Source organism: Paenibacillus sp. FW126-R14 (assembly GCF_058789495.1).
Map to the genome: position 1 here is coordinate 57,672 of NZ_JBYTBS010000020.1, position 50,204 is coordinate 107,875.

Annotated in this window: 48 protein-coding genes, 1 pseudogene and 1 riboswitch (1 of these 50 only partly in view); of the genes and pseudogenes, 27 read left to right on the forward strand and 22 right to left on the reverse strand. The window is 51.3% G+C overall.

The genetic code is table 11. From position 1 onward, the window contains the following. On the forward strand, window positions 1-175 hold the end of the coding sequence (locus tag AC3WRW_RS14795; protein WP_492547075.1) for an Npt1/Npt2 family nucleotide transporter. Its footprint begins 3,371 nt before the window's first position; only the last 175 of its 3,546 coding nucleotides appear in the window; its start codon lies beyond the left edge, outside the window; the stop codon is at window positions 173-175. Window positions 176-271: 96 nt separating this feature from the next. Here AC3WRW_RS14795 and AC3WRW_RS14800 read toward each other — a convergent pair whose 3' ends face one another. The 6 genes from AC3WRW_RS14800 to AC3WRW_RS14825 form a co-directional block, all read right to left on the reverse strand. Next, window positions 272-1,210, reverse strand: coding sequence for a FecCD family ABC transporter permease (locus AC3WRW_RS14800; protein WP_492547122.1), 939 nt, complete (start codon window positions 1,208-1,210; stop codon window positions 272-274). Between the two features lie 50 nt (window positions 1,211-1,260). Continuing rightward, window positions 1,261-2,274, reverse strand: a complete 1,014-nt coding sequence (locus tag AC3WRW_RS14805; protein ID WP_492547076.1) for a FecCD family ABC transporter permease — start codon at window positions 2,272-2,274, stop codon at window positions 1,261-1,263. Between the two features lie 4 nt (window positions 2,275-2,278). After that, on the reverse strand, window positions 2,279-3,256 hold the full coding sequence (locus AC3WRW_RS14810) for an ABC transporter substrate-binding protein (RefSeq protein ID WP_492547077.1): 978 nt from the start codon (window positions 3,254-3,256) through the stop codon (window positions 2,279-2,281). Window positions 3,257-3,365: 109 nt separating this feature from the next. After that, window positions 3,366-4,163, reverse strand: coding sequence for a helix-turn-helix transcriptional regulator (locus tag AC3WRW_RS14815; protein ID WP_492547078.1), 798 nt, complete (start codon window positions 4,161-4,163; stop codon window positions 3,366-3,368). 202 nt (window positions 4,164-4,365) lie between these two features. After that, the gene (locus tag AC3WRW_RS14820; RefSeq protein ID WP_492547079.1) at window positions 4,366-4,644 is read right to left on the reverse strand and encodes a hypothetical protein; all 279 of its coding nucleotides are present in this window, start codon (window positions 4,642-4,644) and stop codon (window positions 4,366-4,368) included. 218 nt (window positions 4,645-4,862) lie between these two features. Further along, entirely contained in the window at window positions 4,863-5,504 is a 642-nt protein-coding gene (locus AC3WRW_RS14825) for a response regulator (RefSeq protein ID WP_492547080.1), read from the reverse strand. 157 nt (window positions 5,505-5,661) lie between these two features. Between AC3WRW_RS14825 and AC3WRW_RS14830 the strand changes: the two genes are divergently transcribed. Together AC3WRW_RS14830 and pdaA are read left to right on the forward strand one after the other, a co-directional pair. Then, the gene (locus tag AC3WRW_RS14830; RefSeq protein WP_492547081.1) at window positions 5,662-6,612 is read left to right on the forward strand and encodes a hypothetical protein; all 951 of its coding nucleotides are present in this window, start codon (window positions 5,662-5,664) and stop codon (window positions 6,610-6,612) included. Between the two features lie 247 nt (window positions 6,613-6,859). Next, entirely contained in the window at window positions 6,860-7,594 is a 735-nt protein-coding gene (gene pdaA, locus AC3WRW_RS14835; protein ID WP_492547123.1) for a delta-lactam-biosynthetic de-N-acetylase, read from the forward strand. A gap of 71 nt (window positions 7,595-7,665) precedes the next feature. Here pdaA and AC3WRW_RS14840 read toward each other — a convergent pair whose 3' ends face one another. Further along, window positions 7,666-8,580, reverse strand: a complete 915-nt coding sequence (locus tag AC3WRW_RS14840) for a peptidyl-prolyl cis-trans isomerase (RefSeq protein WP_492547082.1) — start codon at window positions 8,578-8,580, stop codon at window positions 7,666-7,668. A gap of 294 nt (window positions 8,581-8,874) precedes the next feature. Between AC3WRW_RS14840 and trxB the strand changes: the two genes are divergently transcribed. The 3 genes from trxB (at window position 8,875) to tpx (ending at window position 10,766) form a co-directional block, all read left to right on the forward strand. Next, window positions 8,875-9,804, forward strand: coding sequence for a thioredoxin-disulfide reductase (gene trxB, locus AC3WRW_RS14845; RefSeq protein WP_492547083.1), 930 nt, complete (start codon window positions 8,875-8,877; stop codon window positions 9,802-9,804). 46 nt (window positions 9,805-9,850) lie between these two features. Next, window positions 9,851-10,162, forward strand: a complete 312-nt coding sequence (gene trxA / locus AC3WRW_RS14850; RefSeq protein ID WP_171684665.1) for a thioredoxin — start codon at window positions 9,851-9,853, stop codon at window positions 10,160-10,162. Between the two features lie 79 nt (window positions 10,163-10,241). Then, the gene (gene tpx / locus AC3WRW_RS14855; protein ID WP_492547084.1) at window positions 10,242-10,766 is read left to right on the forward strand and encodes a thiol peroxidase; all 525 of its coding nucleotides are present in this window, start codon (window positions 10,242-10,244) and stop codon (window positions 10,764-10,766) included. Window positions 10,767-10,889: 123 nt separating this feature from the next. On the opposite strand, the gene AC3WRW_RS14860 is transcribed toward tpx, so the two are convergent. Next, on the reverse strand, window positions 10,890-13,097 hold the full coding sequence (locus AC3WRW_RS14860) for a UvrD-helicase domain-containing protein (RefSeq protein WP_492547085.1): 2,208 nt from the start codon (window positions 13,095-13,097) through the stop codon (window positions 10,890-10,892). A gap of 183 nt (window positions 13,098-13,280) precedes the next feature. Here AC3WRW_RS14860 and AC3WRW_RS14865 point away from each other — a divergent pair, with 183 nt between their 5' ends. Then, the gene (locus tag AC3WRW_RS14865) at window positions 13,281-14,138 is read left to right on the forward strand and encodes a YihY/virulence factor BrkB family protein (protein WP_492547086.1); all 858 of its coding nucleotides are present in this window, start codon (window positions 13,281-13,283) and stop codon (window positions 14,136-14,138) included. 248 nt (window positions 14,139-14,386) lie between these two features. Here AC3WRW_RS14865 and uvsE read toward each other — a convergent pair whose 3' ends face one another. Beyond that, window positions 14,387-15,343, reverse strand: coding sequence for a UV DNA damage repair endonuclease UvsE (gene uvsE, locus AC3WRW_RS14870; RefSeq protein ID WP_492547087.1), 957 nt, complete (start codon window positions 15,341-15,343; stop codon window positions 14,387-14,389). A 201-nt stretch (window positions 15,344-15,544) separates the two neighbouring features. Continuing rightward, the gene (pyk, locus tag AC3WRW_RS14875) at window positions 15,545-16,957 is read right to left on the reverse strand and encodes a pyruvate kinase (RefSeq protein WP_492547088.1); all 1,413 of its coding nucleotides are present in this window, start codon (window positions 16,955-16,957) and stop codon (window positions 15,545-15,547) included. Window positions 16,958-17,076: 119 nt separating this feature from the next. Between pyk and AC3WRW_RS14880 the strand changes: the two genes are divergently transcribed. Continuing rightward, window positions 17,077-17,859 carry a helix-turn-helix domain-containing protein gene (locus AC3WRW_RS14880; RefSeq protein ID WP_492547089.1) on the forward strand — a complete coding sequence of 261 codons (783 nt, stop codon included), beginning with the start codon at window positions 17,077-17,079 and terminating at the stop codon, window positions 17,857-17,859. A 28-nt stretch (window positions 17,860-17,887) separates the two neighbouring features. Here AC3WRW_RS14880 and AC3WRW_RS14885 read toward each other — a convergent pair whose 3' ends face one another. Then, a complete protein-coding gene (locus AC3WRW_RS14885) occupies window positions 17,888-18,619 on the reverse strand; it encodes a DUF3105 domain-containing protein (protein ID WP_492547090.1) in 732 nt (243 codons plus the stop codon). Between the two features lie 181 nt (window positions 18,620-18,800). On the opposite strand from AC3WRW_RS14885, the gene AC3WRW_RS14890 reads away from it, so the two are divergent. The 4 genes from AC3WRW_RS14890 to AC3WRW_RS14905 all read left to right on the forward strand — a co-directional run bounded on the left by AC3WRW_RS14890 (window position 18,801) and on the right by AC3WRW_RS14905 (window position 23,392). Then, the gene (locus AC3WRW_RS14890; protein ID WP_492547091.1) at window positions 18,801-20,246 is read left to right on the forward strand and encodes a methyl-accepting chemotaxis protein; all 1,446 of its coding nucleotides are present in this window, start codon (window positions 18,801-18,803) and stop codon (window positions 20,244-20,246) included. Window positions 20,247-20,300: 54 nt separating this feature from the next. Beyond that, window positions 20,301-20,410: riboswitch (TPP riboswitch) on the forward strand. Between the two features lie 100 nt (window positions 20,411-20,510). Continuing rightward, a complete protein-coding gene (locus AC3WRW_RS14895; RefSeq protein WP_492547092.1) occupies window positions 20,511-21,107 on the forward strand; it encodes an ECF transporter S component in 597 nt (198 codons plus the stop codon). A 5-nt stretch (window positions 21,108-21,112) separates the two neighbouring features. Next, window positions 21,113-22,591 (forward strand): ABC transporter ATP-binding protein, encoded by a 1,479-nt coding sequence (locus AC3WRW_RS14900; RefSeq protein WP_492547093.1) that lies wholly within the window; start codon window positions 21,113-21,115, stop codon window positions 22,589-22,591. 6 nt (window positions 22,592-22,597) lie between these two features. Continuing rightward, on the forward strand, window positions 22,598-23,392 hold the full coding sequence (locus AC3WRW_RS14905) for an energy-coupling factor transporter transmembrane component T family protein (RefSeq protein ID WP_492547094.1): 795 nt from the start codon (window positions 22,598-22,600) through the stop codon (window positions 23,390-23,392). A 16-nt stretch (window positions 23,393-23,408) separates the two neighbouring features. Here AC3WRW_RS14905 and AC3WRW_RS14910 read toward each other — a convergent pair whose 3' ends face one another. Together AC3WRW_RS14910 and AC3WRW_RS14915 are read right to left on the reverse strand one after the other, a co-directional pair. Then, entirely contained in the window at window positions 23,409-23,849 is a 441-nt protein-coding gene (locus AC3WRW_RS14910) for a YuzC family spore coat inner layer protein (RefSeq protein WP_492547095.1), read from the reverse strand. A gap of 145 nt (window positions 23,850-23,994) precedes the next feature. Then, window positions 23,995-25,614, reverse strand: a complete 1,620-nt coding sequence (locus AC3WRW_RS14915; RefSeq protein WP_492547096.1) for an S-layer homology domain-containing protein — start codon at window positions 25,612-25,614, stop codon at window positions 23,995-23,997. Between the two features lie 928 nt (window positions 25,615-26,542). Here AC3WRW_RS14915 and AC3WRW_RS14920 point away from each other — a divergent pair. Further along, window positions 26,543-27,118, forward strand: coding sequence for a nitroreductase family protein (locus AC3WRW_RS14920; RefSeq protein ID WP_492547097.1), 576 nt, complete (start codon window positions 26,543-26,545; stop codon window positions 27,116-27,118). Between the two features lie 103 nt (window positions 27,119-27,221). Here AC3WRW_RS14920 and AC3WRW_RS14925 read toward each other — a convergent pair whose 3' ends face one another. From AC3WRW_RS14925 to AC3WRW_RS14940, 4 genes are all read right to left on the reverse strand, one after another. After that, the gene (locus tag AC3WRW_RS14925; RefSeq protein ID WP_492547098.1) at window positions 27,222-28,133 is read right to left on the reverse strand and encodes a pseudouridine-5'-phosphate glycosidase; all 912 of its coding nucleotides are present in this window, start codon (window positions 28,131-28,133) and stop codon (window positions 27,222-27,224) included. Next, window positions 28,130-29,242, reverse strand: a complete 1,113-nt coding sequence (locus AC3WRW_RS14930) for a carbohydrate kinase (protein ID WP_492547099.1) — start codon at window positions 29,240-29,242, stop codon at window positions 28,130-28,132. Before AC3WRW_RS14930 ends, AC3WRW_RS14925 begins: the two co-directional genes overlap by 4 nt. Before the next feature lie 144 nt (window positions 29,243-29,386). Further along, window positions 29,387-29,776: a hypothetical protein gene (locus AC3WRW_RS14935; RefSeq protein ID WP_492547100.1), complete on the reverse strand. Its 390-nt coding sequence runs from the start codon at window positions 29,774-29,776 to the stop codon at window positions 29,387-29,389. A 195-nt stretch (window positions 29,777-29,971) separates the two neighbouring features. After that, window positions 29,972-32,563, reverse strand: coding sequence for an Ig-like domain-containing protein (locus AC3WRW_RS14940; protein ID WP_492547101.1), 2,592 nt, complete (start codon window positions 32,561-32,563; stop codon window positions 29,972-29,974). Between the two features lie 284 nt (window positions 32,564-32,847). On the opposite strand from AC3WRW_RS14940, the gene AC3WRW_RS14945 reads away from it, so the two are divergent. Continuing rightward, window positions 32,848-34,569: a methyl-accepting chemotaxis protein gene (locus AC3WRW_RS14945; RefSeq protein ID WP_492547102.1), complete on the forward strand. Its 1,722-nt coding sequence runs from the start codon at window positions 32,848-32,850 to the stop codon at window positions 34,567-34,569. Between the two features lie 11 nt (window positions 34,570-34,580). On the opposite strand, the gene AC3WRW_RS14950 is transcribed toward AC3WRW_RS14945, so the two are convergent. Continuing rightward, a complete protein-coding gene (locus tag AC3WRW_RS14950) occupies window positions 34,581-35,870 on the reverse strand; it encodes a LysM peptidoglycan-binding domain-containing protein (protein ID WP_492547103.1) in 1,290 nt (429 codons plus the stop codon). A 189-nt stretch (window positions 35,871-36,059) separates the two neighbouring features. On the opposite strand from AC3WRW_RS14950, the gene AC3WRW_RS14955 reads away from it, so the two are divergent. The 6 genes and pseudogenes from AC3WRW_RS14955 to AC3WRW_RS14980 all read left to right on the forward strand — a co-directional run bounded on the left by AC3WRW_RS14955 (window position 36,060) and on the right by AC3WRW_RS14980 (window position 38,987). Next, the gene (locus tag AC3WRW_RS14955) at window positions 36,060-36,833 is read left to right on the forward strand and encodes a hypothetical protein (RefSeq protein WP_492547104.1); all 774 of its coding nucleotides are present in this window, start codon (window positions 36,060-36,062) and stop codon (window positions 36,831-36,833) included. Between the two features lie 10 nt (window positions 36,834-36,843). Next, the gene (locus AC3WRW_RS14960) at window positions 36,844-37,299 is read left to right on the forward strand and encodes a hypothetical protein (protein ID WP_492547105.1); all 456 of its coding nucleotides are present in this window, start codon (window positions 36,844-36,846) and stop codon (window positions 37,297-37,299) included. Between the two features lie 124 nt (window positions 37,300-37,423). Next, a pseudogene (locus AC3WRW_RS14965) lies at window positions 37,424-37,630 on the forward strand (YiaA/YiaB family inner membrane protein); the annotation flags it as partial. A 42-nt stretch (window positions 37,631-37,672) separates the two neighbouring features. After that, window positions 37,673-37,876, forward strand: coding sequence for a YiaA/YiaB family inner membrane protein (locus AC3WRW_RS14970; protein WP_492547124.1), 204 nt, complete (start codon window positions 37,673-37,675; stop codon window positions 37,874-37,876). A gap of 92 nt (window positions 37,877-37,968) precedes the next feature. Beyond that, window positions 37,969-38,475, forward strand: coding sequence for a CBO0543 family protein (locus tag AC3WRW_RS14975; RefSeq protein ID WP_492547106.1), 507 nt, complete (start codon window positions 37,969-37,971; stop codon window positions 38,473-38,475). Window positions 38,476-38,492: 17 nt separating this feature from the next. Continuing rightward, entirely contained in the window at window positions 38,493-38,987 is a 495-nt protein-coding gene (locus AC3WRW_RS14980) for a CBO0543 family protein (RefSeq protein WP_492547107.1), read from the forward strand. Window positions 38,988-39,038: 51 nt separating this feature from the next. Here AC3WRW_RS14980 and xylA read toward each other — a convergent pair whose 3' ends face one another. Continuing rightward, window positions 39,039-40,358 carry a xylose isomerase gene (xylA, locus tag AC3WRW_RS14985; protein ID WP_492547108.1) on the reverse strand — a complete coding sequence of 440 codons (1,320 nt, stop codon included), beginning with the start codon at window positions 40,356-40,358 and terminating at the stop codon, window positions 39,039-39,041. Window positions 40,359-40,543: 185 nt separating this feature from the next. Here xylA and AC3WRW_RS14990 point away from each other — a divergent pair, with 185 nt between their 5' ends. The 3 genes from AC3WRW_RS14990 to AC3WRW_RS15000 all read left to right on the forward strand — a co-directional run bounded on the left by AC3WRW_RS14990 (window position 40,544) and on the right by AC3WRW_RS15000 (window position 42,951). Next, on the forward strand, window positions 40,544-41,719 hold the full coding sequence (locus tag AC3WRW_RS14990; protein ID WP_492547109.1) for an ROK family protein: 1,176 nt from the start codon (window positions 40,544-40,546) through the stop codon (window positions 41,717-41,719). 132 nt (window positions 41,720-41,851) lie between these two features. Further along, on the forward strand, window positions 41,852-42,352 hold the full coding sequence (locus AC3WRW_RS14995; RefSeq protein ID WP_492547110.1) for a hypothetical protein: 501 nt from the start codon (window positions 41,852-41,854) through the stop codon (window positions 42,350-42,352). A gap of 56 nt (window positions 42,353-42,408) precedes the next feature. Continuing rightward, window positions 42,409-42,951, forward strand: a complete 543-nt coding sequence (locus AC3WRW_RS15000) for a Crp/Fnr family transcriptional regulator (RefSeq protein ID WP_492547111.1) — start codon at window positions 42,409-42,411, stop codon at window positions 42,949-42,951. Here AC3WRW_RS15000 and hmpA read toward each other — a convergent pair. Then, a complete protein-coding gene (hmpA, locus tag AC3WRW_RS15005; protein ID WP_492547112.1) occupies window positions 42,918-44,132 on the reverse strand; it encodes an NO-inducible flavohemoprotein in 1,215 nt (404 codons plus the stop codon). The genes AC3WRW_RS15000 and hmpA overlap by 34 nt on opposite strands. A gap of 281 nt (window positions 44,133-44,413) precedes the next feature. Then, window positions 44,414-44,752 (reverse strand): hypothetical protein, encoded by a 339-nt coding sequence (locus tag AC3WRW_RS15010; RefSeq protein WP_492547113.1) that lies wholly within the window; start codon window positions 44,750-44,752, stop codon window positions 44,414-44,416. A gap of 3 nt (window positions 44,753-44,755) precedes the next feature. Here AC3WRW_RS15010 and AC3WRW_RS15015 point away from each other — a divergent pair, with 3 nt between their 5' ends. Both AC3WRW_RS15015 and AC3WRW_RS15020 read left to right on the forward strand, forming a co-directional pair. Beyond that, a complete protein-coding gene (locus AC3WRW_RS15015; RefSeq protein ID WP_492547114.1) occupies window positions 44,756-46,282 on the forward strand; it encodes a dihydroorotate dehydrogenase in 1,527 nt (508 codons plus the stop codon). A 21-nt stretch (window positions 46,283-46,303) separates the two neighbouring features. Continuing rightward, window positions 46,304-47,047 carry a metallophosphoesterase family protein gene (locus AC3WRW_RS15020; protein ID WP_492547115.1) on the forward strand — a complete coding sequence of 248 codons (744 nt, stop codon included), beginning with the start codon at window positions 46,304-46,306 and terminating at the stop codon, window positions 47,045-47,047. A 62-nt stretch (window positions 47,048-47,109) separates the two neighbouring features. Here AC3WRW_RS15020 and AC3WRW_RS15025 read toward each other — a convergent pair whose 3' ends face one another. Next, a complete protein-coding gene (locus AC3WRW_RS15025; RefSeq protein ID WP_492547116.1) occupies window positions 47,110-47,745 on the reverse strand; it encodes an FMN-dependent NADH-azoreductase in 636 nt (211 codons plus the stop codon). Between the two features lie 268 nt (window positions 47,746-48,013). Here AC3WRW_RS15025 and AC3WRW_RS15030 point away from each other — a divergent pair, with 268 nt between their 5' ends. Both AC3WRW_RS15030 and aguB read left to right on the forward strand, forming a co-directional pair. Next, the gene (locus tag AC3WRW_RS15030; protein ID WP_492547117.1) at window positions 48,014-49,048 is read left to right on the forward strand and encodes an agmatine deiminase family protein; all 1,035 of its coding nucleotides are present in this window, start codon (window positions 48,014-48,016) and stop codon (window positions 49,046-49,048) included. A 6-nt stretch (window positions 49,049-49,054) separates the two neighbouring features. After that, on the forward strand, window positions 49,055-49,930 hold the full coding sequence (gene aguB / locus AC3WRW_RS15035) for an N-carbamoylputrescine amidase (RefSeq protein WP_492547118.1): 876 nt from the start codon (window positions 49,055-49,057) through the stop codon (window positions 49,928-49,930). The last annotated feature ends 274 nt before the right edge of the window (window positions 49,931-50,204 follow it).

Below are 50,204 nucleotides of genomic sequence, written 5' to 3' on the forward strand. Positions count from 1 at the left end.
CGGCGAGCTGGCTATTATCGATAGCGGTCCGCGCTCGGCCGATTGTACGGCGAAGGAAGCAACCTTGCTGCTGCAGCTGCACCGGGATCAGGCGATGACCTTCTGCTTCCAGAACATCGACGTTCTGCGCAGTATGATGCGGGTAGTTGCGGAGCGTTTGCGCGGCATGAATTAAAGAAAAGGGGCTTTCCGGGGTTAGGTCATGTCTGACCTTCCGGAAAGCCCCATTTGTGCATGCGCCGCGTTAGGCCGTCAACCGCAGGGTAACAATTTATCGGCGCAGACGTTCCTTGCGCAGCAAGTAAATGAAATACGGCGCGCCGATGACGGCGGTCATGATCCCGACCGGCACCTCGCGCGGGAGGATAATGATGCGGCCGAGCAAGTCGCCGAGCAGCATCAGATCCGCGCCGATGACAGCGGCCAGCGGGATCAGCCACTGATGCCGGCTGCCGACGAGGCGGCGCGCGATGTGCGGAGCGATCAGGCCGATGAAGCCGATCGCGCCTACGGCCGACACGGAGATGCCGGCCAGAGCAACGGCAAGAAGCAGCAGCACGAAGCGCTGCTTCACGAGGTTAAGCCCCAGCGAGGCGGTGATGTCATCGCCCAGCAGGAAAACGTTCAGCTTCGCAAAGTTCGCCCACACGATGGGCAAGAGCACTGCGATCCATGGGAGCAGTGTGTAGACATCGTGCCAACTGCGGCTCCACAAGCTGCCGGACAGCCAGAGCAGCGCCATGTTGATGTCGCTGGGATGTTTAATGATCAAGTACTGTGTGCCGGCTTGGAACACAGTCCCAATCGCGACGCCCACCAAGGCTAGCGAGGCGGGCGTGAGTGTCAGGCGGCGGCTGAGCAGCAGCAGGAGCAGGAAGGCTGACAGGGCGCCGGCGAAAGCGGCAATCGGCAAGACGTAGCTTGGCGATTTGGGGAACAGAAAGAGCACCGCTGCCGCCATGAAACCGGCTCCTTTCGTAATCCCCACCACGTCGGGACTGGCCAGCGGATTTCTCACCAAGCCTTGCAGAATAACTCCGCCGACGGCTAAGCCGAAGCCCGCTAATACCGCAACGAGTACACGGGGTAAGCGGACTTGATGCACGATGAAGTATGACGGGCTTTGCGCATCCGTTAAGCCTCTCCATACTTCGCCCAGCGGAATACGCACGGCACCTACATGAACATAAAGGGTGGCTAGCGCAAGCATGATCGCAAACGCGACGATCAGAGAGAGGGCAGACGGGTGTGTGAATTTCCTCACTTTGCACCTCCTTGCTTGCGAGCCAAGTAAATGAAATACGGCGCGCCGATCGCGGCAGTGACGATGCCAACCGGCGATTCGAACGGAAACGCGATGAAGCGGCTGAGAAAGTCGGCGTATACGAGCAAAATCCCTCCGAGCAAAGCCGTCATCGGACCTAGAATGTGCAAATGAGGCCCTATCATCGCGCGGGCCATATGCGGAACAAGCAGGCAGACGAAGCCGATTGGGCCGCATAAGGCTACGGCGGAGCCGGCGAGCACGATGACCAGCACGATGCTGACGCCGCGTACGATATTCACGCGCTGGCCCAAGCCTGCCGCGATGTCATCATCGAGCAGCAGCAGCTTGAACGCCGGCAGCATGAGGCTGAACAAGACCATTCCGCCCAGGAAGAAGGGCAGAATGATTCGCACATCCGGCCAGCCTGCCTGATTCAGGGAACCGACCAGCCAGAAAATCATGCTGTCCGTCGCGTGCTGGTTCATAATAATGAAGCCTTCCGTCAATGAAGACATGAGGAAGTGAATGGTGATGCCGGCAAGGGCCAGACGTACATACTGCTGGCGTCCCGCGCCTGCAAGCGACCAGATCAGCAGCGCGCTTAGGGCGGCTCCGACGAAAGCGAAACCGATGAGTCCAAAGTTGCCGAAGTGGGGCAAAACAACCAGGCCGATCACAACGGCTAATGAAGCCCCGGCATTAATTCCGAATATATGCGGCGAGGCCAGCGGATTCTTGGTTGTCAGCTGCGTAAGCATGCCGGCCAAAGCGAGCTGCATCCCAACGATGCAAGCCATGATGGCGCGCGGCAAACGAAGTGTTTGTATGTAAAGATGGGCTTTGTCGCTGCCCTGATAAGTAACGGCTTCGAACAAAGTGCGCCAAGAAACGTAAGCTTGGCCCCATTTCAAGCTGCAAAAGACGCCGATCAACATCACGAGAATAGCGACTGAAAATAGGAAGAGCAGAGGCCATTTCTGGCTCTGCTTCTCAGTTATAGGATTCATCGGACTATTGCCCCAAATTCTTCACGATATCCTCAAGGATTTTTTCAGATCCGAGGAATCCGCGGGATAAGGACCAGTCACGGCGTTCTACAGTAAAGACTTTGTTGTTGGCTACAGCATCGATTTTTTGCCATAGCGGATTCGATTCCCATTGTTTGACGATCGTTTCTTTCTCCGTTGGCATCAAGAACAGAACCTGCGGGTTTGCTTCAACCAACTGCTCAAGTGTTAGCTGCGGATAAGCGGTGGTGTTTTTGACAGGGTCCGTGTATCCTAGCATCGCTAAGTAAGAACCGCTGTAAGCATGATCGGAGTGAGCGAAAAATCCTTTCGGATTCACAACAGCCGGAAGTACGCGAAGGTTCGTTGCGCCCAGTTTCTTTTTCAACGTGTCGACCTTAGCTTGGTGTTCAGCCAGACGCTTCTTGGCTTCATCTTCTTTCCCGATAGCCTTGGCGATAATGTCAACGTTTTTCAGCATTTGATTGTAATCGGCTTGGAAATCGTCCAAAACGAGAACCGGCGCAATGCCTTTCAGTTGAGCAATGGCATTCTTATGCTTGTTGATATCCGCGATGATCAGGTCAGGCTTTAGCGAGGAAATAAGCTCAATGTTCGGCTCGTAGCGGGAGCCTACGGATTTATAGGTTTTGAGCTGGGCTTTTACTGCATCCATCAAAAGATCCGGGCTGTCGTCATCCGCAACGCCTACGGGCTGTACGCCTAAGCTAACAAGGATGTCAGTGAAGCCGAATTCCATAGCAACAATGCGTTCCGGTTTTTTAGGCAATTCAAGCGTACCTGTAGCATCCTGTACGGTAATTTTACCGTCCGTTTGGGAGGCAGGCTTCTGACTGGCTGCAGCCGGAGCGGCTGTTGATGCTGCTGATTCGGTATTCGTCGATTTGCCGCAAGCTGCAAGGCTTAAAGCAAATACGGTGATCAGTGCGATCAGGCTAAAACGTGTAAAGAAGATCTTCATTTGTGTATTCCCCCGTGACAATGATTATTATTCTCATTTGAAATGATACTCAATAATCCAACGTTAGGACATGTCTAATATGCATAAAGGACATGTCCTATTATTAGATTTAATTCTGATTCGCCAGAAACTCCGAGGGTGTAGTTCCGGTCTTTTTTTTGAACACTTTGCTGAAGTGGAAATAATCGACGAACCCGACTCGCGCCGCAACTTCTTTGGCGAGCAAATCGGTATGAAGAAACATTTGCTTCGCTTTCTCAATGCGCAGGGTGTACAAATAATTCATCATCGTCATTCCGGTCTGCTTTTTGAACAGAACCGTTAAATAGCCGACACTCATGCCTGCGCGTCTAGCCAGCATCGGAAGCGAAAGTTCCAGCATGTAATGCTCGTTCATATAGGAAAGAATCTCATCGATCGATTCGGCGGAGGACTTTTTGTCCTGCGTCAAATGGGATTCATACAAGTAGATGAAAAGAATACGTTCCAGCATCATGCGCTTTCGAAATGTTTGCGCGGCTATTTCTTCATCCGTCAGCGGATGAAGCTCCTCGGTCGTCCGAAGCAGCTCGTCCAGCATATAATGGATTTTAATTTCGCTTAAGGTCGTAAGCGGGCCGTGCTGGGACCAGATGCCGTCGTCCGGCAGCATCCGGTAGGTGATGATGACGTACTCGGCGGTTTTGGTTTTGGGAACCTGAATCGCGTAAGGGCCATGATCGGGATGGCAGGCATAGGCTTGTGAACATACTGTCGGTTCATGATCGTGTCTATGTATGGAAATATGGCCGCGGCGCACAATAATAAGCCGGTACGTGCAGGCCGGACATTCCAAAGTCAGCGAGGAAGCGCTGGTCTCGATCTGCTCAATGAGCGGGACGAGGGGAATAAGCTGTTGAAAATTCATAAGCAAGATCCTTTCCTATCCTCGTAATGCTTCTCTTTTGATAGTGACACAGATAGAGATTTGCAACAAGGGCGAAAACTTGGAAAAGCGCCCCAGGGGCGTTTCTGTAGTTCCCCTCCAGCCCTCGAAAAGCGCTTGTCATAAAAAAGAGCTAAGCACAGGTAAGCGCTTAGCTCTTTCTCATTCCCAATACTCGGATTCGTTATAGCGCGTAGACGCTTCTCATAATGATCTCCGGCAGTTCGGCTTGCTGGGCATAGTACTGCTCGAGCGAGATGCTGCCGCTGGACAAACGCTCATCAAGCTGTTCGGTTAGCTCGGCGAGCTGCAGATCGATTACTTTTTGGACATCGACCTTATTCGCTTCGGCGATATCGGCCAGTGATTGTCCGTTATATTGGGCGTTGTAAATGTCTTCCTCGGAAGCTAGCCCGAGAACGTGGAGCAGGTCGTATTTTGCATCAATAGTTCGTTTTGTCATCATAGATTACCACCGTACATCGTTATATACCAGCAGTCTGACCGGCTGATGGCTTGTGTGTTCCTTAAGGTCTTGCTCCAGTATATGCAGGTGCTTTCGAAATGGCTTGGGGACTTACCTTATTACACAAGATGGGCGTGCTTGAATCAGGAGTCGTAAAAAAAGAAAAGAGCGGCCCCGGATCATCTTGATAGCAAGATCGCTTTGGGACAGCTCTATTAATGCTGCAATTCGAATTGAACCAATCCTTTGGATAAAGCATATAAGGCGGCCTGCGTGCGATCCGCCAGTTCTAGCTTGGCCAGAACCTGACTTACGTGATTTTTAACGGTGAACTCAGTGATGTAAAGAGCGCTTGCGATTTCTTTGTTGGAGCGGCCTTTGCCGAGCGACATCAGCACTTCAAGTTCTTTGGGAGTGAGCTCGGACAGCTCTTGTTTTTCTCGGCCTGTTCGATGGGACATCATGGTGCCCATTAACACAGGATCGTAGTACTTGCGACCGCAGGCTACAACTTCAATCGCATACAACAAATCTTCGGGAAACGCTTCTTTTAAGCAGAGGCCTTCAATCTCCATGGATTGTGCGAGCTGTATCTCATTTTGCGTGATCGATGACGTTAAAATCATATATTTACAAGAATGTCCCGCCCTCCGGGCTTCCCGTATAAAGTCTAAGCCATTCTCATTCCCCAAGTTCAAATCTACGAGCACAAGATCGGGGTGTGTCTGATTCAAAAGTCGCAGCGCTTCCTTCGAATTCGCAGCCTCCCCAACAATATTTATGGATCGACCGGATGAAACAATCGTACAAATGCCTTTGCGAACAAGCGGATGGTCATCAAGGATAATCAGATTCATCTATCGGGTCCCTCCAAACTGATGCGATCTATGATATACTGTGAATGGGTATAAATGACTAGTTCTTTGTGCCTATGACTATTGTTAACTGCTTCATTGTATATCAAAAATGGTCGAAAGACCACTAAGAATTCATAAAGTTTAGGAGTCGTTCAGCATGCTTTTATCCTACAGATCGGGCTTGTATTTATTTTTTGGGAGCAGATGGGTACTGCTGTTGACGGGACTTTTGATTTATACCAATTCGGGGAGCGTTACGCCGGGGCTGTTGTTGGCTGCGGTTCTTTTTCACACGTCCTACAGCCTGTTATATGTATTTAAAATGAATAGATCGGCAGCAATTGCAGCAGCTTCGTTTGATATTGGTTTTGGGATTTATCTGCTCTGGTTGACAGGAGGGCTGTCTTCCCCTTTTTTAATCTATTGTTTTACCGGACTTTTCATGATCAAGCGGTTTGTGACATGGCGAAAGTATTATCCGATCTGCCTCGGCTATGCGTTTCTCCTTCCGGCTATCTTCGCTCTGTATGCTGAGGGGCCTGCGTACAAGTATCTTCTGGACCATTTCGATTATAGCTTTGTCGTGCTGGCCTACTTCTCCTTAATAAGTTTTGCGCAATATACCTTGCAAGGTGTGCGTAAACAGTACCGGAAGCTGGTGATGATTTCTTCGTCGCGTTTTATGGCGCGGCAACCGGTGAAGCAAGGAATCGTCCGTTACATGGAAGCGATGCTTAAGAAAGTTTTGGATGAGCGGGAAGTCATTCTTTGTATGGAAAGCGCCGGGCAGAGCGAGAAAGTGCAGAACTGGAAGCGTACTTATTTCACTAACTATATGAAGCAGAATACGTCACCGCGCCGTCAGAAAATGTACACCAAATTGCCTTCTCCTACAGGTGAGTTAGAAGCTATGTTCGTCCAGATGCTGCTGGACAGAAACGGGAAATCTTATGGCTGGCTGCTGGTGAAAGCGGAAAAAAATGAACTATCCATCCTGCACAAAATATATATCCAATTCCTTCTCATGAGGCTGGAAGCTATTCATTTCAGCGATGAAGAACTACTGGAAGCTGAAGAACAAGCGGTCGTTACGATGGAATCGGAATGAGGAGCCGGATCAGCGGCGGGGACAACAATTACGGCATTTACACCACGTGAAAGAAGTGCGGCTTATGCATAAGTCGTTATCCGAAACATTGATATCCAATATTACCCTGCTACATGCACGCCTACTCTTGTCTTTCCTGAGGCATATTAGTAAAAGTCTAGTCTATGTAGGCTTTACCAAACCACAGAAGGCAAGGAGTGAATCTGCACCCGTGAATTACATCCGTATCCTTACCGTCGTGCTGGCGATGCTGCTCGGACAGGCCACGCTCGTATCCGCTGACGGGTCTTATCATTTCGGCTTCAAAAAAAGTGTCAACGGACAGCGCCCATCCATTGATGAAGAAGGCTTCAAAAGCTTGTTGAAGCAGCACGGGGCTATTTTTACAGGCGATCTTGCTGTCAAAGAGCTGTACCTGACGTTCGATAACGGGTACGAGCAGGGGTATACCGGTAAAATTTTGGATGTGCTAAAAGAAAAACAAGTGCCTGCCATCTTCTTTGTCACCGGGCATTACATCAAAACCGAGCCTGAACTGCTGAAGCGCATGGCGGCAGAGGGCCATTTGATCGGCAACCATTCATGGAGCCATCCGGATATGAGCCAAATTTCGGCGGAGCGCATTAAGAAAGAGCTCGACCAAGTCAGAGACGGCGTCAGCGCCGTTACAGGGCAGAAGGAGATGCATTATTTGCGCACGCCGCGGGGCATCTTCAATGGTCAATCATTGGCCGTCAGCCGTCAGCTTGGCTATACGAACGTATTCTGGTCCATTGCGTACCGCGACTGGGAACCCAAGCAGCAGAAGGGCTGGGAGTATGCCTACAAAAATGTGATGGCGCAGCTGCATCCGGGCGCGGTGATTTTGCTGCATTCCGTATCCAAAGACAACACGGAGGCGCTTGCCAAAATTATTGACGATGCCCGAAGTCAGGGGTATCAGTTCAAAAGTCTGGATGAAATGAAAACTCGTTCACCATAGAATGACCCAAAGGGCCGCCCCCAAGTAGATTTTCTACTCGAGGGCGGCCCTGGGTATGCCGAAGCCATGTATCAGGCTTTCTTTAAATAGTTCTCAATCGTGGATTGGGACTTTTTGTCCTGCAGCCATGAGTTTGAAAGAGTGGCCAACTGCTGGTTGGTGATTGCTGCCGTAATATCCTCTTTTTTCTCCTCCATGGTAGGAGTATATGCTGCTTTGTGGTCCGTCACTTTAATGATGTCATAGCCTGAGCTTGTCTTCACAGCACCGCTGGTCTCGCCTGCTTTTAAAGCGAAGGCCGCGGTATCGAACGCTTCGTCTCTGCTTCCTTTCGAAATGTAGCCAAGAGAACCGCCGTTGTCCTTGGTTGCCGTGTCCAGCGATTTGTCTTTGGCGATTGCGGCAAAGTCGCCGCTATTTTTCAACTGGGCCAGAATGGCATCCGCTTCTTCTTTCGTTGCAACCGAGATATGAGAAGCCTGCACTTGCTCCGGCACCTTCAAGGTTTCCAGATTTTCATCGTAGTATTTTTTGATATCGTCATCGGTAATCTTGACTTGAGGCGCTAAAATCTTTTTCAAGAGCACTTGGGATTTCATGCTTTTCTTTAGGTCGTCTAAAGTCATTCCATAGGAAGTAAGGGCCTGCTGAAACTCAGCATCCGAACCATAGGAGCCTTTAACGGAATCTATTTCTTTATTAATATCGTCGTCGGTGACTTGAATCCCGGCTTTTTGTCCCTCCTGGTTAATGAGCTCTTCGGAAATCATGGAATCAAGCGTCTGCTCGCCACCGCTGGCCAGCATGGCTGTATACAACTGGTTGGAGTTGATCGTGACGCCGTTGACTTTGGCTACAGGTTCTACCGGCATCTGAGCTGTTTTCTTAGTCGGAGGGAAAAAGGCGATATAAGCGACAAGGCTGAGAACCAAGAAAGCCGACACCCATTTCCACGTGCGATTTGATGATTTATGTGTATTTTTCATAATTGCTCCTTTCAGTTTGTGTCTCACTGGATGACATGCTTCTATTATGCCAACGGAGTCTGAAGCCCACATGAAGGCTAACTGAATGTTTAATGAATGCATAGGGGGATTCTGGAAGTGAGTCTATGCCTTCGAATATATTGCGTACAATATAATTGTTGACAAACTTAAATGAATTTGATATGATTCACTCATAAAGATTGTGTCAAATTAATTTGCTAAAAATAAAATGTAATGAGCATGACGATTAAAACAAATAAATGATTCTAAGCACCTTCAAAAGGAGGCACTTCTATGCACCACAAAGCGATCATTATCGGAACGGGACCGGCCGGATTAACGGCTGCTATTTATTTGGCAAGAGCGAATATCGCTCCACTTATCATTGAAGGCACTCAACCAGGAGGCCAGTTAACGACGACAACCGAAGTGGATAACTTTCCTGGCTTTCCGGATGGCATTATGGGGCCAGAGCTGATGGACAACATGAGGAAACAGGCGCTGCGCTTTGGTGCTGCGATCCAGTCCGGCCGGGTGACGGAAGTCGATATGTCGAAACGGCCATTTACTTTGTTTCTAGAGGGTGGGGGTCAGTTGACAGCTGACTCGCTCATTATTTCCACTGGGGCCTCGGCCAAAAAGCTGGGTATCCCGGGCGAAACGGAGAATATCGGCAGGGGTGTCAGCACCTGTGCCACTTGCGACGGATTTTTCTTCAGAAATAAAAAAATTATCGTGATTGGCGGCGGGGATACCGCGATGGAGGAAGCGCAGTTCTTGACCCGGTTCGCATCGGAAGTGCGTGTCGTGCACCGTCGCGAGGAATTGAAGGCGTCGAAAATCATGCAGGATCACGCCCGCGGCAATGACAAAGTTGCCTGGAGTTTAAACCGCACGCCGCTTGAAGTAGCAGCCGGACCTATGGGCGTAAGCGGACTGAAAGTGCTCAACAACGAGACAGGCGAGGAAGAGCTGCTGGAGGCGGACGGAATTTTTCTAGCCATTGGACATACGCCGAACACCGGCTTCTTGGGCGGTCAGCTGCCAACCGATGAGCTTGGCTATCTGCAGGTGATTCCGGGAACGTCCCAAACAGCGGTGCCTGGCGTATTCGCCTGCGGCGACGTGCAGGACCGTATCTATCGCCAAGCGATTACATCGGCAGGCAGCGGTTGTATGGCAGCACTGGATGCGGAACGGTTTATTTCTGAACAGCATGCTTAAGGTAAGGCAACATCAGATAACAATCATTTTCTAGGAGGAATCAGCTATGTCAGTTAACCAAATTTCCGATGCAACGTTTCAAAATGAGACTAAAGCGGGCACCGTACTCGTCGATTTCTGGGCACCTTGGTGCGGACCTTGTAAAATGATCGCTCCGATTTTGGATGAACTTTCAGCCGAGATCGGTGAAAAAGCGAAAATCGTAAAAATCAATGTAGACGATAACCCTGAGTCTGCTGCCAAATATAACGTTATGAGCATTCCGACCCTGCTCGTTTTCAAAGACGGGCAAGTCGTTGACCAGCTTGTCGGCGTGCAGTCCAAAGAAAAGCTTAAAGCCGTAATCGAGCAGGCTTAATCCAGCCGGCGAGTTCGAGCTAACCTTTTTAACATATAAACGAAAACAACTTACAAAACCTATTTAGGAGGCATTTTCAATGACACAAATACAAGAGCGTACAGGAGTAGCAACCGTTGGGGGGAACCCGGTAACCCTGCTGGGACCTGAGATTAAGGTGGGCGATCAAGCGCCTGATTTCAAGGTGAACAAGGATCTTCTGACAGAAGTCAGCTTGTCGGATTATGCAGGCAAAGTGAAGCTGATTTCCGTTGTTCCTTCGGTGGACACAGGGACTTGCGATGCGCAGACGCGCCGTTTCAATGTGGAAGCCGATAAGCTTGGGGATGACGTGGTCATCCTGACGATCTCAGTCGATCTTCCTTTTGCGCAAAGCCGGTTCTGCGGTGCTGCCGGTATCGACAAAGTCATCACGCTGTCCGATTACAAAAATCGCGCTTTCGGGCAAGCATATGGCGTGTTGATTAAAGAGATTCAGCTGGATCAACGGGCGATCTTCATCTTGGATGCGAACAATACCGTTCGCTATGTAGAGTATTTAACGGAAATGAAGGAGCATCCGAATTACGATGCGGCCCTTCAAGCGTTGAAGGAGCTTGTATAAATGCAAAAAAGACGAAGCGGTTTTTTGACTGCTTCGTCTTTTTTTTGATGGAGGCTTTCCCTTAGTTCCTGCGGCGAGAAGCTTTGAAGGCTGCTTGCTCAGCCTGTCGAGCAAGCAGCCGCGTTACCGGGCAGGCGGAACGAGCCTGCTGCCCTTGACCATGGCCCCGCCGCACAAGGGGCACGGCTTCGCCGTTCGCCGCGATTCCTGCGGCGAAGAAATGCGCGACCAGGCCTTGCAGCCGGCCTGGTTGCAGACCCACGCCGCGACCAGCTCCGTCGCGGGGGGCTTCGCAGCGGCAGCCGCCCTCGGCGCGGCTGCCTTCACGGCCACAGCCGCCGCAGGCTTGCGGCTGCCAGAGCTGTCCGCGTCAGAGAACGCGGACAGCAGGAAGCGGGAAGGCTCCGCCTTCTTCCCGCGATAGTACGCCGGCGAGCTGATCAGCAGCTCGGCCTTGGCGCGCGTGACGGCGACGTAAGCGAGCCGCCGTTCTTCCTCCAGAGCGGCGGCCGTCTTGTCGCGCGCGGTAACGCCTGCCAGCTGAACATCGTTCAGCTGGTTCGCCTCCAGTGCCGAGCTGTGCGGCATATTGCCCTCAATCGCACAGAGCAAGTAGACCACATTGAACTCGAGGCCCTTCGATTTGTGGATGGTCATGAGCGAGATTCGGTTCGCGGCATGGCCTTTTTGCAGGGCGCTCATCTCCGTGCGTTTTTCTGCGACTTCATGGATAAAATAAAGGAACTGCTCCACCGAATCGAAACGCTTGGCAGAGGACTCTAGCTCGTCCAGCGTCTCCTTCAGCATTTCCCGGTGATGCGTAAGCTTGCTGCGTTTGTTTGTCTCCAGAAAAGCATCATAGAAGTCCTTGCGGATCGCTTGGATGGCTTCCAGAGGTTTCATTTCGACAAGCGATTTGATAAGCCGGATGCGGCTTTTTATCTTTTCCTTCTGAAAATCCTTCAGCTGCGGCAAGCCGAGCAGGTGGATGAGCGGCCACTTTTTGGCCTGAATCGCTTCCTGCTCTTGAATGATGCGCATGCCTTGGTCTCGTCCGATATATAATGAGGGGAGGACACCCTCGATCGCTTCGAAATTGCGGCGTTCATGGGCAATCCGGAGATGATCGATAATCGGCTTTACCATCCACTGTTCATAGAAGGAATCGCTGCTGCCATAGTCGACAAACGGCAAATTATGCAGAATCAACTGCTCAATAATCGCCCTGCTGTTGCTTTGCGTCCGGTACAAGATAGCGAAATCCCCATACGAATAATCACCCTCGGCGACTTTGACCCGGATATCGTTGATCAACCAATCGGCCTCATCGTCGCTGGTTGCAGGCCTGACATACAGCGGTTTCGTTTCACTTTGCTTGGTGGCCAGCAGGGTCTTGTTTTTGCGCTGCACGTTATGCTTGATGATGGCATTCCCCAGTCCGACAATGCTCGAAGTGGAGCGATAGTTGATATCGAGTGTGACCGTTGCCGCTGTGGGATACTGCTTGTGGAATTGTAAAATAAATTCGTTCCGCGCGCCGTTAAAAGAATAAATCGTCTGATCGTCATCGCCGACAACCATCAAATTTTGATGATTTCGCGCAATCATTTTAATAATTTCATACTGCACTGTGTTTGTATCCTGAAACTCGTCGACGCTGATATAAGCAAACTTTCGCTCCAGCGAGCGCAGAATGTCTGCGTTTTGCTGCAACAACTGATGCGCGAGGATCAAAATATCATCGAAATCGATCTTCATCTGTTCCATTTTCCACTGCTCATATTGCAGAAAAATTCGTTTCATCTCTTGATCTTCTTCCGTATTCTCGGGAAGTTCGCTGACTTCGATCATCTGCATTTTATAGGAGGAAAGGAGAGCAATAAGCACCTCGGGCTGATAAGCATCTTGAAGCCCCATACTCAGCATAATGCGCTTGAACACAATTTGCTGATAGCGGCCGTCGCTCAAAATTTCTTGATTGAACCCGTTCATACGCAGCAAACGCAAACAAAACGCATGAAAAGTCCTCACCTGCATGGAGTGGGTAATACTTGTATCAAGACCCGGCAGAGAAGCGAGACGTTCCCGCATTTCTTCGGCGGCTTTTTTCGAAAAAGTAATCAGCAGCACATTAGACGGATGCACCCTCTGAACGCACAGCAAATAAGCGACCCGGCACACCAAGACCGTCGTTTTCCCTGAACCTGCTCCCGCTAATGTGAGAAGAGGCCCCTTAAAGTGGCGCACAGCCTGTACTTGCGCTTCATTCAGCATAATCCGGTGACGTTCCAAATCGCGAAAAAAAGAAGCATCCCGATCCTCATTCGTCACAAAATCCGAACTATTCGTTAAGCGAGCCATCTGCGCATGCGGAACCTTTTGCTCAAAGGTAGGTTTAGAGCCTGATGGAGTAGGGTAAATAGAAAGAGAATTCATTGATTATCACCTGTTCCTTGCATAACTGAACTACCTATTTTATCACAATTCTTGAGCAATGAAAGGATAACTCTCTTTATGGTTCTATCTAACTTAAAATTGCTCTGGCAGCAATTCCAAAAGCACGATGCTACCGGGCTGGCCGCGCAGTGCGCGTACTATTTTCTGCTGTCGCTGTTTCCGTTCCTGCTCTTTATTCTAAGCTTGCTCGGGTATCTGCCTTTCTCTTCGGACGATGTCGTAGCGCTGATCAAAGATTACATCCCTGGCGCTGTCTCCAGCTGGCTTGAGGACACCTTGAGCAATCTGCTCGATGTAAAAAGGGGAGGGACGCTGTCCTTCGGGTTAATCTTCGCCCTGGTGAGCGCCAGCGCCGCGATGAACGCCATCGTGATTGCCGTGAACAAAGCTTACGGCCTGCCTGAGCGCAAAAGCTTCATACATTCGCGCTTTTTGGCTGTCATGCTGACTTTAGGCATGCTCATTGTCATTGCATCCGCGCTGCTGCTGAGCGTGTTCGGGCATTGGATCGGGGACTGGCTGCAAGCGCATGTCCGTATGGCTGCGGGCACAGTCAACATTTGGAACAACCTGCGCTGGATTGCAAACTTCATCATCTTGTTTATTGTTTTCACAGGCATTTATTACATTGCTCCTAACACCTGCTTAACGTGTAAAAGCGTGCTTCCCGGCGCCTTGTTCGCCTCCCTCGGTTGGCAGGGGACAGGGCTGGGCTTTTCCTTCTACGTTAATAATTTTACAAATTATAGCGCCACTTACGGCAGTGTCGGGGGGATCATCGTGCTCATGACTTGGTTCTATATTTCCGCGCTGCTCATTATTATCGGAGGAGAAATCAACGCATTGAAGCATGTGAGGAGCCAGGAACATAGGCACACGGCTCCGCAGGACAACAAGGATAAGACGATTCGTTGAATGAGGTGAGGTCTGGCTGAGGGGGAAGTCACAAGGGAACTAGGATCTACTATATTCAGCGAAAACAATGATTCCGCCTATTGGAGGGAACTGCAGTCCTCTATATTGCCAATATTAACTTTACATCGAGCTTTTAATCATAAATAAGACCCTGTAGGTGGCTCAACCGCCTAAAATCCCTCATTTTGCTCAAATAGAGCACTGTAGTTCTCTGATATCACGAAAATAAAACGCGGCACACGATATAACTACCACTCCAAAACACCGCCATCGATCCTCTTGATGCCGCGGACCTTACCTAACTGTTCGGCCAGCCGGAACAAAGAAAGATCCTTCATCTTCGCCTCAATCATGACATCGACCCGTTCAAGACCTGCTTCCTTGCAGCTTTTCAAAAAAGCGAGGAGCTGTTCCGGCTCAATGTAGTCGGCATGAGAGCGAAATTCCTTCGTATCCTTTGGGGACTTTGGAGATGAAACATGGATTTTCATGGGGATATCGCCCCATGTTTTCGCAATCTCAGGAAGCAGCTCCTGTGGCGTCGCTTGCGAGGGGTTGCACCAATCATGATGCAAATCGAGCATGCAGGGACGCTGCAGCCGCTGGCTCACGGCAAGAGTTTCCTCCAGCGTGTAGGTTTTGTCATCATTCTCGAAGGTGAGCCTCCGCATGATATGATCCGGAACCTCCGGGATCTTCGCAAAAAGCCGCTCCGTCGCGGCTATCTTGTCTCCGTACACGCCGCCTACATGGATATTGATAATCGCCGATTCATCCAGCCCCATCCCGTCGAGAATCGCCGCGTGGTAGCGCAGATCCTGAATCGCGGCCGCCACGACAGAGTCGCTTCCGTTCAGCAGTGTGAACTGGTTCGGATGCATGCTCAGGCGAATGTTCTGCGCTTTGGCGAAGTCGCCGAGCTTTTTGAGCTCGTCTTTATATTCGCCGGCCACGTCAATTAGCACGTCGGGGTGAGTAGCCAGCGGAATGAGTGACGACGAGAGACGAAATAAGCGAATGCCGTGAGCGGCATTGTAATACAGGATGCGCTGCGCAGCTTCGAGGTTTTTGCGTCCGATGGCGATTGCGCGCTGGAGAGCCTCCTCGCGAGGACGCTCTGAAAACAATTTATATGTAAAGGTCGAGCTGGGGGTATTATTGAAAATCGCTAGCGCAATCGATACGAATCCGAGTCGGATGATCATAGCTTCGGTGCCTCCTGTTAAGTGCGATGTTTAAAACGATGTAAAAGCGTCCAGCTTTAATAGTCTGCCCTATAAGAGTAGCCAACAACGTAGTCTTCGCGCAACATTTACTGTAAATGCTAACGTTCGATTTAACAACACAAAAGGCTATCCCGCAAGTCATAGAAATGACTGGGGATAGCCTCGCTTCAAACCAACCGCCTAAACCCGCTCAACCTTCAACAGGTTGGTCGTGCCCGATTTCCCGACCGGGACGCCGGCGGAAACGACGGTAAGGTCGCCTTTTTTCACATAGCCGAGCGTTTCCGCATGTCCAATGGCCGAGCGAATCATCGCATCGGTCGATTCACAGAACTCGCCATGGATCGGGATTACACCTTGTACCATGCTGAGGAGGTTAATCGCGTACTCATTGGATGTTACCGCGATAATCGGCGCCTCCGGACGATACTTGGCGATCATCCGGGCGGTGAAGCCGCTCTCCGTCGGCGTCAGGATCGCCGCAGCGTTCAGCTTGTTCGCTGACGTTACAACCGCTTGGCACAGCACTTCCGTCACTTCGTTGTTCGATTGCAGCTGGGAGTCGATCAAGGAGCTGCGCTCCATCGTTTGCTCTGCGCGCTCGGCAATCGTCGCCATCATCGTCACGGCCTCGACGGGATATTTGCCTGCGGCCGTCTCGCCGGACAGCATGACCATGTCGCTGCCGTCAAGCACGGCGTTCGCGACGTCGCTCACTTCAGCGCGCGTCGGACGCGGATTCCGCTGCATCGAATCAAGCATTTGCGTCGCTGTAATAACCGGCTTGCCGGCCAGATTACAGGCGCGAATCATGTCTTTTTGCGCGATCGGAACTTCCTCCGTCGGAATTTCCACGCCAAGATCGCCGCGCGCGACCATGATGCCATCGGAAGCTTCAAGAATGGAAGAGAAGTTGGTCATGCCTTCTTCGTTCTCAATTTTTGAAATAATCGGCGTATTCCCTGCGCCGTGCTGCTCCAAAATGCCGCGAACTTCCTGAACATCGTTCCCGTTACGAACGAAGGACATCGCGATGATGGAGATGTTTTCTTCGATGCCGAATTTAATGTGCATGACATCCCGCTCGGTTACACCCGGCAGCGATGTGCGTACGCCTGGCAAGTTAACGCCTTTCCGCTGTTTCAGAACGCTCTGGTTGAGGACGCTGCAGATCACTTCCGTACCGCCGATCGCTTCAACACGAAGCTCAATGGAGCCGTCATCGATGAGGACGAGGTTGCCTGGCTGCACATCCTGCGGCAGACCGGGGTAATTCACGGAAACGCGGCTGCTGTCTCCGATGATTTGTTCCGTCGTCAGGACGATGCGGTCACCGCTTTTCAAATCATAAGAAGCATCTTTCAGTTGGCCGATGCGGATTTCCGGTCCTTTGATATCCATCAGAATCGGAACGACAACCCCCAGCTCCTGAGCCGCTTGACGGACGCGCTGAATGCGTCCCCGGTGCTCATCCAAATCGCCATGGGCCATATTTAGCCGGGCAACGCTCATACCGGAGCGAATTAACTCCTTTAGTGTCGGGACGGAATCGCAAGCAGGACCCATGGTGCAAATGATTTTCGTTTTACGCATTGTTCAGACCTTCCTTTCGTATTGGGCGAATCAAATTTGGCTTCATTATATGCCTTATTTCGACAAAGTTCCATGAAATATAGTATGCTATATGTACTATGGTATGTAGGTGATGGAAGATGAAGGTAACGAGCTATACGTATGATAAAAGCAGCAATTGGTATGGAGAAGCACAGAAAGGATGCCAGGATTGGACGCTCGTGCTGGTCACTTACGGCCGCTGTGTCTATTGGATCGATGAGAAGAAGCATGTGCTGGAGAAAGGGCAGTGGCTGCTCATCCCGGGCGGCATTCCCTATTACGGAAGAAGCGTTCCCACGATGCTGCACGAAAAATATGTGATGCAGTTTGTGCCGGGAGCAGTTCAAGAGTCATTTCCGCTGCTTAGGCAGCTAAGTGCCGCAAGCCGGATCACAAGCAAATATGAACTCATTGTTGACCGGCTGCGCCACATCCACCAGCAATGGCAGGACAAACAGCCCTACTATCAGACGCTGTGCGAGGCGCTGTTAACAGAGCTGTTCGTTTATCTTCATCGGGAATGGGATCATGAAGCCGCGACGAGCGCTACGCTCCAGTTGGTGGAGAACATGAAGCTTTACATCCAGAACCATTACCGGGAGCATGTCACCAAGGATGAGCTCGGGGCTTGCATCAGCAGATCGCCGAACTATGCGGCCACTCTGTTTCGCAAAGTGACCGGTCAGACGATCAGCGAATTCGTACATGCCGCGAGGATCAAAACGGCCGTCTACATGCTCAAGCATTCGGCGCTTACCGTGACGGAAATATCGGATTTTATCGGGTACAATGACCCGTCTTATTTTTATCGTGTTTTCAGACGGCTAACCGGCTTGGTGCCGACAGATTTGGTATCCGACCGCGAAACGGTGCGCAAGTAAGGAGCAGCCATTTCTAGCGACCCGGAATTTACATCGTACCTCCGCCACGCCGAACTTCGGACGGGATTTGTTCAGGACCTTTGTCGATGTTCTGATAGATGAAGGTGCCTACGCTGGCTTCGTCAAACTTGGGAAGCTGCATCGTTTTGGTCCAGGCGGTGACGACAACCTCCATATCACCGGGCACATCGGGATTCGGCACAGCCAGCACACCGGCGCCCGCTTTCTTGAAACGGCTTAAATCGTTGAGCCGGTCCAGCAACTCTTTGGGTGCATCGGGATGGTAATAGATAATAATATCGCCGTGTTCTAAATTATGGACAAGCATGGCATAAGTCGGTCTTTCTTTGTAAAAGCCGAACTTCAGGTCATGCGGACTATGCGTGCCTGAGGTCGGGATTTTCATCTCATACGTCAGCATGCCTTCGTCATGGCCGCGCCCGTAATCTTTATCCGTCGTGACCTGGATAGGGGCATTATAGTTAAGCTTTTCGACGCTATATTTGTTGGACGAGAACTGAATCAGGGAAGTGCCCAAAGAACAAACCGCCAGAATTACAAGTGTATGGGAGAGCAGCAGCCACGTTTTCTGCTTTTTTTGCAGCGCCTGTTTTTCCGCTTTCTTCAGCTTGCTCGTGTTCGCTTTATTCGTTTTCGCGGCAAGGATATAGCCGATGACAGCCATAATGAAAAGGGCTAGTCCTATGTAAAGCAAAATAGCAACAACATCCGGTCCGTTCTGCATCGTGGAATGGTCCATTTGGTATGAGCTCCTTTATGATTAAAATCTTTCGTACACTACACATTGTAGTATTGGTGGAGGCCAGAAATCAAATTGTGTGCAAAGATTGTTTCCCGCGTAAAAAGGAGGAGTTTTTTCCCGGACGTTGAATGATGAGAAGAATTGTCTAATTTTGTAGATAAAATAGGAGGGATGACCCATGACTGCTCAGATGTTAGAGCATCATAGAAGAAACGGATTAATGGTCAAGTTGTTGTGGGCATGTTTGGCGCTTGGAATGGGGGCATCGTTTAGGTCCTTGGAACTAGTTGTGTTGCTGCTGACTTTCGGAGCGCCTATCGCACTGGTTTGTACGCTGATGGTTTGGAAAAAAGTTGCAATCACTTCCACCCGGTATGTCATTGCCATAGGTGTTAATGTGATTTCTTATTTTTTCATGTTACATAATACCTCAGTGTCAGGAATGCTAATCTTATATTTAAGCTTGGCTATTGTTTCCTTGTATATGGATTATCGGCCGCTGGTGCTGAATGGCGTGGTGGGGCTGGTCAATTTGAACTATTTCAATTCGACTCTATCCGTTCCTGTTGATTATACGATGATCAATGTTTTTTACGTACTGACCATTATTACGCTTATCGGCCAAGGTCAGGTCGGGACCCGGTTGTTGATGCGGGTAGTCCAGAATGTAAAGGAATCCGAGGCGCTGCGGATCAAGACGGAGGAGGCCCTGGCAGGCGTTCGTACGACAACAGAGGTGCTGGGCACTTCCAGTACTGCGCTGCACGAAAATGCGTCCGTCACCGGCAGAATTACGGAAGAAGTCGTGGCTGCTTTTCAACAAATTTCTATCGGCATTGAATCTCAAGCAACTTCTATTACGGATATCACGACTGCGATCCAAGAAGTGAACGAGACGGTGGAGGAGACTTCTTCCGCATCGAATACGATGAGCAGCAGATCCCGGGATACGGCCCGGATTACGCATGAAGGCAAAAGCCAAATGGAAGATCTTTCGCACAAAATCAATGACATTACCGTTATCGTGACCGAAACGTCCGACATCATGAATGAAGTCAACGAGGAAAACGTGAAAATCGGAAATATCGTAACAACGATTGCCGATATCGCCAATCAAACGAATCTTCTGTCGCTCAATGCTTCCATCGAGGCCGCGCGGGCAGGAGAGCATGGCAGAGGCTTTTCGGTTGTGGCCGGCGAGATTCGCAAGCTTGCGCTAAATGCGCATGTGGCTTCTACAGACATCTCCGAGATTTTAGGATCCATTCAACTTAAAGTTGAAACAGCTGTAAATAAGGTGGCAGTTGGCAAAACGGCCGTGGAATCGGGGAAAAAATCAGCGGATAGCGTCGATCACTTGTTCGAAGTCATTAACACGAACACGATTGAAGTCATGGAGCAAGCGGAGAATTTGCAGCGCATGAACCAGCAATTGCAGCTATCCTCTCAAAAGGTAGCCGAGGAAATGACGTCCGTCGCAGCGATTACCGAACAATCCGCCGCTTCGGTGCAGCAAGTATTGGCCAGCGCTGAAGTTCAGCAGAAGCGGGTGGAAGATATTGTTGACAGCATCAGCCAACTGAACGGTTTAACGAAGGATTTGCAGCATTTGATTGAAAAATAAGTTTGAAAAAAAGCATTGCCAAATATCGGTGAATCCGCTACAGTTAAGCCAAATGAATAGCAACACGGGTGCTTGATGAAGTCAGGCTGAGATAGTGGCCCTATGCCGCTGACCGTTAATCTGATCTGGGTAATGCCAGCGTAGAGAATTCGAGTGCCTTTCTGCACTAATTTTATGCCTGCCGCATCCCCGGTGGGCTTTTTTTGTCGTGTTCGCCTATCTCATTTTACAAATTCGATCTAAGAAAAGGAGTTGGAGCAACACATGGTACAAAAAGAAACAGGGGCAAAAGGGTTAAAATTAACCGATATTTTGGTGACGATCGTGATCGCGGCGGTATTTGGGGTGATTTATCGCATCTGGGGTCCGATGTACGATATCTTGAAACCGCTAGGTCTGCACGCAGAGCAGTTGAGCTACGGAATGTGGTTCATGGCGGCAACATTCGCTTTTCTTGTTATTCGCAAACCCGGCGTCGCCTTGCTCGCTGAAGTAGCGGCTGCGACGGTTGAGGCGCTTATGGGAGGATCTTGGGGTGTATCGACGCTGGTTTACGGCATTCTTCAAGGGCTTGGCGCCGAGTTGATATTTGCGGCATTTCTGTATCGCCGGGCGAATGTGAGCGTAACGGTCCTCGCGTCCTTTGCATCCGCAGCGCTTTCTCTGCTTGTAGATAAATATTACGGCTATATTGATCAACTAACGTTCTGGAACTACTGCTTGTTTATTGGGCTTCGTCTTGCGGGCTCTGCGATCATTGCAGGCGTATTCGCTTATTATTTGGCTGGGGCGCTGGCCCGCACCGGTGTGCTTAGTCTGGTTCGTCCTGTTTCGAAGAAAGACTACGACGTATTGGGGTAATGAACATGAGCGAGGAATTCGGCGTTGCCAATCTCAGGTTGAAATACCCTGGAGAAGAGGCCCCCTTGTTATTTCAGGGGGTTTCCTTTTCGGTGAAGCCGGGGGAGAAGGTTCTGCTGCTCGGTCCAAGCGGATGCGGCAAATCTACGCTGCTTCAAGTGCTGAGCGGGATTGTCCCCGATATTATCGAGCTTCCTCTCAAGGCGGACAGACTTGTGACCCCAAGCCGGTGGGGCTACGTGTTTCAAGATCCGGACGCGCAGTTCTGCATGCCTTATGTGGATGAGGAAATTGCTTTCGTCTTGGAAAATATGCAGGTTCCCCGCGGGGAAATGCCGGCGCGCATTGCCCGGTATTTGAGCTTGGTGGGGCTGCAGCTTGACGATACGCATATGCCAATCGGCATGCTGTCGCAAGGGATGAAGCAGCGTCTGGCGATTGCCAGCGTCCTCGCTTTAGAGCCGGAGGTGCTGTTTCTGGATGAGCCGACGGCGCTGCTCGATGAGGAGGGAACGAACCTCGTCTGGGAAACCATCCGCTCGATTAGCGCTGACAAAACTTTGGTTATTGTGGAGCATAAAATCAGCGGCATCCTCGATCTTATCGACCGCCTGATCGTCATCTCGCCGAATGGGGAGCTGCTTGCCGACGGCTCGCCTCAAGCCGTCTTTCATACGTACAAAAAAGAACTCGCCGACTACGGCATATGGTATCCCGGCGTTTGGGACGACTGTCACGCGGGGCGGGCAGCGGAGAGCGCTGCGGCCGGTGAGCTGCTTGCTGCGAGGCAGCAGGTAGTGACCTTTCACGAATTCGCGGGTCTTCGCGGCGGCAAGATTAAGACCTATGTGGATAACTTATGCGTCTATCCCGGTGATTGGATCACCGTCACCGGCGTCAATGGCGCAGGCAAAAGCTCGTTCCTGCTGGCTATCATGCGGCTTATCCCAACGCAAGGCAGGTGCTGGATCGAGGGCGTGAAGGGCAGCAAAATCGAGCAGCTTGCGGAGCAGGTCGGCTTCGTGTTCCAAAACCCCGAATTCCAATTCGTCACGAATTCGGTGGAGGAAGAGCTGCTCTACTCCTTGCCGGAGGCGGAGAAGGGGGACGGAGCCGGGCAGCAGGCCGCTCTGGAGGAGCTGCTGCGGCAGTACGACCTGCTCGCGCTGCGCAAGCGGCACCCGTTCCAGCTCTCGATGGGCCAGAAGCGCCGCTTGAGCGTGGCCTCCGCGATGGTGCGCGAGCCGCGCATCCTGCTGCTGGATGAGCCCACCTTCGGGCTTGACGCGCAGGGCACGATGCGCATGCTGGAGCAGCTGGAACGGCTGCGCGCAGGCGGAACGGTCATCGTGATGGTCACGCACGATGAAGAGATCGTCAAACGCTGCGCCACGCGCGTTTGGCGGGTTGAGAACGGCGTCGTAACAGAGACGGTGGCGGAGAACTCTGCGCCTCTTGCCGTATACGCCGGGGAAGGAGGCTAGGATGATATGCAAATCACGTTCACGTACCGTGAAACTTGGCTGCACCGGGTGAATCCGGGTGTGAAGCTTGTCCTGTCTCTGCTGCTGTTTGTTCTTGTTGTATTCACGCATAATCTGAATACGATGATGTATTTAACAGCGGGAGCGCTGGTGCCGCTGCTCTTGTTTTCGGGCCAGCCGCTGCGGCGTCTGCTGCTGTATGCCTCGCCGTTCCTGCTCATCTTCCTCTCCTCTGCGGCGGGGATGATGATGTTCGGCAGCGGGGAAACGCTGTGGTTTCAGCTGGGTTTTGTCCGAATCACGGAAGAAAGCTTCTACCGCGGCCTGCATCTCGGTTTTCGCGGCCTTCAGGTCGCGGCGGTGGGACTGCTGTTCAGCTTGACCACACGTCCGGTCGCTCTTTTTTATGCGCTGATGCAGCAGTGGAGGGTGGCCCCGAAGTATGCCTACAGCTTTCTTGCCGCGCTTCGTATGCTGCCGCTTATCGTTGAGGAGTTTCAGACGCTGCGCTATGCACTTAAAGTCCGGGGCAAGAAGCGGCGCAATTGGCTAACGGGTTGGTACACGATGCTGCGCATGTATGCCATTCCCCTGCTGGCCCAGAGCATCCGCCGCGCCCACCGGACGGCTGTGGCGATGGAAGCGAAGCGTTTTTCCACTCAAAAAAAGCGAACTTATTATTATCTTTCCACGTACTCCAGAATGGACATCTATTATATGGTTTACTGGCTGCTTCTTGTCGTTATCGCACAATGGGTTGGGACGGCATGGCCGATCTGGGATGCTCTTGATGTTCGCTAACGGATGGTTAGGCAGGCTATTGTCCCCATTTGAGCGACAACGTAACTTCACAGCAAGGGACTCCTCCATCGGTTCTGGGATCGATAGCAAATCGGACGGAACTTGGGGAATAGGTGGTCACAACGGATGATGTGCTGCCGAAGGAGCGGACGATGCGGTCCACTTCCTTTTGATTGCCCTGTTGGGCATGCTTCATTAATTCAGAAGAGGTTGCGGGATCAGCCAGCTTTTGAATGACGAGCGATGCATCCTTGAGCAAATGCTGAGAGGTCGTAAGCGAGTGTGAAAGTATCTTCGTATCGACAGCTGGATAATCGCGATGCTCGTATAGCCTACGATCCACTGCAGCTGTGCAGTCCCAGCTCCGGTACGGGGACCAGTAAGGTTGATAGTAGGGAGTCGGGGTATGCGGATAAATCGGCTGCTGACTATAGCAGCAAGCAGGGTAGTTGTACATCGGATGTATATCCCCTTTTCTTTCGGAAAATAGTGCGCAATAGCAATATATGTGGAATGGGCGCGATGGTGCATCGTGCGATAAAAACAGAAAAAAGGCTACCTCTGAGGAATGAAACTCAGGGATAGCCTTTTTGGTTGTTGTATTAGCGCGTTAGCGTCACATAGCTGGTCGCTTGTTGACCGGTTGGAGTCACAGCTGTCAATTCGAATGAAGTCACATTGCCTTCAACATGAACTTGGCCTCCCGGAAGGACGGTTACGGTTCCTACAGGGGCATTCGCATCTCCTACAACATCGTTGGTGATGAAGAGTGTGCCCAGAGCAAAATTGTAATCTTCAATTTCTGAATTTTTATAAGTGATACCGAAGTTATCTGTTAGAGCAAGATCCATGTCGGTAAATGCATTAATATCGGCTTTGTAGACGCCGCCGTCAACCGTCATGGCTTTATTAATGGATGTTTCGTTCGCTTTGAATTCCTTCGCAGTCACGGCGTCATTCGTAATAGTTACCTTTACTTTTAATTGCTTGGCATCGCCATTGCCAATCTGAACCATAACAGTAACATCTGCTGTTCCCGCCTTGTTGCCGATGACGTAAGCACGGTGGTCAGCTGAAAGCCCTACTTTGGCGATGCTGGAATCTGATGAGAAAACGGATTGAACAATACCCGGAGTAGCCACGGTATCGCCGTTATCCGCGGTTACTTTAATCTCGATTTCTTTGGCAAACCGGCTTTGTGTCGGATCTTCGGCAATTGCTTTGGTGATTGGGCCTGAAGCTGAGGCTGTTAGGCCGCTGTCAATGACAGCAGGCAATGTGTAATTGCCGATAATTGCAACATTGCCAGCTCCAGTCTCAGTTCCAGTGTTGGTTGCAGCTACGTTAAAGCTTGCGGAAGCTGTTTGGACAGTTGAGGCATCCAGACCGCCAAGCGCGACTGTGTAATCACCGGCGGCAAGCGCAGTATCCAGCGTCAGCGTTGCTGTGAGACCATCGGCAGACCATGCCGTTGCAGCTGGAACTGTGGAAGTGCCATTTTTGAGCGTTAGCGTTGCTTTGGCAGTGTCCACTTTTGTATTAAGAGAAACTTGAACCTGTTTATTATCGGACGAAGGTTGAACTTTGGTGACTGAAATGAGCGTTCGGTTGCCGAAAGCTTGCTGAGCGGAATAAGAGCTTTGAACAAGGTCGGCGCGGTCAGCAGGGAGATCACCGGATTTGCCAGTCGGATGAATGCCAAGCTCGGTCGCTTGTTTCACGGCATCCGAGTACCATGGCGAACCCGTTACGTTGACTTTCTTGCCAAGTCCTTTAAGCAGCAAGGTGTCGAGTTGACCCGCGGTTACGGAGTCGCCCGGAACGAAGGTCGTATCCGTTACACCGTCGATGAGACCTGCCTTTTTTGCCGCTTCAATGAAAGGAATGGCCCAGCCGTTAGCAGGATCGTCTGCACGAACGTCAGTGAAACTGGACACTTTAACGGCAGGATCAACGGGAATGTCATAAATGAGAGTGGCTACTTTGGCAAATTGTGCGCGAGTCATATTTTGCGTGATGCCGAATGTATTGTCGGATACGCCTTCGAAGATATTAGCTGCCAGCATGGCGTCGATTTTGGCTTTCAGTGAAGCATCGATGCTGGATAAGTCCGTGAAATCTGCACTTGTCTTGCCCGCCGCGGAAGCTGGATGGGTAAGTGCTGCGGAAGTGAACAAGGAGAAAGCTATAGTAGCTGTCGCGATCATTGTAAGTTTTTTCATTCAGTAGTACCTCCCTGGGATAGAAATGATTTGTGAGTTGCGAGCAATCTATCGTGCGTCGTTCTGATGCTATAACTATAGCTTGCCTGATTGAAAGTGTCATTGTCAAATTCTTGGCAGTCCGGGTAGGAGAGTGCTAAGGGGATTTATATGAAATAGTGCCTAGTTGAGAATGATAATTAAAATCATTTACTAACTTTTAATAAACTACTTTACAAACGTAAGTGAGATGGATATAATAAAATCAACACTACAAACTAACAAGGGAGGCTGAGATTCATGGCTCAATGTGCATGCGGAAACACTCAAAACAGCGAAGGCAACTGCGACGGTTCACACGCTAAAAAAGCTAAGTAAGTTTTCATACATATACGATAAGATCAAGAAGGACTCTACGAATGCTTTATTCGTTAAGAGTCCTTTTTTTGCATTTAAGAATTGTGTGCGGGACGAGCGAATCTTGTTCCTAATTCATGCGTCGCGGCTGGTTTCAAGGTAGTATGGAACTGTCGCGGCTTGGATTCAAGGTAGCACGAGCAGGAAGGGGAAACTACAGGGTGCAATTTTATCCGAAATAGCCATTCGAACAAGGGAGAGGGACCTATGGTCCTCTATTTCGCATTTCTGGATGCATAGTTGGAGAATGGAGGTGAAATAAGGCCCTGTAGTTCCCCGTAACCCCTCGGAATCCCGCTTTTTTCCTAAATAAGGGAATGAAGTTCTCTCATTTGGAACGGGACACAATCAACCATCCTCAAAGAGATGCACACACGGGGTAAAACGGTAGTGGTACGGCTGAAATCAGCGCTTCTTGCAGATTAATGGGCAAATCAACCTGCATGTTTGCTGTTCCGGCATCAGTCATGTCACAATAGACTTAGAGTAGGAAGAAATTAATCGAAGAATGAATGGATGGAGTGGTAGAAAGATGGACGTGAAAGAAGCGATTCGCAGTCGGCGCAGTATTGGAAAGGTCAAGCAGGAGCCTGTTGATCGAGCGCTGATTGAAGAGATTTTGGAAGCGGGCACGTGGGCGCCAAACCATTGTCATACCGAACCGTGGCGGTTTTGGGTCATGATGGGCGAGGGCCGCGCGCTGCTGGGGAAAGGCTATGCCGAAGTGGCGGCGGCGGGCGCCGATCCGCAGCTGTCCGAGGAAGAGCTGGCTAAGCTGAAAAGCGCCCAGGAGAAAAAAGCGTTCCGCGCGCCGGTGGTCATCGCCGTGGCGGTCACTCCGTCGGCACAGGCTGTCGTGCCGGAGATAGAGGAGTACGCGGCTGCGCACACCGCGGTACAGAACATGATGCTGACCGCGCACGCGCTCGGTCTGGCAACGATCTGGCGGACGGGTGCGCCGACCTATCATCCGAAGATGCGCGAAGCTTTCAGCCTCGGCGCGAAGGAAGAGCTGGTCGGCTTCGTCTACATCGGCTACGCCGACATGGCTCCCCCGAAAGCGGAGCGCACGCCGTTCGCGCAGAAAACACTCTGGATCAGCGAGTAAGTCGCTGCACGATTAGCCCCAAAAAAAGAAACCCTCCACGTCCACAGTATTTGTGGACATGGAGGGTTGTTTTAGGTCCGCTTTGTAAAGGATCGCCAGGCGTTTACTTCTTCAGGGCAACCGCAATTTTTGCAGCGGTTTCCGCATTGTGGTACACCAGCGCGATGTTAGTCTCCAAGCTGCGGCCTTCGGTCAGCTGTTTGATGCGCGCCAGCAGGAAAGGCGTGACCTTTTTGCCGGTCACGTTCTGATCTTTGGCTTCAGCAAGCGCCTGCTGAATGAAGCCTTCGATCTCCGCACGTTCCATGGCGGATTCCGCAGGGACCGGGTTGGCGATGACGGCACCGCCGTTAAGGCCCAGCTCCCACTTCGTGCGGAGCATAGCCGCAACTTCAGCAGCCTCATCGAGGCTGAAGTCTACGCCGTAGCCGCTCTCGCGGGCATAGAAAGACGGGAACTCGCTCGTTTTGTATCCGACCACGGGCACACCGTGCGTCTCCAAATATTCGAGCGTACGGCCGATATCGAGAATCGATTTAACCCCTGCGCAGACAACGGCAACGTTCGTTTGCGCCAGCTCGGTCAAATCAGCGGAGACGTCCATGGACACTTCGCCTTCGCGGTGAACGCCGCCGATGCCGCCGGTAGCGAACACTTCGATGCCTGCCAGCGCAGCGCCGATCATTGTGGCAGCGACAGTCGTCGCGCCGATTTGGCCGGACGAGAGGATGTACGGGAAGTCGCGGCGGCTAACTTTTTCCACGTTGGGATTCGTTGCGAACGCTTCAAGCTCCTGTTCGTTCAAACCGATCTTGATTTTGCCGTCCATGATGCCGATCGTAGCCGGAACCGCACCGTTGTCACGGATGATTTGCTCGACTTTTCTAGCCATTTCTATGTTTTGCGGGTAAGGCATCCCGTGAGAGATGATCGTCGTTTCCAGAGCAACGACAGGTTTATTGTTCGCCAAAGCCTCTTTAACTTCATCGGTAAACGTTAGGTAAGTTGTATTCATGATAGGGTTTCGTCTCCTTTTTTTAAGTGAAGTAGGGTTTGTTCCAGTCGTTCTTCCGTCAGCTCGCTAGCGACAGATTGATCGGTTTGCAATGTAATATGGGAAGCCGCGAGTCCGTATACGCAGGATTCCATATAGGAGTATTGCTTCATAACGCCGTAAGTAATACCGGCGACAAATGCATCGCCTGCTCCCGTGACGTCCACGACTTTGGTAGGAATCGGCGGGAAATGATGCTCGCCTTCTTCGCCGGCATACATCACGCCTTGACTGCCAAGCGTAATGAAGACGTGGCTAACGCCTCGTGCGCGTATCGCTCCCGCAATCAGGCTGTAATCGCTGCTGCTGCCGGGGGTCATTCCAGCGAGCTGGCAAGCTTCTTCGAGATTGGGGAAAATGGCAGTTACGCCGCGAAGGTCTTGCGGAAGCTTTTTGGCTTTTTCCGATGAGACGGGATCGATAAATAACGTAAGATTTTCTTCCCTGCACCGGTCAATTAAATCGCCAAGCGTTTCCGCTGGCAAGTTCGTATCGGCAATTGCGATCTTGGCAGAGGCGATATGCGGCCACTTGTCCCGAAGCAGGGCAGGCGTGCATTTATCGTAAATGTCCATATTCGCAAAAGCGAGGAACATCTCGCCCGTCGCATCGAGCAGCGCCGTGTAAGTCCCCGTGTTCTCGCCCTGGAGAACGATAGCTTGACTGACGTCAACGCCGCGTTTCCGCGTCTCCTCCAGCACCCACTGTCCGGCCTTGTCGTCGCCCACAACGGTGAGCAATGCGGTCTGGCAAGCCAGTCCAGCCAGTGTCTCTGCGATATTGCGGGCAACGCCGCCGCACGATTCCGTCACCGTGACCGGATTCGAGGAGGCCAGTCGAATGGCCTGCTTGCTGGTCGCTTTGCTGTCCAGGTTGGCTCCGCCGATGCACATGACCGTATTCTCATCTGAGGTCACGTAAGCGCGTCCGCGGATCGTCCCTTTCTTGGTCAGCGCAGCGATGTAGCCGGCGACAGCGGATCGGGAAATGCCGACGATACTGGCTATTTCATGCTGAGAAATGAATGGATTTTGACGAATGAGCGCTAAAATTTGCTGTTCACGATCCATGAAGTGGCTCCTTTCGATCGGTGACTGTCTCTAGTGTAACGCAATTTCAAACAAATGTCCACTGTTTAAACTTTTGTCCAAGAAGTGGTATGCATGAAAAAGAACCTGCTCCCCGAAACAGGGGAACAGGCTCCTGGTAGCAGCTTATTCCGAGTAAGAAGACTCCGAACGGCTTCTGATGCCAAACAGTCCCAGCAGTCCCAGCAGCCCGATGTAACTCCACCCGGTCCAGCCCTTGTCTGCTTTTTCCTGCGTTTGAGCCGCTAAAGATTTCATTGATGTTGGCGGTGTAAGTCCGTATGCCGCGGCATGTTGATTCATATCCGCCGTCTTATGCAGCCTTGCGTCTGCACCTGGCATGCCGAAAGGATTCGTGTGAAAAAACGTAGGCGAGCCTTGCTTGGCCGCTTCCCGGCTTTCAACTGTCGAGATCGTCTGCTGGTTATGCGGATGCGTGCGATAATGATGAGCCCCGAGCAGGGCGGTAATGCACAAAAAAGAAATCAAAGCCAGCTTCATAAATCGGGGGATCATGTTCCATACCTCCAAGCACTTAATTCAAAAGCAGCCTGTAAATGCAGGTAAGGTTATATTCCCCTTTGATCGAAAACTTATGTATGCGGTACATGCGGAGGGGAAGGTGCGCCATAGACCGAAGCGGCCTCCCCGTAATAAAAAAGAGGGCTATTCCTCAAGTAAATGCCCCTACTTGAGGAATAGCCCATTGTATTATTTGGTCACCGTGACTTGAACGGTTGTTCTCATGTTGGAATACGTAACCGTTATTCTCGCAGTTCCTTTGCCGGTTGCTTTGATGACGCCGTCCTTCACATCCGCGATCATAATATTGGATGATGTCCACAAAGCTGGCTTCGTGACATCTTCTTCCGATCCGTCCGTATAAGTGGCGAGAGCGGCAACTTTGGCCGTGCTGCCTTCTTTAAGCTCGATTTTGACAACATCGGTTTTCAAATATTTCAGCGAATCGATTTCCACAGGAATGGCAACCATTTTGCCGCCGAAAGATCCTGTAATCGTTGTTTTCCCTGAGCCTGTAGCTGTGAAAAGTCCATTTGTAACGGTACCCAGCTTATAGGCGCTTACTTTCCATGTGGCATCTGAGGTGACATCTTTGGTTGTACCGTTAGACAGCGTCGCGGTTAATTTCACTTGGACTTGATCGCCGCTTTTGGTCACGATGAACGACTTGTCTGCAACGAGTCCGGCTACGACGCCGATTTCAACCGGGATAGATACGGTTTTGCCGCCATAGGTAGCTGTGATCGTCGCTTTCCCTCGTGATACCGGGGTAGCGACCCCTTTGGATACTAGCACAATGGCACTGTTGCTGGTTTTCCACTCAGCCTCGCCTGTCACATTGCGCGTTGCGCCTGAGGAATCGGTGGCGGTAAGAACGATGGAGCGTGTTTCATTCAGGTCAAAAACCAGATTAGCTACACTCGCTGAAAGATCGCTTGCCATATCGACTTGGACAGGGACGGTTACCGTTTTGTTATCCAGCTGAGCGGTCAGCGTCGTTTCTCCGGAAGCGAGCGCCTTCACTTTTCCGCTGTCAACCGTGGCGGTTTTCGCATTACTGCTGGTCCAAATCACGTCGGAGGTAACATCTTTCTTCGTGTCATCGGTGTAAAGAGCTTCCGCTTTCAACGTTACTGTGTCGCCTTTTTTCATGATCAATTTCTCTTCGCTGACGGTCAAGCTTTTTAGAACGCCTACAGAGACTTGAACGACCGCAGAGCGCGTGCCATATTTGGCTGTAATCGTCGCTGCGCCGGTTGCAAGACCTGAGATGTCGCCGCCGCGCGCTTCGGCAATATCTTTGTTGCTTGTTGTCCACTCTGCTTTGTTCGTGACATCGACTTCTCTTCCGTCTTTGAAAGAAGCCGTTAACGTAATTTTTTCGGATCCGCCAATTTGTAAATTCACGATTTTCTTGCTTGGTTTAATAATGGAAGGGACATCGACTTCGACGGTAGTTGTCGTCGTTTTGCCGCCGTATTTCGCGGTTACTGTGGCGATCCCTGCCTTGTATGTCGTGATTTTCCCTTTCGTGACAAAAGCAATATTCTCATCGTCTACGCTCCAATCGGCGCTATCCGTAACGACTGCGCTTGTGCCGTCGGCATAAGTAGCGCGCAGGACCAGAAGCTGATCCTGACCTGTTTGCAAGGAAACGAGATCGGTATCAACAACCAAGCGGCGGGGAACTTCCACGTCCACGTTGGCCATCACTGCTTTTTCACCGTACTTCGCGTAAATCTTCGCCTCGCCAATAGCTAAAGCGGACAGCTTTCCTTTTGAAACTTGGACGATATTCTCGTCGCTGGATGCCCACTCTGCGCGATCTGTAATATCTTCTGTTTTTCCATCGGCATATGTCGCGGTTAATTTCAATTCACCGGTCGCATTTTTCTTCATAAGCAGATTCTGTTTATCCAATTCAAGTTTAAGGGCGCTGTCTACATCGACAGTAATCGTTGTGGACTTCGTACCGTAGGTTGCCGTCAGGCTTGCCGTACCTACGCCGTAACCCGTTATCGTTCCCTTGATGGCGTCGGCTACTTTCGCTTTGTCTGTCGTCCAGACGGCCTTGTCCGAAACATCGGCAACGGCGCCGTCCGGATAAGTCGCCATAATTTTAATTTTCTCCGTTCCGTTCAAAAGCAGCGATACGTTCGATTTCTCGGCGTCAATGCGTCTGACAACCTCAACATCGACGTCCAGGGTGAGAGATTGATTCATATATTTGATAGTGATCGTTGCGCTTCCGGGATTTTGTCCCTTCACGAGTCCGTTGGTTACAGTCACGATGGAGCTTGTATCCACGCTGTAATCGGCTTTGCTCGTGACATCCTCTGAGGTGCCGTCATCATAGTAGGCGGTGACCGCAACCTGCTCGGTGGCATTAAGGCGCAGATCGAGGGAACGTTTATCTTTGGTTAAGGATTTAACCTTTTTGCTTACATTGACATTTACAATTTCGGTCTTGCCCATATAAGTAGCGGTGATGACAGCTTTCCCTTCTTTTTTGGCCGTGACTACACCGGCATAGACGGAAGCTACATCTGTCGTACCGGAATTCCAATCCGTCTTGACCGTTGCATTCTCAGTAGACCCGCTTACGAAAATGGCGGTTGCCGTCAGATTCGCGGTATCCCCAACTTGCAGAGCAAGCTCATTTTTGTTCAGGACGAGTTTGGAAATCTCCTCGGCGGCAAAGGCGCTTCCAGCGATTAAAGATTGGCTGGCTAAAAGGAATGCGATGACCAAGGATAACCATTTGCTGTGTCTTAACTTCACGATCTAATCCCTCCGATATCGTTCCGTAATAAATTATGAATAAAAAACAGGGAACTTAGTTAATATCGGCATGTGGAGAGGTGAAATGAATAGCTGTCACAATATGTACCCATAATTTAACCTCCGGATGATAAATGACAGCGCATTTCTCCAAATGCAACTAAAAGCAATTAATAAAAATAAAACATATAAAATTAAGTTGTATTCATTGTTAACTTTCTCACCTGCCTGTATATTTAAAGCAGATAACTTATGGGGAGATGAGAAAAGTGGAGAGGTTTAAGGTGAATCACATCGTTGGAAATTTGAAAATTAGCATGAAAATATTGGCGTTGAATGTGCTGGCTGTTCTTTTCCTCATCATCCTGACGGTGACGAGCTTCTTTTTTCTCAGAGATATCAACAAAAAAGCGGAAATTATGTATGAAACCGATTATTTGCCGACAACTTGGATCAACGAAGTAGAGAGCAATGTTCATACCATGAACGATCGGCTTTTGGAACATATTTTAACACCGGACAACCACTATAAAGACGTTCTGGATAATGAGATGAACAAAACTCGCGTTAGAACCGAACAGTTGCTGAAAGATTACGAGGTATCCCTCGCTGGCGAACCCGTTGCGGAATTATGGATGTCCAAGCTGAGAGAGGCATTGACGGCTTACGAGGAAGATCAGCAAAAGGTTAAAGCTTGGTCTGCATCCGGCCAGACGAAAGAGGCTTATCTGTACTATAAAACACACATAAAAAGCCTGATGGAAGACATTAGCGGCTATGTGGACAGCTTGCAGCAAGACCGGTTGGAAACTTCAGAGGCGTTAAATAAAGAGCGCATTCAGCAGTATCGGCACTTGATCTGGCTGTTGATTACATCCTCGCTTGGTGCGATCGGCATTTTTTATGTGATCGGCAGATGGATCTCATCGCTCATTGTCAGACCGCTCAAAGCGATGCAAGAGCTTATGGCTGAAGCGGAAGCCGGGAATCTTTCCGTGGAAGCGGACGGTGCTGCCTGGAAGGACGAAGTCGGCATGCTTCAGCGTTCGTTCCAATCCATGCTGGTTAGCTTGCGGGCATTCATCGGGGATGTCCAGCAGGGAGCGCATGTCCTCACGCAGCAGGCTGAGCATTTCGCCAGCCATGCCGAGCAAAGCAAATTGGCCGCTGAAACGATTGCCGTTTCGACAGACGCTTTGTCGCAAGGCGTCCAAGAGCAAGCAGCGATTGTGACGGAGACTTTAGACACCATACAGGCTGTAAAAGATGAGATGGCCGCTATTCGCGGAGACAGCCGGCAGATGGCGCAGCTGGCAGAGTCGGCGGCAGACGCTTCATTCGCCGGAATGGACGCCGTTGCGACGATGAGGGAACGAATTGAACTCGTTTCCGACAAAGTGTTGGCGGCACGGACGATTGCCGATGAGCTGGGGCACAGCTGTGGTCAAATCAGCTCCATCATTAGCGTCATCACCGAAATTGCGAAACAAACGAATATGCTGGCGCTGAATGCTGCCATTGAAGCTGCCAGAGCGGGTGAGGCCGGCAAAGGATTCAGCATTGTGGCGGGCGAGGTGCAGAAGCTGTCCGGACAGACGAATGAGGCCGCGAAACAAATCGCACGGCTGCTGCATGAGATTGAGCACAAAGCAGGAAACGTGGATATGGCGATGAAGCAGGGCATGAAGCTGACGGAAGACAGTGTGAGAGCCTCGCAGCAGGTGAACGTTTCGCTGCTGTCGATGAAAGAGGCATTCGGCGGGGTGTTAATGAAAGTGGAGGATGTGAGCGAAGCGATCGCTCAAGTAACGGTGCGCAGCGATGAAGTCGTTTCGCATATGGAGCGCGTGACGGAGTCGGCGAATATGGGAGCTTCAGCGAGCCAGGATTCGGCAGCTGCCAATGAAGAGCAGCTCGCCATGATGGAGGAGATTTCAATCTCCTCCAGAACGCTGTCCGATATGGCTGGGCAGCTTCAACAGGCAGCTAACCGTTTCCGGGTGTAGCGAGCTTCAGCTCACGAACGTTTGACGACTTTGAAATTTTCTTCCAGCAGCAGCCAGTTTTGCGGGAATTTAAGTCCCAGCTTCCAGTAGCTGATGCCCCGTAAGCCAAGCTCCTTCAACAAACGAAACTTCGCTTGAATGGAGCGGGCGTCCTCGAACCAAACGGTATGCTCTTTGCCGGCATCGTCCCAATAATTGAAGTGCGGAGCCTGCGCCGTGTAATCGTACAGAATTTGCGCGTTGTATTTGCGCGCCAAATCAATCGCAGCTTGCGGAGAGATGGCTTTGGCGAAGGGGCCGCCTTTGACGTATGGAAGCGTCCAATCGTAGCCGTACAGATTTTGGCCCATCATCACTTTGGAGGCCGGCATTTCGCTAATGGCATACTCCAGCACTTTGCGTACGGGACCGATGGGAGATACCGCCATAGGGGGACCGCCGCTGTAGCCCCACTCGTACGTCATAATGATGACGAAGTCAGCGATTTGGCCATGCGCTTTGTAATCGTGAGCGGAGTACCACTCGCCGGCTTGGGCTGCGCTTGTTTTGGGCGCGAGCGCCGTGGACATCAGGTAGCCTTGCTGGTGGATTTGGTTCGCTGCTTTCCGCAGAAAGCGATTGTACGCTTCGCGGTCATCCGGGTAAAGATGCTCGATGTCGAAATGGATATCCTTGAAGCCAAGCTCCTTAGCCGTCGATAGAATCGTCTGCAGCAGGCGGTTTTGGACCGTTTCATCCGTGAGGATAATATGGCCGAGCTCCGCGCTGAACTGATCGCGCTCGAGATTGGTGACCACCATCATCAAGGTAGTCCCTTGCTGCGAGGCGATGCTTCGGAGATTGTCGAGCGGCGGATGCTGTAAAGTGCCGTCCCGCTTGATGCGGAAGGAGAATGGCGCTAAGTAGGTGAGATGCGGTGCCGCTTCCCTGGAAGCTTGAATCAAGGCGGGCGACACATCGTTCCCCCGCGGTTCCAAGTAAGCATTTACTTCTGCCTGCTTACGGGGAGTAGGCGGAATGTATAAGCGAAAACCGGCGGTCAGAGATTGATACTGGGTTAGTCCATTGACAGATGCAAGCTCTTGGAGGTCGAGACCGAGCTTATGAGCAATCGAATAGAGATTCTCGCCAGGCTGTACCCAATAGTACGAGCCTACGATTGGAATGACCAATGCCTGTCCGATCACCAGTGATTGGCTGGGCGTCATCTCATTGGCTGCTGCAATCGTATCCACGGATACACCATAAGTTTGCGAAATTCGATATAACGTCTGTCCTTTCTGGACAACGTGAATCTGCATGAGAGATTCCTCACTTTCTTTCGTAAGCAAGGTACCTGATCCGAGCCTACTTTTTTCTTTACCATATTCCAAATAAGCCGGATGGGTGTATGTCTATGCGCAAACAATTGTCGCGAAGAAATGCATATCTTACACACCAGCGAAGATAATAGAATAACTGGAAACTTATTCTACATAAGGATGCTGCACATGCCACAGAAACCCCGCCGTCAAATTGCCTTCGTCAGCTTAATGGGCATTACCCAGCTGCATTTGCGGAATCCCTATATCATAGCTTGGTGGTCTGCAGCTTTCCCCGGATTTGGCCACTTGCTGCTATCCAAATACTTTCGCGGCTTTATGCTCATTGGTTGGGAGATGCTGATCAACAGTCGGATGCATCTGAATGAAGCTATCGTGTATACCTTTACCGGGCAGTTCGACAAAGCCAATGAGGTGCTCAACATCCGGTGGATGTCTCTCTATGCTCCTGTTTATTTATTTTCCATCTACGACAGCTATCGCACCTGCGTGGATTTGAACCACCAATATGTACTTGCGAGGCGGGAAAACGCTCCGGTCGATTCGTTCAAAATGTCCGGTATGGAAATTAACTATCTGGATAAACGCTCCCCTTGGCTGGCGGTTGTCTGGTCTCTGCTGATGCCGGGGATGGGGCAGTTGTATACGCATCGTATCATTAACGCCTTCTTCGTCTTGGTGAATTGGATTGTTGTTTCCTATTGGTCCCATTTACTCGAAGGAATCCATTATCTTCTGTATTGGGATTTATCCAGAGTCAACAGCGTTCTGGACATGCATTGGGTCCTTTTTCTGCCTTCCATTTATGGGTTTGCCGTTTACGATGCGTATGCCAATACGGTCGAGTATAACAAGCTATTTGATCATGAACAGGCTGTGATGTTGAAAAATAGTTATCAGCCCTCACAATTTCCGTTTCCTAAATCATTGCTTCGAAAATGAGGAGGCTGCCATGCATGTCATAGCGTCATTTGAACACTCCATCTATTTGGAGCTGGCGATTACCGCTATCGAAGAGGCGGGTATACAGAAGGAGAATATATATGCGGTTCCGTTGCTGGAGCGGCCAGGTAAACCTAAGATGTTCGACAGTATCCACGGCTCGGATGGCATTAGTTTGTTCGATACCGGCACCGCCTTGGCCACGGCGTTCACGGTCATTGGCTCGACATACGGCTTTGTGTTAAAAGGCGGGGCCATCCTTTGGGGGCTGATTGGCGCAGCTGTGGGGTTTACGCTCGGGGTCCTTATTGATATGTGGCATAAAAAGAAGAAAGGCGAAAAATCGGCTGCTCCGGGCAAAAAAACGGAGGTGGTCGTCCTCGTCAATTGCACCAAGGAGGAGGCCAAGCACATTCAAACGACCTTCTGGGAGCATATGGCGCTAGGTGTGGCTGTTTGCGATTGAGTCATAGGCAGATCGAAGGGTACTATTGGTAAATAGTACTATTTGGAATGATTCCATTCTCCTATAATAAGTATCAAGAGCTAGCTACTACACGGTTGCAGCAGCAGCCAAGGAGGATTTACAAATGATACTCAATAATCGGAGACGGAACACATCGGCTTTTACTTTTATGGCATGGGCATCCTTTATCGGCGCTTTCCTAGCCATGTTCATAGGCATTTATACATTAGAAGAATCGCTGAGCGTAAAAGGTTATTTCGCCGTATGCGCCTTATTTCTGACAATGTCGGCGTTTGTGCTGCAAAAGGTCATTCGCGATAATTTAGAGGACGGCTACGATTCCCGTAAACGAAACACATCGGCCTTTACGTTTCTGGCATGGAGTTCTTTCGCGCTTGCGCTGCTGGGCATGTTCATCGGCATTATTAATCTCGAACAATTGCTTTCCGTAAAAGGGTATTACGCCGTTACAGCGTTATTTCTCACCATGTCCTCTTTCGTGCTCCAAAAGACCGTGCGTGACAATAACGATGTTGCACCGCTGCAACCAGCAGAGAAAAATGTCGAAGAGCTGTAAGTCAGAGCTCTTCTTTTTTTGTTTCGGGGATAAATGGAAGCAATTCGGGCATATTGGGAATTAGGACATTTAGGGCAGAAGGGCTGATAACCATGACAGTGGAACGAGTGATTTTGATCATGATCTGGGTGCTTTGCATCCTCCTCATTCCGGTCATGATACCGAAGCATCGGGCTCGGGAAGCTGTGCTGTTATTCCTGTCGACGCAAATGGTAACTTGGAGCATGAGCTTGCTGTTGGTCGAGTGGCAGGCTATTGAGAATCCGATCCGTGAATTTCCTGCGGCCTCCGGAAACAACTTCACGAATAACTATATATTTTTTCCGCTGGTCTCGACGCTGTTTGCGCTGCACTATCCAAGTCACAAACGAGTTGCGGGAAGGTTTTTTTATCACGTTCGCACCGTCTTGCTGCTGGGCATTTACTTAAAGCTGATTTCCAGCTATACGGAGCTTCTGGATTATCTTCATTTCGATATCTACCTTCACATGCTGCTCTTATGGATTGTTTTAAATGCGATAAGGAAATATGCGTCATGGTTTTTTCAACGGGAGATACGGAAGGAAGATATAGAAGGAAGGGCAGAACGGCGGTTATGAATGTTAAGGCGGACCATATGATTATCTTAGCCGTGTGGGTAATTTCCGTCATCGGAATGCTCCTCGTGCCAAAACGCGACCGACGTAAAGCGCAGGTTGCTTTTTTGTTTCAACAGTTTTTGAGCTGGATTCTGGGGCTAATCGTTGTGCAGAACGACTGGCTGGATTATCCGGTAAGGGAGCTGCAGCGCAATTACTCGAGCTTGACATTTGAATTTATCGGGTACCCGGTCATTGCCGTTTATTTGAATATGTACTATCCGAAGGTAAAAAAGGGCTGGAGGCGCTTCCTCTTCGTACTGGCATTTCCCGCAGCCATCACGCTGATTGAAGTGTTGCTCGAGCGGCATACCGAACTGATTGAATACCGCGTTTGGAGCTGGTACTGGACGTTTGTCAGCACATGGGCGACTTTGCAGCTTTCTCTTGCGTTTAACCGGTGGTTTTTCCGGGGGGACGGTGGGGTCTCTCGGCCGGAAGACGAAAAAGACTGTCCCTCAGGTCATATCTGACCTTTTGAGACAGTCTCATGCTGCGTCCCGTTAGCGGGAGTATAAAGGCAATTAAGAGTTAATCAGGTATTGATTCACTGTAGCCTTAATCAATTCCAAACGGCCGGATTGGTTCACGATGTTGTGGCTGTTTTCCAGGGCATAAGCTTCAAGCGTTCTGAAGTTTGCTTTGCCGGACACGATATCCGCGCCGATGCCGGATTTGAAGGAAGCGTAGCGCGTATCGAGAATATTGTCGAACACGCGGTCTTCGATCAGTTTGGCAGCGACTTGCAAGCCGCGCGCAAAGGAGTCCATCCCAGCGATGTGGGCGTACACCACGTCAATCGGCTCGAAGGACGTGCGGCGGACTTTGGCGTCGAAGTTCACGCCGCCGCTGCCGATTCCGCCTTCATTAAGCAGAATTTCGTACATCGCAAGCGTCGTCGAGTACAGGTCCGTAGGGAACTCGTCGGTATCCCAGCCGAGCAGCAGATCGCCTTGGTTCGCATCGATGGAACCAAGAACGCCGTTGATGCGGGCTACGCGAAGCTCGTGCTCGAACGTATGGCCGGCAAGCGTAGCGTGGTTAGCTTCCAGGTTTAATTTGAAATACGGAAGCAGATCATATTTTTGCAAGAAAGAAAGCGTCGTTGCCGCATCGAAGTCGTATTGGTGTTTGGACGGCTCTTTCGGCTTAGGCTCGATCAGGAATTGACCGGTGTAGCCGATTTCTTTGGCATAATCAACCGCCATGTGCAGGAAGCGGGCAAGGTTGTCGAGCTCCAGGCCAAGGTCGGTGTTCAACAGCGTCTCATAACCCTCGCGACCGCCCCAGAAAACGTAGTTTTCAGAGCCGAGTTCCTTCGCATGATCCAACGCTTTTTTCACTTGCGCAGCCGCATAAGCAAAAACGTCGGCGTTATTCGTCGTAGCAGCTCCGTGTACGAAACGCGGGTTCGTGAACATGTTTGCCGTGTTCCACAGCAATTTTTTACCGGTAGCTTGCATTTTTTCTTTGATCAGGGCAACGATCTCGTCCAGGTATTGGTTCGTTTCCTGTAATGTGCTGCCTTCCGGCGCAATGTCGCGGTCATGGAAGGCAAAGTAGTCGACATCGAGAATGTGCAGAAGCTCGAAGCAAGCGTCAACGCGCGCTTTAGCCAGCTCAAGTCCGGAATATTGATCCCAAGCGCGAATGGCCGTGCCGCTGCCGAACGGGTCGGAGCCGTTAGCGGAGAAAGAGTGCCAGTAAGCGATTGCAAAACGCATATGCTCGCGCATTGTTTTGCCTAAAATCACTTGGTCAGGGTTATAAAATTTAAAAGACAGCGGGTTCGTCGATGTGCGGCCTTCGTACTTGATTTGTTGGATGTTCTCAAAGTAGCTCATGAATTCAGCCTCCAAAAATGGAATAATAAATGCTTATGCAGTCATCATAACATCATTCATAAAGTTTGTAAATTCATTAAACAAACTTAGTTAGTGCGTGACGGAGCCTTTCGTGTTAAAATCAGTTCAATCACTTACAAAGATAGTAGAAAAGACAAGCTGTAGGAGCGGTGTGGGGGCTAGATATGAAGCAAACAGGCGATTTGAATTTAGTGAAAAAAATAAATAAATCCATCGTGCTCCACCATATTCGCACAGATTCGCCCATCTCCCGCGCGCGGATCGCGGAGATTACAGGGCTCACGAAAGCGACGGTATCCAGCCTTGTGAACGAGCTGATCGAAAGCAGCCTGGTCGATGAAATCGGTGCCGGCGAGTCCAGCGGCGGACGGAAGCCGATGATGCTCCTCTTCAACGGGACGGCGGGATACGCCATCGGTGTGGATCTGGGCGTTCATGATATCCTCGCTGTTTTGACAGACCTGACCGGTAAGGTTATCAGCGAAAAAAGAGCTCTGCATGACAACGCATCCGTTGAAACGGTCATTGAGCTCTTGAAAAAGACGATCCGCGAGCTGATCGGCAGCGCGCCGGAAAGCGCCTATGGGGTCATCGGCATTGGCATCGGTGTGCCTGGCATATGCGATGAGGACGGCAATCTGCTGTTTGCGCCGAATTTAGGTTGGGAGAATGTGCCGCTGCAGAAGCACATCGAAGATACGTTTCATATTCCCGTCGTCATCGACAATGAAGCTAACGCCGGAGCCGTTGGGGAGAAGCAGTTCGGCGCCGGGAAAGACACGGCTAATCTGGTGTATGTCTCTATCGGGATTGGGATCGGCGCGGGCATCATTATCAAAGGCGAGCTGTACCGCGGCGCGACCGGGTTCTCCGGCGAAATCGGGCATATTTCGATTCAGCATGACGGACCCAAATGCCGCTGCGGCAGCTTAGGCTGCTGGGAGCTGTATGCCTCCGAGCATGCGCTGCTGGAGCAAGCCCGTCAACAACTGGGCGAACCAGCACAGCTTGAAACGCTGCTTAGCAAGGCGGAAGCCGGAGACAAGACGGTGATCGCTCTTTTCGAGCGGCTGGGGTATTACCTGGGCGTGGGCGTCATCAACATCATCAACAGCTATAACCCCGAATTCATCATTCTCGGAGGCCGGCTGGCGGGTGCCGAGAAATGGCTGATGAAGCCGCTGCTGAACCTGTTGGAGAAGCGTTCTCTGCCGCATCCGCGAAAGCTGCTGAACGTGGAGTTCTCCCGGCTTAGCGACCGTTCGACCGTGCTCGGCGCGGCATCCTTTGCGGTGGCGAAGTTTTTTGCCTCGACGACCGTATCCGTGGACCGGAATTAACCGAAACGAACGTATTTTAGAAGAATATTGGAATTGACCATCCTCGCCGATCTTAGGTAAAATAAGAAAAGCTTAGCAGCAGGCTCAGGCTTGCTGCTTGTTGTTACTTACAATAAAGGACGGAAACTTGCGATGCTTCTGCGTTCAATCATCATTTGCTGCTACTTAATGGGAGCTTACTGGGCTTCTTATCATTTTCCATCGCTGAAGATGGTTTTTTATCCGACACTCGGTGCTTTCAGCTTTCTGTTCATGCATCGCGTGGATCAAATTAAAGATGTCGGCCGAATTACATTAGGCGCGATCGTTGCTGTAACGATCGGGAGTGTGATGTACAGTGTGAGTCACGGCGCGGTTTCTTTTTTCCTTACGGCCATTGTCACGATTTCTCTCATACAACTTCTCAAATGGAATGCAGCTCCGATTTTGGCGGTGTCGTTCGTTCCTTTTTTTGCGCATCCGACCTCGATTTGGGCTCTGCCATCTGCCGTTCTGGTTTCCCTGCTTGGTCTGATGGTATCCGTGTGGCTCATTGGGAAGGTGGAGCAAATGCCGGTTGTCTCCAAATGGTCGGAGGCCTTCGCGCTGCTCCGCAGCAAAGTGACGCCAACGTCTGTCAAAAAAGAACTGTAAAAAAAGCGATCAGCATAGTAAACTGCTGTCGCTTTTTCTTGTAAAGGAGGTTGAATATGAGGCTGCACAAAGGAGAGACGTTGTTCCGCCAAGGGGAATCAGGAGGCCTGTTCCGGCTCCAAAGCGGACTGCTCAAAATTGTCCGTGTCCACGAAGACGGCCATGCCACGCTCGTTAACATTATTGTGCCGGAAGAGACGATCCCGCATCATTCTTTGATCAGCCCCAAGCCCTACTATGGGACCGCAATTGCGCTCGTGGCTTGCGAAATTGAGATCATTCAGGCGGATGGGTGGTACCGCCAACTTGAGAGCAATCCTGAGCAATTCCGCATGATCGCCCAGCAGCTGCAGGATAAGCTTAGGATGATGCAGCAGCGCATCGATCAATTGACCGAAGTGACGCCTGCGATGAAGCTTAGGAAGCTGGAGCAGTGGGTACACAGCTATTTGGGCACCACCGTTTTGACCGATGTGTTAACGCAGGAAGAAATCGGCCAATTGATCGGGCTGCGCCGGGAGACCGTGAACCGCCTGTTGCGGGAGCAAGCCGCGAACTCCCCAAATCATAAACTGCCGGCAGGGCCGAAAAACTCATAATGCCGATCCTCTTCAGGAACTCCCCATTCGCGAAGCGCACTGTTTACAGTCTTCATGAAAGGAACGGGACCGCAGAAATAGAAGCTGGCCGATGGCGCAGGCACCACGCTTTGGAGCCAATCCAGACTCACATAGCCTTCTCTATGAAAAGCATTCTCTGCCCGGTCCGAAGCTGTCGGTTGATCGTAGCACCAATAAACGCTCACTGCCGGATACTGCAAGGCCAGCTCCTCAATGTGCCGCTTGAAGGCATGATGCCGGCTATTCTGAGCGGCATGGATGAACGTCACTGGGCGCTTCGGATTGGTGGCTGCCAACGTATACAGCATGCTAACCATCGGGGTCAATCCGACACCGCCGCTAATAAGAACGACAGGCCGGTTATCCTGCTGGTCCAGCGTGAAATCTCCGGCTGGCGCAGATAGCAGCAGCACGTCGCCCTCCGTTGTCTGCTCATGCAGAAACACCGAAACCTTGCCGGCGGGGCGGTCCGCTGCCACATCCTCCCGTTTTACAGAAATCCGGTAATGAGGCTTTCCTGGTCGGTCCGATAGACTGTACTGCCGAATATGCGTATGCTCGTCGCCGGGGATCTCGACTTTGACACTGACATACTGCCCTGGTTCAAATGCAGCGAGTGGAGCGCCATCCTCAGGCATAAGATAGAACGAGGTAATCACATCGCTTTCTTTCACTTTCCGTACGATGCGAAAACGTTTGAAATCCGCCCAACCGCCCTTCTGAGCTTCCGCCTGATGATACATATCCGCTTCAACTCCGATAAAAGCATCGGCGATGATGCCGTAGGCTTCGGCCCATGCTTGCAAAATATCCGGTGCAGCCGCATCACCAAGCACATCTTGTATGGCGGCGAGCAAATGCTGTCCGACGATTGGGTAATGCTCCGGCTTCACACCCAGGCTGCGATGCTTGTGCGCAATCTGCTTCACAACCGGCAAGATCGCTTCGAGCCTGTCGATATGCAGCGCAGCTGCATAAACGGCGTTGGCTAAAGCTGTTTGCTGCTTGCCTTGTTTTTGATTCGCATGGTTGAATATGTTCAGCAGTTCCGGGTGCGAGGTGAACAGCATGTCATAGAAGCGTTTCGTAATGGTTGTGCCATGTATCTCTAACACGGGAACCGTGGATTTAATGATGTCGATCGAACGTTGACTTAGCATGGGGACTCGCCTCATTTCAGAAAGTTTTGATGGGGATGAGGTAAGTATAGTAAAAGGCAGGGTGGCGAGGTGTGATTGTAATCACACGAAAAGACAACAATCTGTGTCTGTATGCACGTTCAGCCTTTCGCGATATACTAGAATGAAGAAAATTCCATATCCTTATAAGAGAATGGAGCGCTTCGATGCCTGACTGGTCTTATCATGCGATATTCAAACCGTTGTTGTTTCGTCTGCCGGCCAAGCTGGCAAGGAATCTCACTTTAAAGGCGATGGGCGGCTTAAGCCGTATGCCGGGCGGAACCTTCGTGATCAAAACGATGGGCCATTTCGAGCAGTCGCCCGTGCTCCGAGACGAAATCGCCGGCGTGCCGATCCCGTGCCCCGTCGGCTTGAGCGGCGCGCTCGATCCTCACGGCACAGCGCACAAAGCGCTCGCGCAGCTCGGGATCGGCTTCATCGAGCTCGGCCCCGTCACCGTGCGCGAGGTGCGCAGCGACGAGGCCATCGTGCGCGTCCCCGGGCAGGAAGCCATCGTGTACGCCGATGGCTATGCGAACGACGGCGCGGACCGCGTCGCCGCGCGCCTGCGCAAGGGCACGGGGCATCGCCTGCCGCACTTCGTGCGGCTGCGGCCGATGCCGGGCAGCTCGCCGCGCGAGGCGCTGCTTCAGCAGCAGGAGTTGCTGGAGAAGCTGGCGCCGTACGCGGCTGGCTTCTACATCGATGGCCTCGCCGAAGGCTGGCCACCGGACGAGACCTTGGCGTACCTCCGCGAGGTACGCCAGTTGGCAGCAGCAGCGGGCAAGCCGGCGCTGCTGTATGTGCCGCCGCAGCTGCCCGAAGGCATGCTGCGGGAGCTTGCCGCCCAGCTGCCGGGCTGGGGCGGGGTCGCCGTCGGCGAAGCGCTGCGCGAGGAGGGCAGCCGCCGCATCCGCGTTGGCGGGAGCGACGTCCTCAGCGCGCAGCTGAGCCTGATTCGCCGGCTCCGCTCGGCAGGGGCGGGCACGATCGTTGCGGCTGGCGCAGTCAGCCAGCCGCAGGACGCTCTGGAGCTGCTCACGGCTGGCGCGAATAGCGTGCAGCTGCACAGCGGGCTGGTATATGCCGGCCCCGGGCTGCCTAAACGAATCAACGAAGCGATCCTGTATGAACGCATTCATAAGACAGAAGAGCCCCGGCCGCCGTCTTTTTGGGCGAATTGGGGCTGGATGAATCTGCTTGGCCTCAGCATGATGATTGGCGGTGTGCTGGCATGGCTGATCGCCTCCACCAGCGTACTTTTACCTTACGATGAAACCTTTCTTGGCGTGAGCCGAAGTGTCATAAATCGATTTAACGGGCATATTATACATTTCATGTCCCATGACCGTATCACCTTAGCGGGGACGATGATTTCAATCGGCATTTTTTATAGTCAGCTTGCCAGGCACGGCCTGCGTTTTGGCTTGCACTGGGCGCGCACTGCGCTTATGGCTTCGTGTACGGTCGGCTTCAGCAGCTTTTTTCTGTATCTCGGCTACGGTTATTTTGACCCGCTGCATGCTGCTGCGGCCGCAGTGCTCCTTCCGATGCTGCTGCTCACGCTGCGCGGTTTGAAGGACTCCCCCTCGCGCAAGCCGCCAGGCGTGCGAAATGACAAGGTCTGGCGCCGGGCCCAATGGGGGCAATGCTGCTTCGTTGTGCTTGGATTCGGCCTGGCGGCAGGAGGGCTGACGATCGCTTTCGTCGGAATTACGAGCGTGTTCGTGCCGACCGACTTAGCCTATCTCGGGGTGAGCGCCGGGCAGCTTGCCGAGTGGAACGAGCGCCTGATTCCGCTAATCGCGCACGACAGGGCGGGCTTCGGCGGGGCCTTGTTTTCGCTGGCGGTCGCTATCACAGGTTCAGCGCTTTGGGGAGTGAACCAAGGCGAAAGCTGGCTGTGGTGGACGTTTCTGTGGGGCGGGATACCGGGCTTCGCTGCCGGATTGCTGGTTCATTTTCATATCGGTTATACGGATTTTATTCATTTGCTTCCTGTTTATATAGCTGTACTGCTGTACGCGGCTGGTCTGTACCTGATGCATCCTTTCCTGGTTCGGGGGGCAGGCAAGGGGACGGAAACAGATGCAGCGACAGCGGCCACGGCAACGACGGAACCAATTTAACCTAAAGGCGGGTGCGGCTAGATGGAGAAAATAGCCCTTATTTCAGATATCCATGGCAATATGCCTGCATACGAAGCGGTGATGAACGATATTCAGGAGCGGAAAGTAACGCAAATGATTTGTCTCGGAGACCTCGTCGGCAAGGGCCCCCACTCCGAGCAGATCGTGGACCGCGTGCGGGCAACCTGCGATACGGTTATTCGAGGAAATTGGGACGATTTCATCGGGAACAAAACGACAGACCCGGTTTTGCTTTGGCAGCAGGAACGGTTGGGGAAAGAGCGGATGGCGTATTTGAAAGGGCTGCCGTTTTGCTGCGAGTTTTGGATGAGCGGCAAGTTCGTAAGGTTGTTTCACGCTTCGCCGCGAAGCGTGTACGAGCGCATTCAGCCGTGGGATTCCATGGAGAGCAGGCTCTCGATGTTCGACTCCTCTGAAGCTTGCGGGGCGCAGCGGGAAGCGGATGTGGCGGGCTATGCCGATGTTCACAATGCTTTCCTGCAAATTCTCAAGGGACGGATGCTGTTCAATACGGGGAGCGTCGGCAATCCGCTGGATATGACGCAAGCTTCCTATGTGCTGTTGGAAGGGCATTATGCCAGCGAGCAGCCGGGTACGTTCAATCTCCAGCATGTGAGAGTTCCCTATGACATCGAGCTTGCTGTCCAGCATGCCAAAGATGAGCAGATGCCTGACGCGGAGGCTTATATTTTGGAGCTGCGGTCGGGGCAGTACCGGGGGCGGAAGAAAACAAGCGGAGGTTAGACCGCTTTGCGTTTTGCTAGATAACTGCACAAAAAAGGAGCCTCCTAGGCTCCTTTTTTGTGTTAGAAGCTTTTTGCCAGCGCTTGCGCCCGGGAGATCGCTTCTTCTTTGATTTGCTGCGCCTTGTCAGGGAACTGGTTATGTCCTTCCACAAAAATCCCCTGGAAATCGGTAATTCCGAAGAATCCCATAATAATGCTTAAATAGCGATGCCCCATTTCCATAGCTGCTGCGGGGCCTTCCGAATAGATGCCGCCCCGGGCTTGGATATGCAGCGCTTTTTTGCCGGGAAGTAAGCCGACAGGGCCGTTTTCCGTGTATTTGAACGTTTTCCCGGCTGTACACAGCGAATCGATATAAGCTTTCATAATAGGAGGAAAAGAGAAATTCCACATCGGTGTGACAAAAACATACTTATCCGCCGCAACAAACTGATCCGTTAATTCGCCGAGCCGGGCTACTTTGGACTGTTCGTCTTTGCTGAGCGAGGAAAAATCCTGACCGCCCCGTAATTTCCCCCATCCGCTAAAAACATCGGCATCGATGTGCGGGACCGAAATGCTATACAAGTCGACGGGGATGACTTCATCGTTAGGATTGGCTTCCCGGTAAGCATCGATAAAAGCTTTCCCTACAGCCATGCTGTAGGATGTTTGATGATCGTGAGGGTGCGCGGTAATGTGTAAAATAGTTGCCAAGTTCGTCCATCCTCCCTAATGTGTGCTGCGCTTTTCAAGCCTTTTTAATGTTCATAGAACGGGAGCAAACTATACGAAGCGAATTATGGATGGATTTTTGCCGAACCTTGGAAGGACCTTGCCAAAATATCGTTGCTAAAATTGTAAAGCTCTGTGCATTGAGCGCAGGCTCCTTTTGGTATATGATGAAAGACGGTGCATTTTGCCCTTGAAATCGTATATTCAGGATCTACCCAATAAATTTATATAAAGTGAGATGGATGAAAAGATGAAACCTAAGGATTTACTCTATAAAATGCCGGCAGAATGGACGACGCATGAACGTACTTTCATTTCCTGGCCTGTACAAGCCTCCATGGTATACCCGGAAGATCATGCCGTTGTAACAAAAGGCTATGCGGATCTGGCCAAGGCCATCGCCGAGTTCGAGCCTGTCACTGTGATCGTCAATCCTACGGATGCCGAGCAAGTAAAAGCGATGTTTACAGAGTCTAACGTAGACTTCTTGACGATTGAGCATAATGACGCTTGGTTCCGCGATAACGGCCCAACCTTTTTGCTGAATGAGCAGCAGGAGCTTGCCGCGGTGAATTGGAAATTCAATGCATGGGGCGGCAAATATGCGCCTTGGGATTTGGATGACAACGTAGCTCCGCAAATTTTGGAGCATCACGGCGTGAAGCGTTTTGACGCTCCGCTTGTTATGGAAGGCGGCTCCATCCACGTCGATGGGGAAGGCACGCTTTTGACAACAGAGGAATGCTTGCTTAATACGAACCGAAACCCGGAGTTAAGCCGCTCGGAAATCGAAGAGCTCGTGAAAAATTTCGTGAACGTCGAGAAAATCATTTGGCTGAACAAAGGGCTCGACGGCGATGAAACGGACGGCCATGTCGATAACATCGCCTGCTTCGCTGCTCCAGGCAAAATTATTTTGCAAGTATGCAACGACCCATCGGACGCGAACTATGCCATCACACAGGAAAATCTGGAGATTCTGCGCAATGCGACAGATGCCAAAGGGCGTTCCTTCGAGATTATCCAAATCGAACAGCCTCCGATCACGTTTTTTGAGGAGCAGCGTTTGACTTTGAGCTATTTGAATTTTTATTTCGTTAACGGCGGCATTATTTTGCCGGTGTTCGGCGGGACTGCGGAAGAAACGGATCGCAAAGCGGAAGAGGTGCTGAGCGCGGCGTTCCCGGATCGCAGAATCCGCAAAATCAACGGAATGTCCATTATCAAAGAGGGCGGCAACGTCCACTGCACAACGCAGCAAATGCCTGCCGGCAAGAAAGGGTGATTGATCGTGAGAAACGTAAAAGTAGCAGCAACGCAAATGAGCTGTTCCGATAACATTGAAGAAAACATTCGCAAAGCCGAGGCCCTGGTTCGTCAGGCGGCAGCGAAGGGTGCGCAAATTATTTTGATTCAGGAACTTTTTGAGACGCCTTACTTCTGCCAAAAAGAAAAGTCCGACTACTACCGCTACGCCACGGAGCTGGAGCACAACAAAGCGGTCAATCATTTCCGTGAAATTGCCAAAGAGCTTCAAGTTGTATTGCCGATTTCTTTTTATGAGAAAAAGAATTATGCACGCTACAACTCGCTGGCTGTGATTGACGCCGATGGCCAAGTGCTTGGCACTTACCGCAAAAGCCATATCCCGGACGGTCCGGGGTATGAGGAGAAGTTTTATTTTAACCCTGGGGATACCGGCTTCAAAGTGTGGAAAACCCGCTACGCCAAAATCGGCGTCGGCGTTTGTTGGGACCAGTGGTACCCGGAAGCTGCGCGCGTAATGGCGTTGATGGGCGCTGAGCTGCTGTTCTATCCGACCGCAATCGGCTCCGAGCCGCAGGACGGTTCCATCGATTCGAAGGATCACTGGCAAATGTGTATGCGCGGACACGCCGCGTCGAACCTGATGCCGGTTATTGCATCGAATCGCATCGGCAAAGAAGTAGACGAGGATTCCAGCATCGACTTCTACGGATCTTCCTTCATTGCAGGCCCGCAGGGCAATATGATCGAAGAAGCAGGCCGCACGGAAGAAACCGTGCTCGTCGCTGAATTCGACTTGGATCAGCTGGAAGTTCAGCGGATCGAGTGGGGAATTTTCCGCGACCGCCGTCCGGATTTGTACAAAAAAATTGCTACTTATGATGGAGATCAAGTGCTGTAATTCATGATTGGCTCTCGATCCCATATCAGGTGTAAATTTAACCATCATAGGGCTGCTCCTTAGGGGCAGCCTGTTTGGTGTTGTTGCTGTTGTTACCGCACCACAACCACGCCAACTCCCCAGATTACCCTGAATTACTCTAACTCCCTAGCTCTCCCCAATTGTCTATTTTACTCATCACCCTGACCACCCGACCATTCGGCTACCCGAACAGCCCCAACAGCCTCAACACCGCCAACACCGCCAACACCCCAACACCCCAACACCCCAACAC

Excerpts from the sequence above, each read along its gene's own strand:
- AC3WRW_RS14865 (WP_492547086.1), top strand. The coding sequence starts at position 13,281 with ATGGTTCTATCTAACTTAAAATTGCTCTGGCAGCAATTCCAAAAGCAC.
- AC3WRW_RS14890 (WP_492547091.1), top strand. The coding sequence starts at position 18,801 with ATGACTGCTCAGATGTTAGAGCATCATAGAAGAAACGGATTAATGGTC.
- uvsE (WP_492547087.1), bottom strand. The coding sequence starts at position 15,343 with ATGATCATCCGACTCGGATTCGTATCGATTGCGCTAGCGATTTTCAAT.
- AC3WRW_RS14975 (WP_492547106.1), top strand. The coding sequence starts at position 37,969 with ATGACAGTGGAACGAGTGATTTTGATCATGATCTGGGTGCTTTGCATC.
- AC3WRW_RS14960 (WP_492547105.1), top strand. The coding sequence starts at position 36,844 with ATGCATGTCATAGCGTCATTTGAACACTCCATCTATTTGGAGCTGGCG.
- xylA (WP_492547108.1), bottom strand. The coding sequence starts at position 40,358 with ATGAGCTACTTTGAGAACATCCAACAAATCAAGTACGAAGGCCGCACA.
- AC3WRW_RS14805 (WP_492547076.1), bottom strand. The coding sequence starts at position 2,274 with ATGAATCCTATAACTGAGAAGCAGAGCCAGAAATGGCCTCTGCTCTTC.
- AC3WRW_RS14900 (WP_492547093.1), top strand. The coding sequence starts at position 21,113 with ATGAGCGAGGAATTCGGCGTTGCCAATCTCAGGTTGAAATACCCTGGA.
- AC3WRW_RS14980 (WP_492547107.1), top strand. The coding sequence starts at position 38,493 with ATGATTATCTTAGCCGTGTGGGTAATTTCCGTCATCGGAATGCTCCTC.
- AC3WRW_RS14905 (WP_492547094.1), top strand. The coding sequence starts at position 22,598 with ATGCAAATCACGTTCACGTACCGTGAAACTTGGCTGCACCGGGTGAAT.
- AC3WRW_RS14800 (WP_492547122.1), bottom strand. The coding sequence starts at position 1,210 with ATGCTTGCGCTAGCCACCCTTTATGTTCATGTAGGTGCCGTGCGTATT.
- AC3WRW_RS15020 (WP_492547115.1), top strand. The coding sequence starts at position 46,304 with ATGGAGAAAATAGCCCTTATTTCAGATATCCATGGCAATATGCCTGCA.
- AC3WRW_RS14885 (WP_492547090.1), bottom strand. The coding sequence starts at position 18,619 with ATGGACCATTCCACGATGCAGAACGGACCGGATGTTGTTGCTATTTTG.
- AC3WRW_RS14840 (WP_492547082.1), bottom strand. The coding sequence starts at position 8,580 with ATGAAAAATACACATAAATCATCAAATCGCACGTGGAAATGGGTGTCG.
- AC3WRW_RS14930 (WP_492547099.1), bottom strand. The coding sequence starts at position 29,242 with ATGGATCGTGAACAGCAAATTTTAGCGCTCATTCGTCAAAATCCATTC.
- pdaA (WP_492547123.1), top strand. The coding sequence starts at position 6,860 with ATGCTGCTCGGACAGGCCACGCTCGTATCCGCTGACGGGTCTTATCAT.
- AC3WRW_RS14995 (WP_492547110.1), top strand. The coding sequence starts at position 41,852 with ATGCTTCTGCGTTCAATCATCATTTGCTGCTACTTAATGGGAGCTTAC.
- trxB (WP_492547083.1), top strand. The coding sequence starts at position 8,875 with ATGCACCACAAAGCGATCATTATCGGAACGGGACCGGCCGGATTAACG.
- AC3WRW_RS14920 (WP_492547097.1), top strand. The coding sequence starts at position 26,543 with ATGGACGTGAAAGAAGCGATTCGCAGTCGGCGCAGTATTGGAAAGGTC.
- AC3WRW_RS14810 (WP_492547077.1), bottom strand. The coding sequence starts at position 3,256 with ATGAAGATCTTCTTTACACGTTTTAGCCTGATCGCACTGATCACCGTA.
- AC3WRW_RS14990 (WP_492547109.1), top strand. The coding sequence starts at position 40,544 with ATGAAGCAAACAGGCGATTTGAATTTAGTGAAAAAAATAAATAAATCC.
- AC3WRW_RS14895 (WP_492547092.1), top strand. The coding sequence starts at position 20,511 with ATGGTACAAAAAGAAACAGGGGCAAAAGGGTTAAAATTAACCGATATT.
- AC3WRW_RS14820 (WP_492547079.1), bottom strand. The coding sequence starts at position 4,644 with ATGACAAAACGAACTATTGATGCAAAATACGACCTGCTCCACGTTCTC.
- AC3WRW_RS15030 (WP_492547117.1), top strand. The coding sequence starts at position 48,014 with ATGAAACCTAAGGATTTACTCTATAAAATGCCGGCAGAATGGACGACG.
- AC3WRW_RS14950 (WP_492547103.1), bottom strand. The coding sequence starts at position 35,870 with ATGCAGATTCACGTTGTCCAGAAAGGACAGACGTTATATCGAATTTCG.
- AC3WRW_RS14830 (WP_492547081.1), top strand. The coding sequence starts at position 5,662 with ATGCTTTTATCCTACAGATCGGGCTTGTATTTATTTTTTGGGAGCAGA.
- tpx (WP_492547084.1), top strand. The coding sequence starts at position 10,242 with ATGACACAAATACAAGAGCGTACAGGAGTAGCAACCGTTGGGGGGAAC.
- pyk (WP_492547088.1), bottom strand. The coding sequence starts at position 16,957 with ATGCGTAAAACGAAAATCATTTGCACCATGGGTCCTGCTTGCGATTCC.
- AC3WRW_RS14955 (WP_492547104.1), top strand. The coding sequence starts at position 36,060 with ATGCCACAGAAACCCCGCCGTCAAATTGCCTTCGTCAGCTTAATGGGC.
- AC3WRW_RS14925 (WP_492547098.1), bottom strand. The coding sequence starts at position 28,133 with ATGAATACAACTTACCTAACGTTTACCGATGAAGTTAAAGAGGCTTTG.
- hmpA (WP_492547112.1), bottom strand. The coding sequence starts at position 44,132 with ATGCTAAGTCAACGTTCGATCGACATCATTAAATCCACGGTTCCCGTG.
- AC3WRW_RS14825 (WP_492547080.1), bottom strand. The coding sequence starts at position 5,504 with ATGAATCTGATTATCCTTGATGACCATCCGCTTGTTCGCAAAGGCATT.
- trxA (WP_171684665.1), top strand. The coding sequence starts at position 9,851 with ATGTCAGTTAACCAAATTTCCGATGCAACGTTTCAAAATGAGACTAAA.
- AC3WRW_RS14910 (WP_492547095.1), bottom strand. The coding sequence starts at position 23,849 with ATGTACAACTACCCTGCTTGCTGCTATAGTCAGCAGCCGATTTATCCG.
- AC3WRW_RS14915 (WP_492547096.1), bottom strand. The coding sequence starts at position 25,614 with ATGAAAAAACTTACAATGATCGCGACAGCTACTATAGCTTTCTCCTTG.
- AC3WRW_RS15000 (WP_492547111.1), top strand. The coding sequence starts at position 42,409 with ATGAGGCTGCACAAAGGAGAGACGTTGTTCCGCCAAGGGGAATCAGGA.
- AC3WRW_RS14880 (WP_492547089.1), top strand. The coding sequence starts at position 17,077 with ATGAAGGTAACGAGCTATACGTATGATAAAAGCAGCAATTGGTATGGA.
- AC3WRW_RS14935 (WP_492547100.1), bottom strand. The coding sequence starts at position 29,776 with ATGATCCCCCGATTTATGAAGCTGGCTTTGATTTCTTTTTTGTGCATT.
- AC3WRW_RS14815 (WP_492547078.1), bottom strand. The coding sequence starts at position 4,163 with ATGAATTTTCAACAGCTTATTCCCCTCGTCCCGCTCATTGAGCAGATC.